At 50.9% G+C, this 57,671-nt stretch carries 57 protein-coding genes (1 of these 57 running past the window's edge); 37 read left to right on the forward strand and 20 right to left on the reverse strand.

Features of this window, described 5'->3' with window-relative positions; all coding sequences use genetic code 11:
* The 5 genes from tolA to HVE01_RS17055 form a co-directional block, all read left to right on the forward strand.
* On the forward strand, positions 1-515 hold a 515-nt coding region (tolA, locus tag HVE01_RS17035; RefSeq protein WP_146945177.1), incomplete at its 5' end, for a cell envelope integrity protein TolA.
* Positions 515-1,807, forward strand: a complete 1,293-nt coding sequence (tolB, locus tag HVE01_RS17040; RefSeq protein WP_125747974.1) for a Tol-Pal system beta propeller repeat protein TolB — start codon at positions 515-517, stop codon at positions 1,805-1,807. The genes tolA and tolB, both read left to right, overlap by 1 nt.
* 46 nt (positions 1,808-1,853) lie before the next feature.
* Positions 1,854-2,399, forward strand: coding sequence for a peptidoglycan-associated lipoprotein Pal (pal, locus tag HVE01_RS17045; protein WP_125747971.1), 546 nt, complete (start codon positions 1,854-1,856; stop codon positions 2,397-2,399).
* Between the two features lie 84 nt (positions 2,400-2,483).
* The gene (ybgF, locus tag HVE01_RS17050) at positions 2,484-3,272 is read left to right on the forward strand and encodes a tol-pal system protein YbgF (RefSeq protein ID WP_146945178.1); all 789 of its coding nucleotides are present in this window, start codon (positions 2,484-2,486) and stop codon (positions 3,270-3,272) included.
* Positions 3,273-3,305: 33 nt separating this feature from the next.
* Positions 3,306-4,067 (forward strand): YciK family oxidoreductase, encoded by a 762-nt coding sequence (locus HVE01_RS17055; RefSeq protein WP_146945179.1) that lies wholly within the window; start codon positions 3,306-3,308, stop codon positions 4,065-4,067.
* 61 nt (positions 4,068-4,128) lie between these two features.
* Here HVE01_RS17055 and HVE01_RS17060 read toward each other — a convergent pair whose 3' ends face one another.
* Together HVE01_RS17060 and ubiG are read right to left on the reverse strand one after the other, a co-directional pair.
* Entirely contained in the window at positions 4,129-4,794 is a 666-nt protein-coding gene (locus HVE01_RS17060) for an HAD-IA family hydrolase (protein WP_146945180.1), read from the reverse strand.
* Complete coding sequence (gene ubiG, locus HVE01_RS17065) at positions 4,795-5,538, reverse strand: bifunctional 2-polyprenyl-6-hydroxyphenol methylase/3-demethylubiquinol 3-O-methyltransferase UbiG (protein WP_125747960.1); 744 nt, start codon at positions 5,536-5,538, stop codon at positions 4,795-4,797.
* Between the two features lie 165 nt (positions 5,539-5,703).
* Here ubiG and HVE01_RS17070 point away from each other — a divergent pair, with 165 nt between their 5' ends.
* The 6 genes from HVE01_RS17070 to HVE01_RS17095 all read left to right on the forward strand — a co-directional run bounded on the left by HVE01_RS17070 (position 5,704) and on the right by HVE01_RS17095 (position 14,996).
* The gene (locus HVE01_RS17070; protein WP_125747957.1) at positions 5,704-6,996 is read left to right on the forward strand and encodes a nucleotide sugar dehydrogenase; all 1,293 of its coding nucleotides are present in this window, start codon (positions 5,704-5,706) and stop codon (positions 6,994-6,996) included.
* 9 nt (positions 6,997-7,005) lie between these two features.
* Entirely contained in the window at positions 7,006-7,854 is an 849-nt protein-coding gene (locus tag HVE01_RS17075) for a hypothetical protein (RefSeq protein ID WP_125747954.1), read from the forward strand.
* A 70-nt stretch (positions 7,855-7,924) separates the two neighbouring features.
* A complete protein-coding gene (tamA, locus tag HVE01_RS17080; RefSeq protein WP_146945181.1) occupies positions 7,925-9,778 on the forward strand; it encodes an autotransporter assembly complex protein TamA in 1,854 nt (617 codons plus the stop codon).
* Between the two features lie 9 nt (positions 9,779-9,787).
* Positions 9,788-13,795, forward strand: a complete 4,008-nt coding sequence (tamB, locus tag HVE01_RS17085; protein ID WP_146945182.1) for an autotransporter assembly complex protein TamB — start codon at positions 9,788-9,790, stop codon at positions 13,793-13,795.
* 9 nt (positions 13,796-13,804) lie between these two features.
* The gene (gene msrA, locus HVE01_RS17090; RefSeq protein WP_125747945.1) at positions 13,805-14,425 is read left to right on the forward strand and encodes a peptide-methionine (S)-S-oxide reductase MsrA; all 621 of its coding nucleotides are present in this window, start codon (positions 13,805-13,807) and stop codon (positions 14,423-14,425) included.
* Positions 14,426-14,468: 43 nt separating this feature from the next.
* Positions 14,469-14,996: a c-type cytochrome gene (locus HVE01_RS17095; RefSeq protein WP_146945183.1), complete on the forward strand. Its 528-nt coding sequence runs from the start codon at positions 14,469-14,471 to the stop codon at positions 14,994-14,996.
* 39 nt (positions 14,997-15,035) lie between these two features.
* Here the strand turns inward: HVE01_RS17095 and can are convergent, their stop codons facing one another.
* Complete coding sequence (gene can / locus HVE01_RS17100; protein WP_125747938.1) at positions 15,036-15,683, reverse strand: carbonate dehydratase; 648 nt, start codon at positions 15,681-15,683, stop codon at positions 15,036-15,038.
* Positions 15,684-15,855: 172 nt separating this feature from the next.
* On the opposite strand from can, the gene gorA reads away from it, so the two are divergent.
* From gorA to yidD, 10 genes are all read left to right on the forward strand, one after another.
* A complete protein-coding gene (gene gorA / locus HVE01_RS17105) occupies positions 15,856-17,238 on the forward strand; it encodes a glutathione-disulfide reductase (protein ID WP_146945184.1) in 1,383 nt (460 codons plus the stop codon).
* 235 nt (positions 17,239-17,473) lie between these two features.
* Positions 17,474-18,052 carry a diaminobutyrate acetyltransferase gene (gene ectA / locus HVE01_RS17110; RefSeq protein ID WP_125747933.1) on the forward strand — a complete coding sequence of 193 codons (579 nt, stop codon included), beginning with the start codon at positions 17,474-17,476 and terminating at the stop codon, positions 18,050-18,052.
* A gap of 123 nt (positions 18,053-18,175) precedes the next feature.
* Positions 18,176-19,444 carry a diaminobutyrate--2-oxoglutarate transaminase gene (gene ectB, locus HVE01_RS17115; RefSeq protein ID WP_125747930.1) on the forward strand — a complete coding sequence of 423 codons (1,269 nt, stop codon included), beginning with the start codon at positions 18,176-18,178 and terminating at the stop codon, positions 19,442-19,444.
* A gap of 84 nt (positions 19,445-19,528) precedes the next feature.
* Positions 19,529-19,927 (forward strand): ectoine synthase, encoded by a 399-nt coding sequence (locus HVE01_RS17120; RefSeq protein ID WP_125747927.1) that lies wholly within the window; start codon positions 19,529-19,531, stop codon positions 19,925-19,927.
* A 241-nt stretch (positions 19,928-20,168) separates the two neighbouring features.
* Positions 20,169-21,008 (forward strand): ATP-dependent zinc protease family protein, encoded by an 840-nt coding sequence (locus HVE01_RS17125; protein WP_125747925.1) that lies wholly within the window; start codon positions 20,169-20,171, stop codon positions 21,006-21,008.
* Between the two features lie 38 nt (positions 21,009-21,046).
* Positions 21,047-22,570 carry an inactive transglutaminase family protein gene (locus HVE01_RS17130; protein ID WP_125747922.1) on the forward strand — a complete coding sequence of 508 codons (1,524 nt, stop codon included), beginning with the start codon at positions 21,047-21,049 and terminating at the stop codon, positions 22,568-22,570.
* Positions 22,567-23,565 carry an alpha-L-glutamate ligase-like protein gene (locus tag HVE01_RS17135; protein WP_125747918.1) on the forward strand — a complete coding sequence of 333 codons (999 nt, stop codon included), beginning with the start codon at positions 22,567-22,569 and terminating at the stop codon, positions 23,563-23,565. The genes HVE01_RS17130 and HVE01_RS17135 overlap by 4 nt, the downstream gene beginning before the upstream one ends.
* A gap of 31 nt (positions 23,566-23,596) precedes the next feature.
* Positions 23,597-24,046 carry a transcriptional repressor gene (locus tag HVE01_RS17140; protein ID WP_038484256.1) on the forward strand — a complete coding sequence of 150 codons (450 nt, stop codon included), beginning with the start codon at positions 23,597-23,599 and terminating at the stop codon, positions 24,044-24,046.
* Positions 24,046-24,513, forward strand: coding sequence for a phosphoribosyl-AMP cyclohydrolase (gene hisI / locus HVE01_RS17145; RefSeq protein WP_125747915.1), 468 nt, complete (start codon positions 24,046-24,048; stop codon positions 24,511-24,513). Before HVE01_RS17140 ends, hisI begins: the two co-directional genes overlap by 1 nt.
* 86 nt (positions 24,514-24,599) lie before the next feature.
* Positions 24,600-24,887, forward strand: a complete 288-nt coding sequence (yidD, locus tag HVE01_RS17150; RefSeq protein ID WP_146945199.1) for a membrane protein insertion efficiency factor YidD — start codon at positions 24,600-24,602, stop codon at positions 24,885-24,887.
* 22 nt (positions 24,888-24,909) lie between these two features.
* Here the strand turns inward: yidD and HVE01_RS17155 are convergent, their stop codons facing one another.
* Positions 24,910-25,326 carry a SufE family protein gene (locus HVE01_RS17155; RefSeq protein ID WP_125747912.1) on the reverse strand — a complete coding sequence of 139 codons (417 nt, stop codon included), beginning with the start codon at positions 25,324-25,326 and terminating at the stop codon, positions 24,910-24,912.
* Positions 25,327-25,365: 39 nt separating this feature from the next.
* Entirely contained in the window at positions 25,366-26,562 is a 1,197-nt protein-coding gene (locus HVE01_RS17160; RefSeq protein ID WP_146945185.1) for a tyrosine-type recombinase/integrase, read from the reverse strand.
* Positions 26,563-26,765: 203 nt separating this feature from the next.
* On the opposite strand from HVE01_RS17160, the gene HVE01_RS17165 reads away from it, so the two are divergent.
* Together HVE01_RS17165 and HVE01_RS17170 are read left to right on the forward strand one after the other, a co-directional pair.
* A complete protein-coding gene (locus HVE01_RS17165; protein WP_125747906.1) occupies positions 26,766-27,800 on the forward strand; it encodes a DNA-binding protein in 1,035 nt (344 codons plus the stop codon).
* Positions 27,801-28,039: 239 nt separating this feature from the next.
* Entirely contained in the window at positions 28,040-28,681 is a 642-nt protein-coding gene (locus HVE01_RS17170) for a TetR/AcrR family transcriptional regulator (protein WP_146945186.1), read from the forward strand.
* Between the two features lie 183 nt (positions 28,682-28,864).
* Here HVE01_RS17170 and nfuA read toward each other — a convergent pair whose 3' ends face one another.
* Complete coding sequence (gene nfuA / locus HVE01_RS17175; RefSeq protein WP_125747898.1) at positions 28,865-29,476, reverse strand: Fe-S biogenesis protein NfuA; 612 nt, start codon at positions 29,474-29,476, stop codon at positions 28,865-28,867.
* Positions 29,477-29,762: 286 nt separating this feature from the next.
* Between nfuA and metH the strand changes: the two genes are divergently transcribed.
* The 4 genes from metH to HVE01_RS17195 all read left to right on the forward strand — a co-directional run bounded on the left by metH (position 29,763) and on the right by HVE01_RS17195 (position 37,103).
* Positions 29,763-33,458: a methionine synthase gene (gene metH / locus HVE01_RS17180; RefSeq protein WP_146945187.1), complete on the forward strand. Its 3,696-nt coding sequence runs from the start codon at positions 29,763-29,765 to the stop codon at positions 33,456-33,458.
* Complete coding sequence (locus tag HVE01_RS17185) at positions 33,458-34,774, forward strand: MATE family efflux transporter (protein WP_146945188.1); 1,317 nt, start codon at positions 33,458-33,460, stop codon at positions 34,772-34,774. The genes metH and HVE01_RS17185 overlap by 1 nt, the downstream gene beginning before the upstream one ends.
* Positions 34,775-34,912: 138 nt before the next feature.
* Positions 34,913-36,571, forward strand: a complete 1,659-nt coding sequence (locus tag HVE01_RS17190; protein WP_146945189.1) for a nitrite/sulfite reductase — start codon at positions 34,913-34,915, stop codon at positions 36,569-36,571.
* The gene (locus tag HVE01_RS17195) at positions 36,558-37,103 is read left to right on the forward strand and encodes a DUF934 domain-containing protein (protein WP_146945190.1); all 546 of its coding nucleotides are present in this window, start codon (positions 36,558-36,560) and stop codon (positions 37,101-37,103) included. Before HVE01_RS17190 ends, HVE01_RS17195 begins: the two co-directional genes overlap by 14 nt.
* Positions 37,104-37,232: 129 nt before the next feature.
* Here the strand turns inward: HVE01_RS17195 and smrA are convergent, their stop codons facing one another.
* Positions 37,233-37,823, reverse strand: coding sequence for a DNA endonuclease SmrA (gene smrA / locus HVE01_RS17200; protein WP_125747884.1), 591 nt, complete (start codon positions 37,821-37,823; stop codon positions 37,233-37,235).
* 121 nt (positions 37,824-37,944) lie between these two features.
* Between smrA and HVE01_RS17205 the strand changes: the two genes are divergently transcribed.
* From HVE01_RS17205 to HVE01_RS17215, 3 genes are read left to right on the forward strand one after another with little or no spacing between them, the layout of a single operon-like run.
* Positions 37,945-38,415: a gamma-glutamylcyclotransferase family protein gene (locus HVE01_RS17205; protein WP_125747881.1), complete on the forward strand. Its 471-nt coding sequence runs from the start codon at positions 37,945-37,947 to the stop codon at positions 38,413-38,415.
* Positions 38,416-38,462: 47 nt separating this feature from the next.
* Positions 38,463-39,089, forward strand: a complete 627-nt coding sequence (gene wrbA, locus HVE01_RS17210) for an NAD(P)H:quinone oxidoreductase (protein WP_125747878.1) — start codon at positions 38,463-38,465, stop codon at positions 39,087-39,089.
* Positions 39,086-39,478: a DUF2069 domain-containing protein gene (locus HVE01_RS17215; protein ID WP_125747876.1), complete on the forward strand. Its 393-nt coding sequence runs from the start codon at positions 39,086-39,088 to the stop codon at positions 39,476-39,478. The genes wrbA and HVE01_RS17215 overlap by 4 nt, the downstream gene beginning before the upstream one ends.
* A 29-nt stretch (positions 39,479-39,507) precedes the next feature.
* On the opposite strand, the gene HVE01_RS17220 is transcribed toward HVE01_RS17215, so the two are convergent.
* Positions 39,508-40,200: a cytochrome b/b6 domain-containing protein gene (locus HVE01_RS17220; protein WP_125747873.1), complete on the reverse strand. Its 693-nt coding sequence runs from the start codon at positions 40,198-40,200 to the stop codon at positions 39,508-39,510.
* A gap of 237 nt (positions 40,201-40,437) precedes the next feature.
* Here HVE01_RS17220 and pdxH point away from each other — a divergent pair, with 237 nt between their 5' ends.
* Positions 40,438-41,082 (forward strand): pyridoxamine 5'-phosphate oxidase, encoded by a 645-nt coding sequence (pdxH, locus tag HVE01_RS17225; RefSeq protein ID WP_038484211.1) that lies wholly within the window; start codon positions 40,438-40,440, stop codon positions 41,080-41,082.
* Between the two features lie 120 nt (positions 41,083-41,202).
* Here pdxH and HVE01_RS17230 read toward each other — a convergent pair whose 3' ends face one another.
* The gene (locus HVE01_RS17230) at positions 41,203-43,947 is read right to left on the reverse strand and encodes a bifunctional acetate--CoA ligase family protein/GNAT family N-acetyltransferase (RefSeq protein ID WP_125747868.1); all 2,745 of its coding nucleotides are present in this window, start codon (positions 43,945-43,947) and stop codon (positions 41,203-41,205) included.
* A 106-nt stretch (positions 43,948-44,053) separates the two neighbouring features.
* On the opposite strand from HVE01_RS17230, the gene HVE01_RS17235 reads away from it, so the two are divergent.
* Both HVE01_RS17235 and HVE01_RS17240 read left to right on the forward strand, forming a co-directional pair.
* Entirely contained in the window at positions 44,054-44,995 is a 942-nt protein-coding gene (locus HVE01_RS17235) for a histone deacetylase family protein (RefSeq protein WP_146945191.1), read from the forward strand.
* 132 nt (positions 44,996-45,127) lie between these two features.
* Complete coding sequence (locus HVE01_RS17240) at positions 45,128-45,760, forward strand: helix-turn-helix domain-containing protein (protein WP_125747862.1); 633 nt, start codon at positions 45,128-45,130, stop codon at positions 45,758-45,760.
* 36 nt (positions 45,761-45,796) lie between these two features.
* Here the strand turns inward: HVE01_RS17240 and HVE01_RS17245 are convergent, their stop codons facing one another.
* The 8 genes from HVE01_RS17245 to HVE01_RS17275 form a co-directional block, all read right to left on the reverse strand.
* Positions 45,797-46,147 (reverse strand): TusE/DsrC/DsvC family sulfur relay protein, encoded by a 351-nt coding sequence (locus HVE01_RS17245; protein ID WP_125747859.1) that lies wholly within the window; start codon positions 46,145-46,147, stop codon positions 45,797-45,799.
* A 2-nt stretch (positions 46,148-46,149) separates the two neighbouring features.
* Entirely contained in the window at positions 46,150-46,437 is a 288-nt protein-coding gene (gene tusB / locus HVE01_RS17250; protein ID WP_125747856.1) for a sulfurtransferase complex subunit TusB, read from the reverse strand.
* 36 nt (positions 46,438-46,473) lie between these two features.
* Complete coding sequence (locus HVE01_RS17255; protein ID WP_125747853.1) at positions 46,474-46,839, reverse strand: DsrE family protein; 366 nt, start codon at positions 46,837-46,839, stop codon at positions 46,474-46,476.
* A 55-nt stretch (positions 46,840-46,894) separates the two neighbouring features.
* Positions 46,895-47,284, reverse strand: coding sequence for a sulfurtransferase complex subunit TusD (gene tusD, locus HVE01_RS17260; protein WP_146945192.1), 390 nt, complete (start codon positions 47,282-47,284; stop codon positions 46,895-46,897).
* An 80-nt stretch (positions 47,285-47,364) separates the two neighbouring features.
* The gene (locus HVE01_RS17265) at positions 47,365-48,045 is read right to left on the reverse strand and encodes a Bax inhibitor-1/YccA family protein (RefSeq protein ID WP_125747847.1); all 681 of its coding nucleotides are present in this window, start codon (positions 48,043-48,045) and stop codon (positions 47,365-47,367) included.
* A 221-nt stretch (positions 48,046-48,266) separates the two neighbouring features.
* On the reverse strand, positions 48,267-48,443 hold the full coding sequence (locus HVE01_RS19915) for a hypothetical protein (RefSeq protein WP_186808867.1): 177 nt from the start codon (positions 48,441-48,443) through the stop codon (positions 48,267-48,269).
* A gap of 177 nt (positions 48,444-48,620) precedes the next feature.
* Complete coding sequence (locus HVE01_RS17270) at positions 48,621-49,625, reverse strand: aldo/keto reductase (protein WP_146945193.1); 1,005 nt, start codon at positions 49,623-49,625, stop codon at positions 48,621-48,623.
* A 22-nt stretch (positions 49,626-49,647) separates the two neighbouring features.
* Entirely contained in the window at positions 49,648-50,709 is a 1,062-nt protein-coding gene (locus HVE01_RS17275; RefSeq protein WP_307725264.1) for a hydrolase, read from the reverse strand.
* 309 nt (positions 50,710-51,018) lie between these two features.
* Between HVE01_RS17275 and HVE01_RS17280 the strand changes: the two genes are divergently transcribed.
* Both HVE01_RS17280 and cydB read left to right on the forward strand, forming a co-directional pair.
* Positions 51,019-52,428 (forward strand): cytochrome ubiquinol oxidase subunit I, encoded by a 1,410-nt coding sequence (locus HVE01_RS17280; protein WP_125747838.1) that lies wholly within the window; start codon positions 51,019-51,021, stop codon positions 52,426-52,428.
* The gene (cydB, locus tag HVE01_RS17285) at positions 52,425-53,423 is read left to right on the forward strand and encodes a cytochrome d ubiquinol oxidase subunit II (protein WP_146945195.1); all 999 of its coding nucleotides are present in this window, start codon (positions 52,425-52,427) and stop codon (positions 53,421-53,423) included. The genes HVE01_RS17280 and cydB overlap by 4 nt, the downstream gene beginning before the upstream one ends.
* Positions 53,424-53,539: 116 nt before the next feature.
* Here cydB and HVE01_RS17290 read toward each other — a convergent pair whose 3' ends face one another.
* From HVE01_RS17290 to HVE01_RS17300, 3 genes are all read right to left on the reverse strand, one after another.
* Entirely contained in the window at positions 53,540-54,709 is a 1,170-nt protein-coding gene (locus tag HVE01_RS17290; protein WP_125747833.1) for an alpha-hydroxy acid oxidase, read from the reverse strand.
* A gap of 171 nt (positions 54,710-54,880) precedes the next feature.
* The gene (locus tag HVE01_RS17295) at positions 54,881-55,183 is read right to left on the reverse strand and encodes a helix-turn-helix domain-containing protein (RefSeq protein WP_125747830.1); all 303 of its coding nucleotides are present in this window, start codon (positions 55,181-55,183) and stop codon (positions 54,881-54,883) included.
* Positions 55,180-56,526: a type II toxin-antitoxin system HipA family toxin gene (locus tag HVE01_RS17300; protein WP_146945196.1), complete on the reverse strand. Its 1,347-nt coding sequence runs from the start codon at positions 56,524-56,526 to the stop codon at positions 55,180-55,182. Before HVE01_RS17300 ends, HVE01_RS17295 begins: the two co-directional genes overlap by 4 nt.
* Before the next feature lie 193 nt (positions 56,527-56,719).
* Between HVE01_RS17300 and HVE01_RS17305 the strand changes: the two genes are divergently transcribed.
* Positions 56,720-57,025, forward strand: coding sequence for a hypothetical protein (locus HVE01_RS17305; protein ID WP_146945197.1), 306 nt, complete (start codon positions 56,720-56,722; stop codon positions 57,023-57,025).
* Positions 57,026-57,212: 187 nt separating this feature from the next.
* Positions 57,213-57,671, forward strand: partial view of a transporter substrate-binding domain-containing protein gene (locus HVE01_RS17310; RefSeq protein ID WP_146945198.1) — the 5' portion only. It continues 321 nt past the right edge of the window; only the first 459 of its 780 coding nucleotides appear in the window; it begins with the start codon at positions 57,213-57,215; its stop codon lies off the right edge, out of view.

Below are 57,671 nucleotides of genomic sequence, written 5' to 3' on the forward strand. Positions count from 1 at the left end.
AAGCTGAGGCAGAAGCCCAGCGCCAGCGGGAAGCCGAGGCAGAAGCCCAGCGCCAACGCGAAGCCGAGGCAGAGGCTCAACGCCAGCGGGAAGCCGAGGCAGAAGCCCAACGCCAGCGAGAAGCCGAGGCAGAAGCTCAACGCCAGCGAGAAGCGGAAGCGGCCATGCAGCGTCAGCTAGAGGGAGAAGCCCAGGCTGCTGCGAACGCACAGCAGGCGCAGCAAGCAGCGAATGGGTTTATTAATATTGTGCGTCGTGCGGTAGAGCAGGCATGGTTAATTCCCGCAGGCGCCAGTGACACGATGAGTGCTACGATTCAAGTAAGGCTTGGCCCATCAGGAGAGGTACTTTTAACCACTATCGCCTCATCCAGCGGTGATAGTGCCTTTGACCGGTCTGCCATGCAGGCTGTCGAACACGCTGCTCCGTTCAGCGAGCTGAGGGATTTGCCCGCAGAGCAGCAGCGCAACTTACGTCAATTTAATCTGCGATTTACCCCGGGGGATGTTCGCTGATGCAAACCATAAGCAAAGTGTGGCTGTTTTGCGTACTGCTATTCGTTAGTAGTTATGCAACTGCAAATGCAAACCTAACTATCGAAATAACACGCGGGAGCGACCAAGCCTTACCGATTGGTATCGTTCCCTTTGCAGGTGGCGATAACCTACCTGAAGATGTGGCTCAAATCATCCAGGACGACCTTGAGCGCAGCGGTTTTTTTGCGCCCTTAGAACGCAGTGCCATGTTTGATAGACCAAGCCAGGCGGATGACGTTGAGTTTGGTACTTGGCGGTCGCTTGATGTTCGATATTTGGTGGTAGGCCGAGCACAACAGACAAATAGTGGTTATCAGATTCAGTTCGAGTTAATGGATATCAGTGGGCAGCGCCGTATGATTGGCGAAACGGTCACAGCAAATGTGAACGATTTGCGTGGTGCTGCTCACTATATTAGCGATCAAATTTTTGAAGAAATTACCGATATCCGGGGGGCTTTCTCAACTAAAATTGCTTATGTAACCGCTCAAGGGTTGGGCGATAATATGCAATTTGGCCTGTATGTGGCCGATGCGGATGGACGTAATAGTCAACAAGTACTTACCTCCGACCAGCCGATTATGTCACCTGCATGGTCTCCTGATGGTCGAAAGTTGGCGTACGTATCCTTTGAAACAGAGCGTCCGGCTATCTATATTCAAGATGTTTCAACTGGACAACGAATACAAGCAACGTCTTTCGAAGGTATCAATGGTGCTCCTACTTGGTCACCTGATGGCCGCAAAATCGCCATGTCGCTGTCCAAAGATGGACAACCAGAAATTTATATCCTAGACATCGGTAATCGCTCCGTAGAGCGGATAACTCAAAACAGCAGCATTGATACTGAACCAACTTGGGCGCCCGATGGACGTAGTCTGTTGTTTACCTCTGACCGTAGTGGTGGACCGCAAATTTATGAATACTCGTTAGGTAGCGGTGAAGCCAAGCGCGTCACATTTACCGGTAACTACAATGCTCGCGCACGCTTTTCACCTGACGGAGAGCAAATCTTTTTAATTCACCGTTCCAACCGCGGCTATCAAGTTGCACGTCAGGAGCGTGACGGGGGACGTCTTGTTGTAATCAGTGAAACAACAAGAGATGAATCTCCTAGTGTTGCGCCGAACGGGACCATGGTAATCTTCGCTACCCAACAGGGTAGTAATGGGGTGTTAAGTGCCGTTTCAGCGGATGGCCGCTCGTCATTTAGATTACCCGCAGCGCAAGGTGATGTTCGCGATCCCGCGTGGTCACCTTTTTTTAATTGATTGACGAAAAGTTTTAATTTTTTGTTTTCAGGCAAGGAGTCTGATTATGCAACTTAAACCGTTGGCTCGCTCATTAGCAGTAGCGCTATCTATCGTAGTAATCGCTGGCTGTTCCAGCACCGGCGGAACCCAGGATGGTGACTCTTATGGAAGCCAGGATGGCAGCGGCACAGGAGCGAGCACCTCAGGTGTTGGCACTGGTGGCCAGTATGGCTCTACATCAGGTTCCGGCGCAGGCGCTGGTCAACAAGCCGATTCACGCATTCCAGAAGTCCGTACTATTTATTTTGACTTCGACCGCGACACCATCAGGGGCGATTACGAATCAGTCGTTATGGCTCATGCTCGCTATTTGCGTGCTAACCCCAGCGCGCAAGTTGTTCTGCATGGCCATACCGACGAGCGTGGCACTCGCGAATACAACATGGCCCTTGGTGAGCGTCGTGCCGGGGCTGTTAAGCGGTTCTTAAATATTCAAGGCGTGTCTCCCTCGCAAATGAGCGTCGTCAGCTATGGTGAAGAGCGTCCGGCTGCTAGCGGCCAAAGTGAGAGTGCCTACTCTCAAAACCGTCGCGTCGTCTTTAACTACTGATGGCATTGGCGTACCTAGCTGTACAACATCAAGTACGCGTTATTTGGTGCTGGGTACGCTAACTAAGTAATGATTGGAGTCATCATGAATCACAGTCTCAAGCGTTATTTTGAGAGGCTGTGCGGTGCGGGAGCCATAGTGCTCCCGCTGTCCGTATTGCCTTTGACAACTTTTGCTCAACAGCCCCTCGTTCAAGACTTATCAAGTGGCTCTGGCTTTTATCAGCAGACCCAACGCCAGGAATCATCTGGTGGGAACTTGGTACTCTTTAACCAAGTGCAAGAGCATCAGAGAGAGATTCAGCAGTTACGTGGTCAGATTGAAGAGCTTCGACACCAGTTAGAGCAGCTTCGTCGGCAATCACAGCAGCAATACCTGGATATTGAAGATCGCTTAATGAATAGCGGTCCTAGCCAAATTGAGCAATCGACCCCTGCAGTAGAGCCCGAGGCGGCAAAGCAAGTTGCCAACGCACCTTCGTCTCGCAACGTCAGTGAAGATGCTCAGGCAGACTACCAAGCAGCGTTTGCCCACGTCCAAGCACGTCAATTCGAAGATGCAATCAATGCATTTAAAGCGTTTGTCACTGATCACCCCGACAGCAGTCTGACCGCGAACGGATATTACTGGCTGGGCGAACTTTATGCGGCGGAAGGTGAGCTTGGCGCTGCTGATGAGTCATTTAGCCGTGTTATTGAGCAGTACAGCGGCAGCAGTAAAGTACCCGATGCGCTTTATAAGCTAGGATTAGTAAAAGCGCGGCAGGGCGAGGCTGAACGCAGTCGTGAACTGCTGGAACAAGTACGTGATGATTACCCGCAGAGTAGCGCGGCAGGACTTGCCAATGACTTTTTGCGTCAGTCGGCAGGATAACGTCTGTTTACATTTTTGTATCAAGGAAACCTCATGAGCTCCAAAATCGACTATCAACCAGCGTCCAATCTTTTGGAAAACCGCGTCGTGTTGGTAACCGGTGCGGGTGATGGAATTGGACGTGCTGCTGCACTCACCTACGCCCGCCATGGGGCAACTGTGATACTGCTTGGCCGCACGATCGCTAAGCTTGAGCGTGTCTACGATGAAATTGAAGCAGCAGGCGGACCGCAGCCGGCAATTTTTCCGCTCAACTTTGAGGGTGCAACGCTCAAAGATTTTCACGATATGGCTGAAACGCTGGACAAAGAGTTTGGCCGTTTAGATGGATTGCTGCATAACGCTGGCTTACTAGGCAGAATCACGCCTTTTGAGCAGTACAATCCAGAGCTGTGGGAACAAGTCATGCAGGTCAATATCAATGGGCCTATTTGGATGACCCAAGCACTGCTACCTTTGCTTCAGCAGTCTGCTGATGCTTCAGTGATCTTCACCTCATCGAGCGTTGGGCGAAAAGGCCGAGCCTACTGGGGGGCATACTCGGTTTCAAAGTTCGCCACCGAAGGCTTTGTGGAAGTGCTTGCTGACGAACTTGAAAACCAGTCTACAGTGCGGGTTAATACGTTAAACCCAGGGGCAACACGTACCCAAATGCGCCGGACTGCTTACCCAGGTGAAGATCCATTGACGCTGCGCACCCCTGAAGACATCATGCCCACCTACTTATGGCTAATGGGGCCAGACAGCACGGGGGTTAGTGGCCAGAAGTTTGACGCTCAACCACCACGTGCCTAAACCAGCGCTTTCTTTCGCAACGCTTGTCGATGTTCTGTGCATTTTCATTAAATTAGCGCTATCAATGAAAAGCAGTCAGAGCATCGACTAAGTCTTCACATGTTTCAAACCATAAGTCAGCTGGCCATTGCTGATAATCGTCTTCCTCACTGATATACCCGTAACCAACGGCAACAGCCGTCATTCCCGCCGCTTTGGCCGCCTCAATATCACGGATATGATCACCAACGTACCAACAGGCTTGTGGTGCCACATCAAGCCTGCGTGCAGCTTCCCAAAGAGGTTCTGGAGCGGGTTTTTTTAGCGTCAGATCATCTGCACATAAAAGAGCCCCAGGCGTTAGCGCCAATGCATCTAACAGCGGAAGGGTATAGCGCCTAGGTTTGTTCGTTACGATTCCCCACAAGCGTGATGCTGAATGCCAGCGGTCTAGCCATTGGTCAAGGGGTTCAAATAGCCGACTGTGAACAGCAACGGCTTGTTCATAGTTATCTAACAAATACTGCCGCGCCGTATCATGTTCACTAGAACCACTTTCGATACCAATAGCCAAGGTTACTAAAGCACTGCCTCCGTTAGAAACCTGGCCTCGTATTTTCTCGTAGGGCAGCGGTGTCAGCCCATGATGCCGCCGCAATGCATTCGTTGCTTCAGCAAGGTCAGGGGCAGTGTCAACAAGAGTTCCGTCTAAATCAAACAGTATGGCTTCAGGTATTGATGTTGACATTTATTGGCTCGCTTTCCGGCAATACATCATGTAATTGACCGATACATCATTTGCAACCAGACGGTAGTGACGAGTCAGCGGGTTATAGGTCAGCCCCGTTTGTTCGTTAACTTCAAGCTCTGCAGCTCTTGCCCATGCGGCCATCTCAGAAGGACGGATAAATTTTGCGTAATCATGGGTGCCGCGGGGCAATAGATTAAGCACATATTCAGCGCCTAAAATCGCAAAAGCATACGATTTTGGAGTGCGATTTAGGGTAGAGAAGAAAACATACCCCCCGGGGCGAACCAGTTGACTGCAAGCACGAATGACCGAGGCGGGGTCAGGCACATGCTCAAGCATTTCCATGCAGGTTACGATGTCATAATGCCCTGGCTGCTCTGCTGCCAGCGCTTCAACGCTTATCAGCCGATAATCCACCGTTGCTCCGCTTTCTAGCGCATGTAGCCGGGCAACGCTAAGAGGCGCTTCCCCAAGATCAATGCCGGTAACACTAGCACCACGATGGGCCATCGATTCGCTTAAAATCCCACCGCCACAGCCGACATCGAGCACCTTTTTACCGGCTAGACCTGCACGCGCGTCAATAAAGTCCAGACGCAGGGGATTGATAGCGTGCAACGGCTTAAATTCGCCCTCTGAGTCCCACCAACGACTAGCAAGTGCTTCAAATTTCGCAACTTCCGCTGCGTCGACATTGTCGTGGTTGCGATGAGTAGTGCTATCCTGAGGTATCGCTTGCATGTTTTAACTCCCATTGTCGGTAAGTTGGCATGAAGGTGGCAACCAACCAGTCGTTCAGTATTATGTCATTCTAACCACTCCTGGAAAGGAACGCATGAAAAGGAACGCGACATGAATCTTAACCCCCTATTTTCGCGACTTTTATTTTCTCAGGGAGCGTGATGAATGCGAGTGTTACTCCACGGAAGTGAACTAAGTGCCGCTACCGCCGCCGCAGCATTAGCTTGGGTAGGCCATCAAGTTGAGTGGCTGCTACATGAAAGCGCGCCATGGCCACAGCTTTTGAAAGCGGACTGGCTGCGCAGCGAACCTGAATTAATGACGCATATTGAGCAAGCGTTAGCCAATGGAACATTGAAAATCATTGAAGCGCCACAGCAGGCTCACTCTCCTGATGTGGTGTGGCTGGCTCTATCACCCGATCAGCGGCAGGCTGCCAAGACGCTACTTGAAGCCCCTTTATTTGATCACCATAGTGGTGCTGTATTAATTAATAATTCAACATTCCCAGTAGGCGAAACAGAACAGTTGCACGCGCTTATGGGGCCCCAGCACAGTAGCGTGGCGTTACCCGACACTTTGGAAGAGGGGCGGGCCTGGCTCTCCTTTACGCGTCCTTCGCGCTGGCTGCTCGGCTGTGACGATGCAACCGGTGAACAGGTGGCGCGCGAGCTTTTGCGCGCCTTCAATCGCCGCAATGACGTGTTCCAACGGATGCCATGTAGAGCAGCTGAGCTAACTAAGCTCGCGATTAACGGCATGCTGGCAACACGTATCAGCTACATGAACGAGATTGCCGGGCTGGCAGATACACTTGGTGTTGACGTCGAGCACGTGCGCCAAGGCATGGGCGCTGATACCCGAATTGGTTATGAATATTTATACCCTGGCTGCGGCTTTGGTGGCCCCAATTTCTCTCGCGATCTAATGCGCTTAGCTGATGTTCAGTCAGCCAGTGGCCGTAATTCGGCATTGTTAGAGCAAGTAATGGACATCAATGAACAGAAAAAAGAGACGTTATTTAGGAAACTCTGGACGCTCTTCGAGGGCGATTTAGCCGGCAAAACGATTGCTATTTGGGGAGCCGCTTTTAAACCAGGAACCACTCGAATCGATCACGCGCCTGTACTGACACTCCTTGCTGCCTTATGGGCGCAAGGCGTGAAGGTAAATCTTCATGATCCAGCGGCAACACCCGCGTTGCTCAATGCCGTAGGTGACCGAGATGACCTAACCACATTCACCAGTGACCCATACTTGGCATGTGAGGGAGCCGACGCACTGATGCTAGTGACTGAGTGGAAAACTTATTGGAACCCTGACTGGCATCGTTTAGCCTCATTATTGAGCGCTAAGTTGGTGCTGGATGGACGAAACATTTACGACCCAGCTTTCGTGGCTAGCTGTGGTTTACGGTATAGAGGAATCGGGCGTCGCGCAGATCCCACAACGCATTGAGGAAAAGTCATGCCCAACAGTACTGCGTCTTCTCGCATTGTTCCCGATGTGGATCAAAGCTTGACCGCACAGCACCTGCGTCATCGCAGGGGCCCTAAGCTGTGGCCATTGTGGTTATTGATGATACTTATTATCATTTCATTAGGCGCCGCTGCTACAGGCCTCTGGTATGAAAGAGAGCGCTTATTAAACGAGGTGCATCGAGTTAGTGGAGAAGTATCTAATCTTCATGCGAGACTCGACTCGGGTGACACAGATACGCAAGATGCGATAGCCTTTGTACAAGCACAGATGACAACGCTGTTCCAAGAACAGGAGCAATTAGCTGTTGCGGTGACACGTACCCGTGAGGAACTCTACGGTCTTTTGACGTCAAACGAAGAGCTTGTGAATGGTGAGGCTCTGAGCAGCATTGCTGAGCGCATTAGTCAGCTGGAAGAGCAAGCAGCGTTACGTGACCAACAGCTCACCGCTATACGCTCATCGCTTGATGCGCTTGAGCAAGCGGGCGTGTCTGGGCGGCAAAATTTAGCAGAAGAGGTAACTTACCTAGAAGAAATGCTGTCGCAGCGCCTATCGGCGACTACCAACCGACTCGATGATATTGCTAAGTTAGAAAATGAAAACAGCGAATTGGTAACAAATGTTACCGCATGGCAAGAAGAGATCGATCAGCGTTTTACTGAGGTAAACTCCACTCTTGAAATGCTAAGCAGTACTGATACCTCAGCTACTCAAGAAGCGTTACAAGCGCTTGAACAGCAATGGGCGCAACGATTAAACACCTTAGAGAGTGATATCCGTCAAGTACGGCAAGCCCAGCTAGCATTTAGTGCTCAGATGGAGATGCTCCGCTAGAAATTGTCACCTGTATAAAGCAATGGGTAATAAAGCCACCGAGTCGCTGATTTGGTTAGGGATGAACAGCATGGAAAGAATACGGCGATGGCCTACCGTTAAACAAGCGACTCGTGAGGTGGTTTTACCGCTTCTTGTAACGTGGTCAGCTCCCGTATGGGCACTTAACGCGTCAATTGATGGTGTCAGTAGTGAAGTAGAGGACAATATTGATGCCTATTTACAGAATATTGATGAAGATCAGTACACCGATATTCGTTTAGAAGGCGAAATCCGTAAACGTGCGCAAGAAGCCATGCGCGTTTTCGGCTATTACGAGCCTGAGATTACGGTTGATGTTGATAGCTCACCTATCACACTTCGCATTGACCCCGGCTCGCCGGTCAAAATCGACGTGCTTTCTGTCAATATCAGCGGTGAAGCAAGCGATGACCCTCCATTTCAGGAAGCACTCGATGCGTTTCCCTTGAAGGAAGGCGACACATTACGGCATGCCCCATGGGATCGCCTGCGCAATCAGTTTTCAGGCCTAGCACTTGAGCGTGGTTATTTCGACTGGGGGTTTACTGACCGCCGAATGGAAATAAGGCCATACCTTGAAAGCGCCCGTCTCTATATGGATTTTGACAGCGGCCCACGCTATCAATTTGGCAATACGACTATTTCAGGCAGTCATATCGAGCCTGAGCGTTTGCTGCAAATGCAGACCTTTGAAGCAGGGGAGCCGTATCTAGCGGAATCGATAGCCCGTTATAATCAACGCTTAGCTGAGACAGAATGGTTCAGCTCTGTGACGGTGCGACCACGTTTAGAGACAGCGCGCGAACTGGCCCTATCGCCGCCAACAGGAAGCTCACCGTGGTGGAATGAAGCAACGGCATCGCAGCCTCAACGTCCCAGACTGTCCAGCGCAGCGCTTGCCAGTGCGCTTAGTGTCACTCAGCGGGACGACACCAGTCTGCCTATTGACGTAAGTGTCGAGCCTGCCGACCGCCATCAATTTGAAGTCGGGATTGGCTTTGCAACTGACGTAGGGCCGCGCATGCGCTTTGCCTGGAAACAGCCATGGATTAACCGCTTTGGCCATAGTCTGGATCATGATCTGTATGTTTCAGCCCCCGACCAGCGCTTCACAGGGACCTACAATATCCCGTTAGAAGATCCGTTACGTGATAGTTATCGTTTGCAATATGGCGTGCGTAACTTGGATGACGGCGATACCCAGTCGTTAGAGGGTACCGTGGAGATCGCTCGTCGATGGGAGTTTGAAAACCGCTGGGTACAGACACTTTACTTCCGGACGACCTATGAAGACTTCACCCAAGGCGGAGTCTCAGATGAAGTCTTACTGTTTTATCCAGGCATTCAGTGGAGCCGTACAAGAACGCGTCCTCAGCGCTTTCCGCTGTGGGGAGATAGACAGCAATTATCGCTCGAGTATTCAGACACGATATGGGGATCCGATGCCAAGTTCGCACGTATGACGGGCGACACAGAATGGATTCGCACCATTGGCGATGATAATCGTTTTTCCGTACGCCTAAGCATCGGCGCTATTGAAACAGATAATTTCGATAAGTTGCCTCCCTCGTTGCGCTTTTTTGCGGGCGGTGACCGAAGTGTCCGAGGTTACTCCTACGAAAGCCTATCTCCGCGAAATGAAGAAGGGCTATTACGTGGCGGCCAGCAAATGCTGACCTCGACTCTCGAGTACCAGCGTCGCGTGACTGGAGACTGGTGGGGAGCAACTTTTGTCGATACTGGCGATGCCTTCGATAATTGGGGGCCAGAAGAGTTAAAGACGGGCGCCGGGGTTGGCATCCGCTGGATTTCCCCTGTGGGCCCTATCCGACTTGATGTAGCACATCCATTTGACGATGAAGACGATTGGCGCCTGCATTTTTCCATCGGACCGGAATTTTAGGAGAGCATTTTGGCTAAGGTTGCAAAAGCGGCATCTATCAAGCGTCAACCGCTCTCAGGTAAACATCGTATAGGGTTGTTTGTGTGGAGTTTTGTCCGATTAGCCATTGTGCTACCACTCTGGCTATTTGGTCTGGTCGCTCTGCTACTCGGCGTTGCGCTCTCTCCTTGGGGAACAGGTCAACTGTTATCGCAAGGGGAGCAACGGGGCTTCTTTACGTATGAGCATCAGGAAGGCGCACTGCTAGACCAGTTTGCCTTACGCGGTTTTCAGCTATCGCTTGGTGAGACGCGCGTCAACGTCGACAACCTTGAGTTAGCCTGGGCCGAAGACTGCGTGCTGTCAGGTAAGCTTTGCCTGGACAAATTGCATGTAGAAGGCGCAGATATACGTTTGGGCGAGAGTAATGAAGCGGAGCCAGACACACCAGAAACTGGTGGGATGCCTAGCATTCAACTGCCTTTTCCTATTGAACTACGCTCAGTTGAGTTCAATAACGTTCAACTGCAGCTAGCTGATGGAACTCGCGTCGGCTGGGAGTCGTTTTCAACCGCGATTACCGCGCAGCAACATCTTGTCAGTATCGCGCCCACTACGCTCATGCAGCCAACCGTGTACTTGCCTCCCACAGCAGGCACTCAACTAACAGAAGGTATCCAAACGCCGTTACATGCATCTGCTATTGATGGTGCGGTTATGGCTACCCAGCCGGCCATAGCAGAACCTGATCAAGCGGTAGAAGCCTTAACAGAACGGCAGCGCATTGAGCTGCCTGAAATAATGCTGCCCATTGATATCGACTTAGCATCCTTCACCGTGACTGATGTCACTGTTAGTGGCGCGATAGATTACCAAGTCGAACGGCTCGCCGTCGTTGCGAGCGGCGAAGGCAACCAAATAGCTCTGCGCTCATTAGAGTTGATCACGCCGGACGCCGAGGCAAATCTCACAGCTAACGCTACATTATCAGACAGCTACCCCTTAGATGCCCGCTTAACCACAACGTTGTTTTTACCCGAAATATTTCCTGAGCTGAGTGGTGAAGAGCTTGTTTTGGAACTAGCGGGATCCCTAGATGAGCTGACAGCCAGTTTAGGGGCATCCGGTGTCGTTAATGCAACGTTTGAGGCTCAAGTCGATGCGCTGGCACCAACGCTACCTTTCAATGTTCGACTGCAGAGCGAGCGCCTGCAGTGGCCCCTGACACAACCTAGTAGCGATGAATCATCGGCAGAACCCTATGTTGTTGAAGATATAGACATCATTGCTAGCGGCAGTTTGGAAGCCTACCAGACAACGCTTTCCTTAAGCGCCCAAGGGCCGCAAGTGCCGGCCACTGACATTCGACTCAGTGGCAACGGAGATCTTTCATCGTTCCGCTGGACGCCGCTAACCCTAGCGATTGATGACAGTTCGCTGAGCAGTGAAGGGGAAGTAAATTGGGCTTCGTCACTACGCGTTGACACCACCATCCGACTGGATCAATTCGATCCTTCGCTGTTTGTCGAACAGCTCAACGGCAATCTCAATGGCGACATTACCGCGAGTGTGCGTCAAACCGGCGAGCTATGGGAAGTCAGTCTGCCAGTCCTCGATATTACTGGGGAGCTCCAGGAGTATCCCTTGGCGTTACAAGCCTCCTTAGAGGCTAACAGTGCGCTTGAAGTTGATATCCAAGAACTGCTTTTCACTCAGGGTGACAACCGATTAACGGCTTCTGGCCAAGTTAGTGAGCAGGCGATGTCGCTAGATACCGAGATTGCATTGCGACAGTTACAAACGCTACACCCAGACTTAGCAGGGACATTAACAGGTAACATTCTTGCCAGAGGTAGCATTAGCCAACCTAAAGTAGCAGCCGAACTAACCGGCCGTGAATTACGGTTTGCCGAAAACCGTATTGAAACGTTATCACTGACCAGCAATATCGAGGGAATCGAAGATCCATCGCTAGACATTGACATTGGGTTGCAGCAGGTCAATGCAGGTGGGCAGGCATTTTCGAGTATTGACCTTGAGCTTGATGGTCGCTTATCTCAGCATGCGCTTACTATCAGTGTCGATGGCCAAGCCGATAACATGCTAAGCCGCGCGCTTGTGTCGCTAGATGGGCGTTTTGATCAGCAAGCGCAGCAGTATCAGGGGCAATTAACACCACTGGAAATCGACTCTGAGTTCGGCAACCTATCTTTGGAAGCTCCGCTTGATATTCGTTACAACCTTGCAAATGGCCAAGCACAGCTCTCACCTTTCTGTGTGCGTCGCGAAGAAGGAGGGGTCGTTTGCTCGCAAGAGCAGCTTAGCGCATCAGCAGACCAAGGGCGCGCAGTGCTGAGCATCAGAGAGGTGCCGATGGAAGCACTTGAGCCGTTATTGCCAGAAGAGTGGAGCTTTGAGGGCGACACGACGGCAGACATTGTTGCAGCTTGGCGCCAAGGCGGGACTCAATGGCAAGCCGATGTTCAGGTATTAAGTGAGCTGGCGATTACGGCAGTCAACGATTACGGCCAGCCCGTACAGCTTCCTGTGATTAGTTTAAACACGCAGTTAGATGCCAGCCAGGCTCAAGCTGATGCCAATATTGTACTGTCGTTTGAAGATGCTGGTGAGCTGTCACTCGATCTCACCATTAGTGATCCACTTGGTCGTGGTGGCCTTAGTGGCGAGCTAAGCGCCCAAGCGCTCTCTTTAGCACCTTACCGCCCGTTGGTGGTGGGCATGGATCGCTTAGAGGGCGACTTAAATGGCCGTATACAAATTGCAGGAACCACCAGTCAGCCCGATTTACAGGGGCAGCTTGCGCTGCGCAATCTAAGCGTTCATGGCCCTGATATTCCTATCGATATCAAAGATGGCGAGCTGATCGTTGCGTTTGACGGCGAACAAGGGGACATAAATGGTTTTGTTGCTGCTGAACGTGGTCGCTTGAATATCGCTGGGGATGCTTACTTTCCTACAGGCGACGACTGGCGTATTGGTGTCGATGTTAACGCGACTCAGGAACCATTATTAATCGTTTTGCCACAGTTTGGGCGTTTAGAGGCAGCGCCTGATATTCGTATTCGCGTAACGCCGGATCGCTTGCAGGTACGTGGTAATGTTGACCTACCATGGGCGCGACTAGAGGTTGGTAATATCCCTGCCTCAGCCGTTAGCCCAAGCTCTGATGAAGTTATTATCACCGAACGTGATGATCGCGAAGCCGAGCAGAGAGCCCAGCAACGAGCTGAGAATGGGGAGCCAAGCGCTGCTGACGAGCTTTCACAATCAGGAATGGATATTGATGTGCTCATCACACTTACCCTGGGACGCGATATGCAAATATCAGCATATGGGCTTAATTCTGAGTTGGGTGGCACGTTGGAAATCCGCCAAGGCAGCGGTGCACTTCAGCTGTTTGGTGATGTCAACCTTGTCAATGGTCGTTTTAAAGCCTTTAGTCAGGATCTGCTGATTCGTCGTGGGCAGCTAATATTTAGCGGCCCTCCGGGGTTGCCAATACTCGATTTTGAAGCCATTCGTAACCCTGATATCACGGAAGATGAAGTTATTGCTGGTCTTCGTGTCAGTGGCAGTGCGGAAGAGCCCAACTTGCTGATCTTTTCTGAACCAGCAATGGATGAAACCCGTGCGCTATCATATTTGTTGAGAGGGCGTGCACCGGATACTGCTGGAGGCGGGATCGACAGTGCGCTTACTACCGCCTTAATTGGTATGTCTCTCGGCAAGACAGGCGGAGCCGTTGGTTCAATTGGGGAAGCGTTTGGGATCAGCGACTTAACCTTGGATACCACTGGTGCGGGTGACAATAGCCAAGTGGCGCTGACAGGACAGTTAACCGACGATATCCGAATTAGCTACGGCGTTGGGATTTTCTCGCCCATTGCAGAATTGACCCTTCGCTACACACTTTGGCGCAACCTATATGTGCAGGCAGTATCTGGTGCAAATCAAGCCGTCGACTTAATCTATACATTTACTCGGTCAGGTGACCCTACGATTTATCCACGGCAATAAGAGGGCGTTATGACGCTATTTTCTAAAGCAAATTCAGCACCGCTCGGCCGCGTGACACCGATTGAAACGAGTAGCGTGCATACCGTTACGGGCCACTCACTTCATCCTCCTTTTCCAGAGGGCTATGAAGAGATTGTGTTAGGCATGGGGTGCTTTTGGGGGGTTGAGCGTCTGTTTTGGCAAGTGCCGGGGGTTTATGTAACTGCCGCAGGCTATGCCGGGGGAGAAACACAAAACCCCACTTATAAAGAAACCTGTACCGGACAAACAGGCCATACCGAAGTAGTTAGAGTGGTATACGACCCCAGTGCTCTATCCTTGGACACACTGTTGCAAATTTTCTGGGAACAGCACGACCCTACTCAAGGCAATCGTCAAGGCAACGATGTGGGTAGCCAGTATCGCTCTGCCATTTTCACAACAACGACTGCTCAGTTGGTGGCTGCTGAAAAGAGTGCCAACGCCTATCAAAAGGCGCTCGATGAAGCTGGCCGTGGAACTATTACTACCGAGATCAAACCGCTGAATATTTTTTACTACGCAGAGGCGTATCATCAGCAGTATTTGGATAAGAACCCTAATGGTTACTGTGGGCTTAAAGGGACTGGCGTTACTTGCCCCATCGGTTAGTCGTAGTAAGAAGGGCCAAGTACTCCATCATAAGGTCAGTAAAATGCTACACATTTTAAAACGCTCATGGCTCATGCCCTCGGCTTGGGCCTTGGTTATCTCAGCTGCAATTGCGACGCCCGCTATAGCCGAAGAAATGGCTGGAGATGCTGTGCCAGCGATGCCACAAACGGTTGAAGAGAGCCCGTTTGCAAGTGAGCGAGAAGCCGTCATATGGCGTCAGGATGAATTGAAAGAGCTAGAAAGGCTGCTGCGTCAGCTGCGTTTTGACATAGTGAATAATCAAGATGCACGCGGAGCCGCGCCGCGCTTAGCTATCCTTGAGGAAAAAACGACCCAAGCTCATTTTTTGCCTGCATTTATTGCTGGTACTCATGGGCGCGGGTCTGACGCTCGCCCAGAAATCTGGGAAGAGTGGGCAGATTTTGCAGCGGGATTTAGCGATCTTGAGCAGAAGGTGGCAACGCTAGTTGATGCTGCCGAGCAAGAGGATTATCGCGCGGCAACGCGTGCGTTTTCTGACGTTGGCTTAAGCTGCAAAAGCTGTCATCGCGCCTACCGCTATAACTAACCGAGATCGATGTCATTAGAGCGATAGGCACAGAGAGTGTCAGTCGCTTTGTTGAATGCGGTCGATACGATAAAGGGTCTCAACCTGCTCCAGGCCAGTTATGGTGCATTTGAGATCTTTTACACGGCCGTCGCTCAACCCATAGACCCAACCATGCACTGAAATATCTTGGCCTCTCTGCCAGGCACGTTGCAGAATTTTGGTTCGGCACAAGCTATTCACTTGAGCCTTTACGTTCAATTCGCACATGCGGTCAATCTGCTCTTCCATTGGTAAATGTTCAAGCGAATTACGGTGATGGTTATACTGTTCGCGCACTGAATGCAGCCAGTAATCGACGACTCCGCACTCACCGCCGGTTACAGCCGCTTTAATGCCGCCACAACCATAGTGCCCCACAATCATGATATGGCTGACCTTGAGTACATCCACCGCAAACTGCACAACTGACAGTGCGTTCATATCGGTATGGTGGAGCAGGTTAGCAACATTACGATGGACAAAGACTTCGCCTGGCGGAAGCGCAATAATCTGGTTGGCAGGCACACGACTGTCAGAACAACCAATCCAGAGGTAATCAGGGTTTTGCTGATTGGAAAGACGTTTAAAGTAGTCCGGGTCTTCCTCGCACATACGCTCTGCCCAAGCGCGGTTATTATCAAGCAGTGTCTCAATAGCGTTAGACATTGAATCTCCTTCACAGGTTGGGAGCTGTTAGGTTCAAGATAGAGCAAACTAGGATACAGAGAGAGGGGTTTTAACCTTCTCGGAATCTAAGGTCAATCTTTGTGCTTAGCGATCGCTGTCAGCAAGCACATGACCGATAAGTACATGCAATGGTTCAGGATAGGAGTAGCACATGGCGGATAACGCGGAATATGAATACGATTTACTAGTAATTGGAGCAGGGTCAGGGGGCGTTCGCGCCGCGCGAATGGCGGCGGCAACCGGTGCCAGAGTGGCCATAGCAGAAGATCGTTACTTGGGCGGCACTTGTGTCAATGTCGGCTGCGTGCCTAAAAAACTGTACTCCTATGCGGCCCACTTTCACGATAGCTTCGATGATGCCGCGGGCTTTGGATGGCAATTACCTGGGCCTGCTGTCTTTGAGTGGTCAGTGCTACGCGATAATAAAATCAGTGAAATTAAACGGCTAAACAGTATTTATCAGCGGATGTTAGAGGGCGCTGGAGTCGTATTGCTTCATGCTAGAGCAACCGTTACAGGGGCACATAGCGTTTCACTGGCTTCTGAAGAGGGCGTTACCCAAGTAACCGCGCAAAAGATACTGCTAGCGACAGGTGGCTGGCCATGGGTGCCTGATTTTCCTGGCAGTGAATATACAGTCACTTCAAATCAGGTATTTGACCTTGACGCCTTTCCGGATCGGTTCCTGGTGTTGGGGGGCGGCTATATTGCGGTTGAGTTCGCAAGCATATTCAACGGCCTCGGTAGTGAAACCCATTTGATTTATCGTGGAGACCTGTTTCTAAAAGGCTTTGATGAAGAGGTTCGAGCTTTTACCCGAGATGAAATGAGCAAAAAAGGCGTCAATCTGCATTTCAATACCAATATCGAACGGATTGAACCCAATGGTGACGCGTTTAACGTGTATTTGACGAACGGTGATGTCCAAGAGGTAGATGTCGTTTTAGCCGCAACAGGACGTCATGCCAATACACAGGGGCTAGGGCTTGAAGCATTGGGCATTCACCTTGATAGCAAAGGGAAAATCCCAGTGAATGCACGCTATGAGACGGCGGTTCCTTCAATTTTGGCGCTTGGCGATTTGACCCAAGGACCTGAACTGACGCCCGTAGCACTAGCGGAGGCGATGCAGCTCGTCGATATCCACTTCAATGAAACACTACCTAAACCGCTAGACTACGCCACGATTCCTACGGCTGTTTTTTGTCATCCCAATATTGGAACAGTAGGGCTATCTGAAGAGGCTGCTAGAGAAAACATTGGCAAAATTCGCGTTTATAGCGCGGACTTTAAAGCAATGAAGCATACATTATCAGGCAGCCAAGAGCGCACCTTGATGAAGCTAATCGTTGATGATGCTACTGATGTTGTCGTAGGGGCTCACATGGTCGGTGAAGAGGCTGGAGAGTTGATACAAGGGATCGCCATTGCGGTCAGAGCTGGGCTTACAAAAGAAGATTTCGATCGCACCATCGGCATCCATCCAACAGGTGCCGAAGAGTTTGTAACAATGAGAACAGCCACGCGCAATTGATTACATAGAATTCATATTTTTAAGGCGAGCATTGGCTCGCCTTTTTTTGTCTAGCAGCCAGGCAAGGTTGATCTAAACTCTTTCAATATAGCGGATCTTTCAGCTAATTTTCGCAGGCAGAGCGGCTTTTATAATTTAAATTTATGGAAAAGCACAGGATGAATAATATGATTTTTGAATTGCTCATAATCAGCTGTTATAATGGCGCTCAAATTCGCTACAGCGAAGCATAACCATGAGCACGCCAATAATACCTTTTACCCCTTCTGCAGACCTTGCTCGCCCAACAGTCGCTGATGCTGTGGTTGGGCATGCGTCTACTCCATTATTCATTCGCAAGCCAAATGCAGATGATGGTTGGGGCATCTACGAGTTGATAAAAGCTTGCCCGCCGCTTGATGTTAATTCTGCTTATGCTTATCTACTGCTGGCAACCCAGTTTCGTGACACCTGCGCGGTGGCGACAAATGAAGAGGGTGAGATAGTTGGGTTTGTATCGGGCTATGTGAAAGACAATGCGCCGGACACGTACTTTCTATGGCAGGTTGCCGTTGGTGAAAAAGCACGTGGTACTGGCTTGGCACGCCGTTTAGTCGAAGCCATTATGTCGCGCCCAGAACTTGATAATGTGCATCACCTGGAAACGACGATCACGCCCGACAATCAGGCCTCTTGGGGTCTATTTCGCCGCCTCGCTGCCCGTTGGCAAGCCCCGTTAAACAGCCGTGAATATTTCTCTACCGAACAACTCGGTGGAGAGCATGATCCTGAAAACCTAGTTCGTATAGGTCCATTTCAAACAGACAGCATGTAACCGAACGAACCAACTCTTGCCCAATGCGCGGCTCTTGCTAGCTGGTTACGTTTTAAATTGGTTGCCGCTGTTTCCGCCAGTTCGTCCCACGCTTGACTCAATGATTTAAAAAGGAGGTCGTTAATGCAGACCCAAACGCTTGAACGCATGGAATCTAACGTACGTACTTACTCGCGCTCATTCCCCGTTGTATTTACCAAAGCACAGAATGCTCGTTTAACGGATGAGAATGGTCGTGAGTATATTGATTTCCTAGCCGGTGCCGGCACGCTCAATTACGGTCACAATAACCCACATCTCAAACAGGCAATGATCGACTATCTGTCAACAGATGGCATTGTTCATGGCCTGGATATGTGGACCGCGGCAAAGCGCGATTACCTAGAAACCCTTGAAGAAGTTATCTTCAAACCGCGTGGCTTAGACTACAAGGTACACCTGCCGGGCCCGACCGGAACTAACGCAGTGGAAGCGGCCATCCGTTTGGCCCGTGTTGCTAAAGGTCGCCATAACATTGTGACCTTTACCAACGGCTTCCACGGCGTCACCATGGGAGCACTGGCAACCACAGGTAACCGCAAATTCCGCGAAGCGACCGGCGGCATTCCCACTCAGGGTGCAAGCTTTTTACCCTTTGATGGTTATATGGGAGAGCATGCAGATACGCTGGATTACTTCGAAAAATTGCTTAACGATAAATCTGGCGGCCTCGATATACCCGCGGGTGTTATTGTCGAAACCGTGCAAGGCGAGGGCGGTATTAACGTAGCAGGCCTAGAGTGGCTCAAGCGTCTAGAAAGCATCTGTCGCGCCCATGATATTCTGTTGATCATCGACGACATCCAGGCAGGCTGCGGCCGCACGGGCAAGTTCTTTAGCTTTGAACACGCGGGCATCACGCCCGATATCGTGACGAATTCAAAATCACTTTCTGGATTCGGACTGCCATTTGCCCATGTATTGATGCGTCCAGAACTTGATAAATGGAAGCCTGGTCAGTACAACGGCACGTTCCGTGGCTTCAACTTGGCGATGGTGACCGCCACGGCCGCACTTAAAAAATATTGGTCCAACGATGTTTTTGAGCGTGATGTTCAGCGCAAAGCGCGTATTGTTGAAGAGCGTTTCCAAAAGCTAGCGGCCTTACTCAGCGAGAACGGCATGCCTGCCACTGAGCGTGGACGTGGCCTCATGCGCGGAATTGATGTTGTCTCAGGCGATATTGCTGACAAGATCACCAGCAAAGCATTTGAGCACGGCCTTATTATTGAGACCAGCGGCCAAGACGGCGAAGTCGTCAAATGCCTATGCCCGCTGACCATCAGTGATGAGGACTTGTTAGAAGCGCTGGATATTCTAGAAGCCTCTGTCAATGCTGTTATCCAAGCGTGATTTAGCGTTAGGCTAATTCAGTAGCATCAATTCAGCACTGGGCCGCGTTGATTAATACTAAGTGCCTCATAACGGAGCAATTCTATGATCGTTCGTAACCTTGAAGAAGCACGTAAAACAGATCGTCTTGTCACCGCCGAGAATGGCAACTGGGACAGCACGCGTCTTGTTCTAGCCAATGATAATGCGGGTTTTTCATTTCATATCACCCGTATTTTCCCAGGCACTGAGACGCATATTCATTACAAAAATCACTATGAAGCTGTGTTTTGCTATGAAGGAGAAGGCGAGGTAGAAACCTTGGCCGATGGCAAAATCTGGCCGATCAAAGCAGGCGATATTTATCTGCTGGATCAGCACGACGAACACCTGTTACGCGGTAAAGAAAAAGGCATGACCGTTGCGTGTGTATTTACTCCCGCTATCACTGGCAACGAAGTACACCAGGAAGATGGCTCATACGCCGCACCTACTGGTGAGTAAAGCTTAACGCCAGAGATTGGCCAATGAAAAAACAGCCTGCTAAAAAAGCAGGCTGTTTTTGTGAGGGTTGCCATTGATGAGCGGGATTTAACGTGATGTATATGAGACCACCTAGGTTCGCATAATATATATTATGTTAAATCAGATAAATAAAGGTTTCAAAACCGGCGGATCAAGTTGGACAATGTAATGTCCTTCTCCTTATCATTCATGCTCTTCTTGTTTAAGGATATCTCACGTTATGCGCCCAGGTGTATTGTGTCTAATGGCGGGTTTGTCGCTTTCGTTTGCAGGCTGTGCTGTGACACAGCCAGAAACGAATGAGCCGCCGCCATTAAGCGAAGCGTCTTTTAACACCCGCATCCTCGAACTTGAAACCTCTCTTGCTCAGCAGTGTGCATCCACGTCTGCACGACTGCACGAGCAGCAGCTTAACCAGCAGCAAGCATTGACAGCTGATGTTCGCGAAGTCGGCAGTCTCTTGCGCTACTTGCGCCAAGACGTGGCTGGCCTACAAGCTCGCGGTGAAGATCCCGTTATTATTCGTGAAGAGTGTGACGTTGATGCTGCTCAAGACAACAAAACACTGCTTGGCCGCAGCGAATGGGTTGGTTTACCCAGTGTTGGCACTTATTTGAAGGCACGCGTTGATTCGGGAGCCAACACTTCATCGCTATCAGCAGCCGACATTACCCGCTTTGAACGTGACGGTGAAAATTGGGTACGCTTTAAGTTGGCACTAAATGACGATGACGTGGTCGTAGATCGCGTGCGTGATGAATGGATCGAAGCGCCAATTGTACGCAGGGTGCGTATTGTTCAGGCATCTGGTGAAGAGTCTCGCCCAGTGATCTCGCTTTTAATGACCCTGGGGCCAATCCGCGAAAACGTTGAGTTCACGCTCAATGATCGCACCCATCTAGACTATCCAGTGCTGTTAGGACGACGGTTCATGATGGATATTGCCACCATTGATGTTGCTCAGACCTATCTTTACGAGCGTCCAGAATTCCCAGGCGGTGAACCTGCTGATCAAGCCGCTGACGATGAAGCAGCAGATCAAGACGATACTGAAGAGTAACAGCTCTCCCCCGCCGTTTTTCGCTGAAAGGAATCATGATGTCACGGTTGCCGTTTTATTTAATCGTTGGACTACTGCTGTTAGTTGGTATTGCCGCCAGTGTGCATCGACATGTCCAGTTCGAAATCCCCTGGCTACCTGGCGAGCAGCGCCAAGTATGGGAAATCGAAGCTGTTATCAACTTTAATGCCCAGGACGGCCCTGTGCAGGTTGATCTAGCACTGCCTTCACATCAGGCTGGGTACCGGGTTTTGACCGAAAACACCGCGTCTTCTGGCTATGGGCTTGCCTATAAAGCAGATGAGCTAGGTCGTCAGGCTGAGTGGACTATTCGTAATGCCGCTGGCAGCCAGCAGCTTTACTATTCGGTGCAAATGCTGGTTTCGCCAGATGCGCGCTCACCGGTACAAACGCCACCAGAATTATCGTCTATTCCCCCCTGGGAAAGCCCGTATGACACAGCCGCTAACCAATTAATTGAACGTGCTTGGTCACGTAGCGCCAATAACGCCACCTTTGCGAGAGAATTGATTTTAGATATTAACGGCGAACGCCAAGGCGAAAATGCGCGACTACTCTTAACCCAGGAACAGCCATCGCCACTGATTGTGCGCTTGTTGAATCAAGCAGGTGTTCAAGCAAGGGAAGTCAGTGGGTTGTTGATGGAAGATGGCCGTCGTCGGCAAACCCTCAGCAGCTGGATTCAAGTGTTCGATGAATCTGCAGAAACCTGGACACTCTTTAACCCCACCACCGGCGAGCAAGGAAAGCCCGATAATCTCCTGCTCTGGGAAACAGGTGGTCGCGCGGTGCTAGAAGTTCAGGGCGGCACCAATTCGCGCGTCACCTTTTCAATGTTAACCCATTACCAACCGGCTTCTGCGGCGGTTCGCAACCACTACTCCGACGACACGCTACTCAACTTTTCTATCCATAGCCTTCCTTTGGAAGAACAGGCACTTTTCCAAACGATTCTGCTAATTCCCATTGGCGCGCTGGTAGTGGTGTTTTTACGAGTGCTGGTTGGGGTAAAAACATCGGGCACGTTTATGCCGGTGCTGATTGCATTAGCGTTTATTCAAACCACCCTGCTAACAGGTTTAATTGGCTTCCTACTGATTGTGGCCATGGGGCTGATCATTCGTAATTATCTGTCATACCTCAATCTATTGCTGGTAGCGAGGGTTTCAGCGGTCATCATCACTGTCATAGCAATCATCTCAATTTTTACCGTCATCGCTTATCGTATGGGCCTTAATGCTGGGTTAACTGTGACATTTTTCCCGATGATCATTCTGGCGTGGACGATTGAGCGGATGTCGATTCTTTGGGAGGAGGAAGGGCCGAAGCAGGTATTGATCCAAGGCGGGGGCAGCCTCTTAACCGCTGTATTGGCGTTCCTTGCCATGAACAACCCCTGGGTTCGCCACATTACCTTCAACTTCCTGGGCGTTCAGTTCATTCTAATGGCGCTCATCTTGTTGCTTGGTAATTATACAGGCTACCGTTTATTAGAGCTACGCCGCTTTAAGCCGATTACAGATGAAGAGAAATCCTCATGAGCTGGCTAAAGAACTGGACATGGCCGACACGACTTAGAGATAAGGGAATTATCGGCATGAATCGGCGAAATATTCGCTACATCGGCCGCTATAATTCCCGACGTTTATATCCGCTGGTTGACGACAAGCTGAAAACCAAGCTTCTTGCGCAACGCTACGGCATTACAACGCCAGAGCTCATTGGCACAGTCACGACTCAGTTTGGGGTCAAGCATATCAGCGAGATGTTAAGTGGCCATTCGGGCTTTGTAATCAAGCCTGCCAAAGGCAGTGGCGGAAAAGGCATACTTGTTATTGAAAAGGTACAAGAGGGTATCTTTATCAAACCGAGCGGTGCCAGCTTGTCGATTGAAGATATTGAGCGCCATGTTTCGAACATACTTTCTGGGCTCTATTCGCTAGGCGGCTCACCGGATGTCGCCGTCATCGAAACACTGATCAATTTCGATGAGAGTCTGATGGCCTATACCTATGAGGGCGTTCCCGACATCCGAGTCATCGTGTTTAAAGGTTACCCAGTAATGGCCATGATGCGGCTCTCTACCGCCGCGTCGGATGGCAAGGCCAACCTTCACCAAGGGGCCGTAGGTGTTGGACTGAACATTGCCACAGGCGCGGCCCTACGTGGAGTGCAGTTTGATCGTCCGTGCTTCAGCCACCCAGATACAGGTCACGACTTGGCAAGTCTGGTTGTCCCACAGTGGGATACCCTGCTCCACCTAGCAGCAGGCTGCTACGAGATGACCGGACTTGGCTATCTTGGTACCGACATGGTGCTAGATAGAAAGCATGGCCCCATGCTGCTTGAGCTTAATGCGCGCCCCGGGCTTGCGATTCAAATGACCAACGGGGAAGGACTTCGTCGCCGGCTTGACCTGATCGAACAGCAGCCTGACGGTGTTCCCGTCGCTAAACGGGTAGCGTTTGCACAGCACCACTTTGCCCGCCAAAGCGAACTCGTAGAAACGCCTGACACTTCTTCGGCGACAGCGTAGACTACGCATATCCCGTTCAACGAGTGCCCTAATGACAGAAGCTAATACGCTATTACAACAAGCGGAATCCCAGTGTCATACCCGAGGCGTGAGATTTACACCTATTCGCCGCCGAGTATTAGAGTTGATTGCTGAGAATGGTGGCGGCCTAAAAGCGTATGACTTGTTAGACCAACTATCCACTGAACATGCCGCAGCAAGACCGCCCACGGTTTACCGTGCTCTCGACTTCCTTATCGAGCAAGGTCTCGTGCATCGGATAGAGTCACAAAACGCTTACGTTGCCTGTGCTTGCCCGGAGCATGCCCATGGCTTTCAGCTGTTAATTTGCCGCCACTGTGGCTATGTTGAAGAGCTTCACCTAGACGAAATAAGCGCTCAACTGGCCGAATTAGCCAAACGCCAAGGCTTTAACGTCGAGCGCCAAACGATAGAGCTTCAAGGCCTGTGCCAAAATTGCCGATCTGCGAGTAATGAGTAATGTCACGTTTTGACCAATTAGCCCCGCGCGACCTATTCAAAGCCCTAGAGTCTGCCAGCCCTTCCGACACGCTGCCCGGGACAGAAACGCTTCTTGACGCAGTTCGCTTTAACGAACAAGGCCTGCTGCCAGCCATTGCCCAGCAGTTTGATTCGGGCGAAGTGCTAATGATGGCCTGGATGAACCGCGAGTCGCTCGAAGAAACGCTAGCAACACAGCGTGTTTGCTACTATTCACGCTCGCGCAAAAAGCTCTGGCGTAAAGGTGAAACCTCGGGTCAGCAACAGCAGCTGAAGTCTGCGGCTCTCGACTGCGATGGTGACACGCTATTACTGCAAGTCGACCAGACGGGACCCGCTTGTCACACCGGTCGACGCAGCTGTTTTTACTTATCGGTAAACGAACAGCAGGCGGCAATTACCAGCGAGCCGCTTATCGACCCTGCGGCACTTTACGGCCAAAAATAGTGGCAAAAGAAATCGTGGTAAAAGAAATAGTCGTAAAGCCGCTATCCCAAGCAAAGCACTGGGCCTTGAAGGCTCTTGGCATCGCTATGATTGGCTGTATCAAGGTCTATCAATATACCATTAGCCCTCTTCTAGGGCCGCGCTGTCGCTTCTGGCCAAGCTGCTCGTCCTATACCGTTGAGGCCATTCAAGTGCATGGTCCTTTCAAAGGCGGCTGGATGGCAATAAAGCGCATTCTGCGCTGCCACCCAGGCAGTGCGGGCGGTATCGATCCCGTGCCCGGCGGCAGAAGCGAGCAATTGTGCCGTGAAGACCCCGACTTAACAGCGCCGCCACACTCTGAATGTAATCATAAATGCGATCATCAACACTGATTTATGCGCAGCCTGCTTTCTATTACGACTGCTTTGCCACTTGGTAAATACGCTCCAACATGGCATGCAAGCCGTTACTGCGGGTTGGTGATAGATGCTTGTCCAAACCTAAATCTTTCAAGAAGTGAGGTTCGGTTTGGCTAATCTCATCAGGCGTACGATCGCTATAGATTCTTAGCAGTAACGCGATCAATCCTGATACGATGGCGGCATCCGATGTTGCCTTGAAGATCAGCTTGTCGCCCTGCTCTGCGTGGCACATCCACACGTTGGATTGACAGCCCTGAATCTTATACTCCTCAGTCCGCTGCTCCTCCGGAAAGTCAGGCAGCTGCTTCCCCATATCGATAATGTATTGATAACGATCCATCCAGTTATCAAATATTTCAAACTCTTCAACCAGTTCTTGCTGGGCCAGTTCAGCGCCTGAAGTTGCCATGGCGTTACCTTTGGGGTTGGTGTACTCAATATACTGGCATTATAACGGGTTAGGCGTCTTTTTTGGGGCCGTTTTCAAGCGATGACGCTGCTGCTCTTGATGCCACTCATTACCTTCGGTGTGCAAGTAGCGGCTCGTCGTATCCAGCTTAGAATGGCGGGCACTTTCGGCTAAATAGCGCAGGCTTACTCCCGCTTGTGCTTGATGGGTAATCGACGTATGCCTTAGCCAGTGAGGGGTTGCACGACGCAGTGCACTCACATATGCAGACTTGCCATTTTGCGCTTCTAACGCATCAGCCGCTTCGCTAAATACACCTTTAACCAGTCGATAAAGCTGGTTATCGCTAATTCCGCGACGTTTATCTAGCGCACGAATCAGCGGGCTGGGTTCGTAATGGCTAGGCAGGCCTGCTAATCCAAGGGCTTCCCGCCATTCGCGCATGCATTCGAGCATGTCATCGGGTACCGGAATACGCGCTAGCTTACTCCCCTTACCCACCACCACCCACCACCATCGACCCTCGCTTTCCTGAAAGTCATCCATCCGAGCGTTAGCCATTTCACTAATGCGAGGCGCTAATAAATAAGCGAAACTGAATATAAATCGTCGCCGCGCTTGCTCATACGCTTCTCGCTCACTAGCGTGCCCAGCTGGCGCATTCAGCCACTGCCAAAACCATGCCCAAAGATCGCGCTCTAAATAACGCTCAATGGTTTGCGTCTGGTTATTCAGCCGCCTCGCCTTGTCGCGCATAAGCGCAAATGGATTATGGCCTAGCCAGCCCGCCTCTATTAACCAGCTAAATAAGCCTTGCAGGATAATCAAACTTTGCCGCCGGCTTGCTGGCGAGAGACCGCCACGAAAAGGTCGCCATTGCGCATGATTGCGAGGCTTGCTTGCCCCCACCCACCGCTCGGCTGGCTGAGGGTCTTCCAAAAAAGCGTCGTACTGGCGCAACATTTCGCGATTCATATCGCATAGCGAGCTGCCGTGGCTAGACAGCCAAAGCAGCAGGCGCTCCGCCTCTCGGCGGTAACTTTTCAATGTTTGAGGGCTGTCTTGGTACTCCCTTAACCACGCAGCAACAGCTTCTATGTCGCTTTGAGCATCAATTAACGGCGTGACAGTTCCTGGAGTGGCGAGTACGGAAGGGTTAGGCAGCAAATCAGGCCAACTGGCATTCTCTAGGCTTTTACCTACGTATTTTCGCTGTTGTTCAACTTCTCCGGGCATCGCTACGCCCTCCCATGGCAACTGGCTGATTTTTCAATGGGTTAAGTGTGCTGCTATCGGTATTAAAATTCAAGATAATTGCAGTAATCTTGAATTTATAATGCTATATGTAAATAATTTTACGTTTTATGTATTACGTAATTATTGTAATTTTAACCAAACCCTATGAAAATGGTGCTACCAATCTGATAGGGATAAGCACCATGGCTCGCAGCGGGATTCAATACAGTGATGTTCAGCAAGCAATCGATACTCTGCTCGCCCGCGGCGACACACCTAGCGTGCAACGCATTCGGGAAGTACTGGGAACCGGTAGCTTCACAACAATCAGTGAGCATTTCCGTAATTGGCGTATTGAACGAGAGCAAAATCGCGATGTTCCGCCACCTAAGGGCGTCCCAGAAGTCATCGTTAACGTCGCCACCGAACTATGGCGCGAGGCGCAAGAGGTCGCCAATCAAGCGCTCGTCCACTATCGTGAAGATGCTAACCGGCAGGTAGAGAGCGCCCAGCAGGAAGCTGCCGAAGCACTTCAGCAAACAGCCAATGCGCAGCAACGAGAAAGCGCCCTTGCAGAGCATTTACGACATACAGAACAGCGCTTGGAAGCACTTAATCGCGAGCTGGCCGCTAGCCAAGCGAACGAGCATCAGTGGCAGCAACAGGCAGAGCAAGCCAACCAAGATGCTAAGCGATACCAGCAGTTGCTTACCCAGTCTGAGCACGATGTCGCTTCACTGAAAGAGCGCTTCACTGAAGAGCTGCAACAACGCCAAGCCGCTTGGGAACAGCGCCTTGCTCAGGAAGAGCAGCGTAACGAAGCAGCGGAAGGAAAACTGATGGCGTTACTAGACACGCTTAGGCAAGAGCGCGCCCAGGAAGAAAAAGCACTACAAAAGCGCCTACTCCAGCAGGAGCAGCGCTCAGACAGTTTGGCGAAAGAACTTCAGCTCAAAAAAGATACGCTGCAGCGCTACCAGTTAGACAACAGCAGCTTGCAACAGCGCCTTGACGAGCTTGAGCGCAACAATGTATCGCTAAAAGAGCAACACTCCAGCCTGCAAAGCGAGCTTGATAAAGCCCACCAAGCACTAGAAAAGCAGCACAAGGCGGCACTTCAAGACGAGAACTGGCAACAACAGCTCTGGCAACGCATGGAAGCCCTTCAGGCACAGTTAACAGCCCTGCCGGAGACGATTTCCTCGCAAGAAAAAACAGATAATCCACCCAACGAGTGATCTACAGTCCATAAGTATGAAAAGTATCAAATGCTTACATAGGTTGGCTACGCAGGTTTAGAAGCCTTAACTCTCTATTCTGGCTTGATGGAAGGAGGCGGGGTTCAGCCTAAAAACCGGGCCCGCTAGCAATACCATCTAATCAATAGTCAAGTTCAAGCGGCTAGTATAGGCTCCCAAAGACACCCAAGCTTCTTGTCTTTACACTACATATCTTTATCAATACTTGAGAAAATGAAATGCAAGGAAAGTCCTCTGACGCAAAGAAACCAGCCGACCCGCGCAATCGTCCCCGCACAAAGCCTGCTGATGTACGACTTAATGAGTTAATGAACGCTGCAGAAGCACTGTTTCTAGAACAGGGCGTTCAAGCAACCACGATCAACGACATCGTCAAAGCCGCCGACGTGGCCAAAGGCACGTTCTACCATTATTTTTCTTCCAAAAATGAAATCCTGGTAGCGCTTGGCAATCGCTACACGGAAAACTTCCTTGCTCATCTGGAGAAAGCGCTTGAGGCCTGCGACCAAAGCGACTGGATTGGACGGCTTCGCGCCTGGATTCGAGCAAACGTCGAAACCTACGTCGACACCTATCGAATACACGATATCGTCTATACCAATCACCATCACCATGATCGCTCCAATCAGGCTAAGAATGCCATTCTCGATCAGCTATTGAGTATCATTGAGGGAGGGCGGTCCGCGGGCCTGTGGGCACCTGAAAACTCAAGAGTGGTAGCGCTATTAATCTATTCCGGTGTCCATGGCGCTACGGACGACATTATTGCGTCCCAAACAAGAGACTGCTCGTCCTTTGCCGATAGCGTTTCGGATGCCTGCTTGAACATGCTGACGTCCCCTGCAAAGAATAGTCGGTGAGATTGACGTCACGTTTATTCATAACCACTGCCACCATTATTTAACGCTACCCGCAATCAGCAAGTTGAACGCTTCATCGTATTAATTTTCAACAAAAAACCCCAAACGCCGGACAGGGTGTCCAACATTTGGGGCGTCGTTTTGTCAGGCTTTTTGAAGCACAAACGGTACTGCTAAGTCGCGTTAGCGGTAGTAAGCGTTCGTTGTATCCGTGTGATCGGTCACGTCACGGATACCCGCTAGCTCAGGAATCCGCTCCATCAGCGTTTTCTCAACGCCATCTTTAAGCGTTAAATCTACCGCTGCACAACCCTGGCAACCGCCACCAAAGGCAAGGATCGCTACCTTATCTTCGGTCAGCTCTACCAGTTTGATTTCACCACCGTGGGCCGCCAGCCCAGGATTGATCTCGCTGTAAAGCGTGTAGTTGATGCGGTCTTCCAATGGGCTGTCCGCATTAACTTTAGGCATTTTCGCGTTAGGAGCCTTGATGGTTAACTGGCCGCCCATACGATCCGCATTAAAATCAACCACTGCCTCGTCTAAAAACGCCAAACTGTTTTTATCGAGAAATACGTTAATTTTTTCAAGTTCAAGCTTAACGTCTGTCGGTTCTTCTTCACCTGGGCGGCAATAGGCTAAACATGTTTCCGCGTAAGGCGTGCCGGGCTGGGTGATGAAAATACGCACAGCAATGCCTTCAACATTCTGCTTTTCCAGCAGTTCAGCAAGATACTCCTGAGCACTGTCAGTAATATCAATACCTTGGGTATCATTTTCGATAGTCGCGGTCATAAGGGATGTTATCCTCCCGTGGTTGTGGCGTGGCCACATCACATGTCATTTATAACTATTTCATTAACGCCTATGGTAAGCAAAACTGCTCGCCAGCACAATCCTGACCATTTTAGTAGGCTATTGCCTATGCATATGAGCGCGCCTCATTAAGATACTGCAATAACTTCACGCCCTTACTTGCTGCCCTATGGGGTGCCCTTTGTTATGATAGGCGCCGCTCACACTATGACGACGACTATAAAAATATCCTTTTCGACTGAGATGCTGGAGACTTCCCCCTGCCATGGCTGCTAGTGATTTGACCGCTTCCCTTACCCAACGCCTTGCCCAACGCATCCTGATTTTGGACGGCGGCATGGGTACCATGTTGCAGAACGCCGAACTCAGCGAAGACGATTTTCGTAGTGACCGCTTTCGTGACTGGCCCTCGGACCTTAAAGGTAATAATGACTTATTAGCACTTACCTGTCCGGATTTGGTGGCGCGCATTCACCGCGACTATCTAGAAGCCGGCGCGGATATTATCGAAACCAATACCTTTAATAGCACCCGCCTGTCCCAATCAGACTATGGCATGGAAGATTTGGTGCCTGAGCTGAATCGTGAGTCGGCACGTTTGGCACGTAATGTCTGTGACGCCGTGGCGGCTGAAACCAATATCCCACGCTATGTCGCTGGTGTGCTTGGGCCAACGTCACGTACCGCGTCGCTGTCGCCGGATGTCAACGACCCTTCTAAACGTAATGTCACCTTCGACGAGCTTCGCGAGAACTACTATGAAGCGGCTAGTGCGTTAATCGAGGGCGGTGCCGATCTTATTATGATCGAGACTATCTTCGACACGCTTAATGCCAAAGCCGCTATTTATGCGCTTGAAGAGCTGTTTGATGACTTGAATACTCGGCTGCCGGTGATGATTTCCGGAACCATTACCGATGCGTCAGGCCGCACCCTTTCTGGCCAAACCACCGAAGCCTTCTGGAACTCTGTCCGTCACGCCCAGCCGCTCTCGGTCGGCTTAAACTGCGCCCTGGGTGCTGAAGAACTGCGCCCTTACATCGAAGAGCTTGCCACTAAAGCCGATACCTTTGTTTCTGCGCACCCTAATGCGGGCCTGCCCAATGAGTTTGGTGAGTATGACCAAACCCCAGAGGAAATGGCAGCCATTGTCAGCGAATTCGCGGAAAGTGGCTTGGTTAATATTATCGGGGGTTGCTGTGGCTCTACCCCTGAGCATATTCAAGCCATCGCTGAAGCCGTCAGTTCGATGCCTCCCCGCAAGATAGCAAAGCGTAGTTATGCATGCCGACTGTCTGGTTTAGAGCCCTTCAACATTGAAGCCGACGCGCTGTTCGTCAATGTCGGTGAGCGTACTAACGTGACCGGCTCGGCGCGCTTTAAGCGGTTAATCGTTGAAGAAGACTTCACAACCGCACTTGAAGTCGCCTTGGAGCAGGTCGAGAACGGTGCGCAAATTATCGACATCAACATGGATGAAGGCATGTTGGAGTCCCAGGAAGCGATGGTGCGCTTCCTTAATTTAATCGCCGGTGAACCCGATATCGCTCGCGTTCCCATTATGATCGACTCCTCTAAATGGGACATTATCGAAGCGGGCCTTAAGTGCGTTCAAGGCAAAGCGGTGGTCAACTCAATCTCGCTAAAAGAAGGCGAAGCTGCGTTTCGTGAACAAGCCACCAAGTGTCGCCGCTTTGGCGCTGCCATTGTGGTTATGGCGTTTGATGAGGAAGGCCAGGCAGATACCTTTGCGCGTAAAACTGAAATTTGTGAACGCGCCTACCGCTTACTCGTCGATGACATTGGTTTCCCTGCGGAAGATATCATTTTCGACCCCAATATCTTTGCTATCGCGACCGGCATAGATGAGCACAATAACTACGCCGTCGATTTTATTGAGGCCACCCGGTGGATCCGTGAGCACCTGCCTCACGCGATGATTTCCGGTGGCGTGTCGAACGTCTCGTTTTCATTCCGAGGCAATAACCCTGTTCGTGAAGCCATTCACTCGGTATTCCTTTACCACGCCATTCGTGCAGGCCTCAGCATGGGCATCGTCAATGCTGGCCAATTGGCGGTTTATGATGATTTACCCGCTGAGCTGCGTGATGCGGTAGAAGACGTTGTACTCAACCGCCGCAGCGATGGTACCGAGCGTCTGCTTGACATTGCCGACAAGTACAAGGGCGATGGCAGCGGCGCAGCCAAAAAAGAAGATCTGGAGTGGCGCAGTTGGCCGGTTAATAAGCGTATCGAACATGCGTTGGTTAAAGGCATAACGGCATATATAGAAGATGACACCGAACAGGCACGCGCCGAATCCGCCAGGCCCATTGAGGTTATCGAAGGCCCGTTAATGGATGGCATGAACGTGGTCGGCGACCTGTTTGGTGCCGGTAAAATGTTTCTTCCCCAGGTAGTTAAGTCGGCTCGCGTGATGAAGCAGGCGGTTGCCTATCTGATTCCCTATATCGAAGCGGAAAAAAGCGAAGAGACCAAAGCCAAGGGTAAGATCGTAATGGCCACGGTCAAAGGCGATGTTCACGACATCGGCAAAAACATTGTTGGCGTGGTACTGCAGTGTAATAACTATGAAGTTATTGACCTTGGCGTGATGGTGCCCACTGAAAAAATTCTGCAAGCGGCTCAAGATCACAATGCTGACATCATTGGGCTTTCAGGGCTGATTACCCCATCGCTTGATGAAATGGTACATGTTGCTAAAGAAATGAAGCGCCGAGGCATGAATCTACCGTTGCTCATTGGTGGCGCAACCACTTCAAAAGCCCATACGGCTGTAAAAATCGAACCTCAATACGATCACCCAGTCATTTATGTGACCGACGCCTCCCGAGCGGTTGGTGTTGCGGGTCGCTTACTGGCGCCGAATCTTAAAGCTGCCTATGTTGCCGAGATTCGTGATGAGTATGAAAAAGTGCGCGAGCGTAACGCCAAACGCCGCCCTAAAGCCGCAGACTTGGATTACACCCAAGCCCGTAAACGTCGTTTTCGTACTGACTGGAACAGCTTTACTCCAGTTAAACCTCAGGTGTTAGGCCTCAAAACTTTCGATGACTACGATCTTGAAGAGCTGGTTGAACGAATTGATTGGACACCGTTCTTTATGAGCTGGCAGCTTGCTGGCAAGTACCCAAAAATCCTTGAAGATAAAGTAGTTGGGGAAGCCGCGCGCAGTTTGTTTGCAGATGCCAAAGTAATGTTGCGCAAGCTAATCGACGAAAAGCGCATTCAAGCGCGCGGCGTCATTGGCCTTTGGCCGGCTAACAGCGTTGATGACGATGTCATCGAAGTCTATGCCGATGAAAGCCGCAGCGAGGTCGTTGAGCGTTTGCACCACATTCGCCAGCAAACTACTAAAGGGCGTGACGGAATTTGCTACAGTCTTGCGGATTTTATTGCCCCTAAAGAAAGCGGCAAAGCCGACTGGATCGGCGGCTTTGCCGTTACCACAGGCCATGGAGTTGATGAACTTTCCAAAGCCTACGAAGCGGCAGGCGACGATTACAACGCGATCATGGTGCAAGCATTAACCGATCGCTTGGCAGAAGCATTCGCCGAGCGCATACACGAGCGTGTACGCAAAGAGTTCTGGGGCTATGTGCCGGAAGAGGCGCTGGATAATGAAGCGCTCATTGCCGAGAAATACCAGGGTATCCGCCCTGCTCCCGGCTACCCAGCCTGCCCTGACCATACCGAAAAAGCTACGCTATTCCGGTTGCTTGATGCGACAGAAAATACCGGTTTGGCGCTGACTGAAAATTTTGCCATGTGGCCTGCGGCGGCAGTCTCCGGCTGGTATTTCGCACACCCCCAGTCCAAATACTTCTCCACCGGCAAAATCACCCGGGATCAAGTGGAAGCGATTGCACAACGCAAGCAGATGCCATTAGCGGACATGGAGCGCTGGCTATCGCCAGTGCTCTCTTACGACCCTAGCTAATGTCGCCTGTGGGTCGCCGCCAAGGCAAGGTCATGCGCTTAGCCTTACCCATCATGCTGGGCATGCTCTCTCAGAGCATGCTCAACCTTATTGATGCGGCGCTGGTGGGCCATTTAGGCCAAGAGGCATTGGCAGGTGTTGGTATCGGCGGCTATGCCATGTTTATGATGACGGCGCTAGTTTTTGGCCTCTCTTCCAGCGTTCAGTCTCAAACCTCTCAAGACCTGGGCGCAGAACACTTTCCGTTGACTCGCTCACTTCACTCTGGCTTGCTGATCGCCGTTATGATCGGCATACCATTATCTTGCCTCGCGTGGTGGCAGGCTCCCCGATTAATACAATTAATTACCCCAGCAGATGACGTGACGGCCATTGCCGTAGAGTATTTCCGCTGGCGCGTTGTATCGTTAGCCGCGATTGCCCTGACGCTTTGCTTTCGCGGTTACTGGAACGGGCGACAGCATACACACCTTTACCTGCGTATTATCGTCGTTGTGCATGTGTTTAATGTGGTCGCTAGTGCGGGGTTAATTTATGGCCTTGGTGGCCTTCCAGCGCTGGGTGCCAATGGTGCAGGGATTGGCACCACGCTTTCGCTGCTGCTGGGGCTGATGATATGGGCTTGCGTGACCTATAACGCCCACGCACTTACTCGGCAAAAGCTGACCTTGCGCTCATTACAGACCACCCTATTTTTGGCTATCCCACACTCAATGCAACAGGTGTGGTTTGCCGCCGGTTATGTGGTGCTGTTCTGGCTATTAGGTAGGATGGGCACGCAGAGTGTTGCCGTTGGCCATGTTCTCGTGAATTTATCACTGCTGCTTATTTTACCTGGAGTCGGCGTAGGTGTTGCGGCGATGAGCTTGGTAGGTGAGGCATTAGGGCGTGATGATCAACAGGCTGCACACCGCTGGGGAATCGACGCATTAAGCGTCGCTGGCTTGCTGCTGACAGTGTTGGCACTCCCTATGCTGTTGTTCCCGGCAACTGTTCTGGCTGTTTTCTTTGAAGACCAATCACTCATTCAGTTAGGTATTCTCCCCTTACAAATTACTGGCCTAATGATAGTCCTGGATGCTGCCGCACTGGTGCTGGCCCAAACGTTAATGGGCGCTGGTGCTCAGCGAACAGTGATGCTGCTTACTTTGAGCATGCAGTGGCTAGTGTTCCTACCACTGGCCTGGTGGGTAGGCATTGAGTTGGAATATGGGCTGCTTGGTGTATGGCTGGTGCAGCTGTTCTACCGTGCGCTCAACTCCAGCAGCTTCTTGTGGGTGTGGCAGCGTCGACGCTGGCTAGCTCAAACGCCATGACTCACAAATCTTAAATACCATTTGGCGATAAAAAGATAATTATATATTCTTTTGTAGAATATGATAGCCGCGTTAAGGTGACGGCACATTACCGTCCGTCTCGACGTGACCATTTCGCTTTTAGCAGGATCGTGCCACATGTACCGTTATGATATTCACGACCAAACGTTGGTTGACGAGCGCGTCGCTCAGTTCCGTGACCAAATGGACCGCTACCGCGCCGGACGTTTGGGAGAAGAAGAGTTTCGCCCACTGCGACTCCAAAACGGCCTGTATATTCAGAAGTATGCGCCGATGCTACGAATTGCCATCCCTTATGGCATGCTGGCGGGTAAGCAGCTTCGCGCGTTAGCGGAAATTACTCGGCGCTATGATCGTGGCTATGGCCACTTCACGACTCGGCAAAACTTGCAGCTGAACTGGCCAGCATTGGAAGACGTGCCCGATATTTTGGCAGACCTCGCCAAAGTACAAATGCATGCTATTCAAACCAGCGGCAACTGCATCCGCAATACCACCAGCGACCAGTTTGCCGGTATCGCGGGGGATGAAGTGGAAGATCCGCGCCCCTGGTGTGAGCTAATTCGCCAGTGGTCGACCTTACATCCCGAGTTCGCCTACCTGCCGCGCAAATTTAAAATTGCTGTTAGCGGTGCCGCCGAAGACCGCGCCGCCATCCAAGTGCATGATATCGGCCTGCGGCTATGGCGTAACGAAAACGGCGACGTGCGCATCAAAGTGCTAGCAGGCGGGGGCCTAGGCCGTACACCGATGATTGGCGACGTGGTGCGCGAAGACCTTCCCTGGCAGCACCTCTTAACGTATTTGGAAGCGTGTGTTCGCGTGTACAACCAATTTGGTCGCCGCGATAACAAGTTTAAAGCCCGTATTAAAATTCTCGTCAAAGCGCTCGGTATTGAAGAGTTTCGCCGTCGCGTTGACGAAGAGTGGGCGCACCTTAAAGATGGCCCGCAAACACTCAACCAAGCAGCGGTTGATGCGGCCAAGATCCACTTCCCTGAACCAGAGCGTCGTCCGGTTGCTGAGAGCGCCATTGCCAATTTCGAACAGTTACGCAGCGAAAATCGTAGTTTGGCCCGCTTTGTGACGAATAACGTCACCGACCACAAAGTCCCTGGTTATAAGGCGGTGACCCTTTCACTTAAACGCCGCGAACACGCGCCTGGTGATGTCACAGCGGATCAAATGGAAGCCGTCGCCGACTTGGCAGATCGCTATAGCTTCGGTGAAGTGCGCGTGACCCACGAGCAAAACTTAGTGCTGTCTGACGTACCCGTCGACGAGTTAGAAGCGCTCTGGAAAGAGCTTGATGCACTGGGCATGGCCAACCCCACAGTGGGCACATTGAACGATATAATCTGCTGCCCTGGCGGCGACTACTGTGGTTTGGCCAATGCAGTCTCGATTCCCATCGCTCAAGCACTACAGGAGCGGTTTGAAGACCTGGATTTCCTCTATGACCTCGGCCCACTGGATCTCAATATTTCAGGCTGCATGAACGCCTGTGGGCATCACCACGTTGGCCACATCGGCATCCTCGGCGTCGACAAAAAAGGCGAAGAGTACTACCAAATCTCAATTGGCGGTAACTCAACTGACGATGCATCGCTAGGTAAAATCCTAGGCCCCTCTTTCTTCCGCGAAGACGTGCCGGGTGTTGTCGATAAGGTACTGCAAGTCTATGTGGCCGAGCGTCACGAAGACGAGCGATTCCTCGACACCTATCGCCGTATTGGCTTAAAACCCTTTAAGGAGCGTGTTTATGCCCAGCAATGACACTCAGACTGACGCGGTCGAGCTTACGCCAGTACATGTCGACCATCTGATCGCTGATGGTGAACTGGCAGCAGAGAATGCTTGGTGTGTGTCCTATGACACAAACACGCTTCCTGACCAGCGTCCTGCCTTTGTGCCGCTGGCACTCTGGCAAGCGAATCAGGACGATGCCGAGCTGGCACCGCTGCTGTCAAGTGATACCGAGTTAACGCCGGCGCTTGGCCAGCAGCTAAGCAGTACCCGCGCGGTTGCCATTGATTTCCCAGCATTTACGGATGGGCGTGGCTATACGCTTGCTCGTTTGCTTCGCGAACGCTACGGCTATACCGGTGAAGTACGTGCCGTCGGTGATGTGTTGGTCGACCAGTTGGATTACATGCGCCGCTGTGGCTTTACCGCCATGGCTCTGCGAGATGATCAGCATCCAGACGACGCTATCCGTGCGTTGAATATGTTTAGCGTTCGCTACCAAAGCGATGTTGAGCAGCGCCAAGCACTGTTCGAACGCCGCCTAGCGGACAGCAAGCAGTAACCGCAAACGATATCGAGATTGAAGTAAAAAGATAGAAGTAGAAAGATAGAAACAGAAAGGGCAGCCGCGAGGCTGCCCTTTTGCTTGATAAACAGCTTGATAAACAATTACCTAATAAACAATGGCAGGCTATCCGCGACGTTTTTGCTGGCGCTCACGGTTATTCGCTTTGGCACGGTCACTTTTACGTAGCATAACCCAGGTGGCACCCAGGCCACCCTCTGCAGGCTGAGCAGAAATATAAGCTTGCACTTCGTCGAACTGAGTGAGCCATTTAGCCAGATAGGAACGCAGGACATTTGCAGGACTATCTATTTCTCGACCTCTCCCATGCACAATGAGTACAGAGCGAAGGTCGTGAAGGTAAGCCTCTTGAATAAATGGGAACAGCATTCTGCGACACTCTGCCAGCGGCCGCCGCAACAGATGTAGTTGGGCCTGGACACTGTACCCCCCATGCTTCAGTTTATCGACCACACCTTGCTGAATACCCTCACGGCGGTATTCAATCGGATCAAAGGGCGGCAACAAGTCGACAAAATCATCGGATAAGAAATTGCGCTCCTCCAAACGCTGCTCAGCACTTTCACGACGAGCAAGCTGGGCCTCTGTAGGCCGCTGGCGCTGAGTGCCTGTATCTGCGCGGTTATGCTTGGCTAACGGCTTTACATCGCCGACCAACGCACTGAAATCCATCTCATCACGAAGTGATTGATTCATAACAGGCTCCTCTGACAAGGTCTAATACCCTTATCCTAGCAAACCCGTCGACATTGCTTAAGACTTGTTTTCATTAACATCTAACGCCACGCTAATAGCCAATACAATCAAAGGAGTGGGCATGGTTTGGTTAAAACGTTTAATCGCGTGTAGCACAGCACTACTGATCGGTGCTGCAGGGTGGCTTTGGCTGACAATGCTGAGCCCGTGGTTTTACGAACGCCCCTCCCACTTGCCAATCATTGAAGAACGAATCCACAGTGTCTTCGTCTATGGCACACTGCGCTATCTCCCGGTGCGCTGGGTGGTGATGGGCAGTTCAGGCAACCCACAACCTGCGCGTCTTGAAGGTTTTAAAAAACAAGGCCTGGACTTGACTCCCGATGCCCATCGCCATGTAGACGGGTTACGGTTAACAGTCACTGCAGATCAGCTATTGCGCCTGGATCGTTATGAGCGCTTGGGTATTCGCTATGAGCGGGTCAAACAAACGCTGGCGGATGGTTCAATTGCCTGGGTTTATCTACGCCTGCCCGCATTTAGCCAATTGCGTAACGCATCTCCTGTACAACCGGTAGCTCTGGTACCATAAGCAGACAACGCAGTGCCCTCTTTACGTCGTTATTTCTAGGATACCTCATGAGTGATTCCACGCCGTTTGTTTTAATTCTTTACTATTCGCGCTCAGGAGCCACTGCGGATATGGCAAGGCAAATTGCAGCAGGTGTCGAAAGCATTACGGGGATTGAAGCGCGGCTGCGCACCGTTCCCCCTGTCTCCACAACCTGTGAAGCCGTTGATCCCGAAATTCCAGCGGAGGGAGCAGTCTATGCAGACCTCGAAGATTTGCGCAACTGCAGCGCGTTGGCATTGGGTAGCCCTACGCGTTTTGGCAATATGGCGGCACCGCTTAAGTATTTTCTAGATACCACCAGCAGCCTATGGATGAATGGCGCGTTGATTGATAAACCTGCCTGTGCATTTACCTCCACTTCCAGCCTTCATGGGGGCCAGGAAAGCACACTGCTCACCATGCTCATTCCGTTACTGCATCACGGTATGGTCTACGCCGGCATCCCCTATAACGAGACCGCCCTTCTTAGTACCCAAACCGGTGGCACGCCCTATGGGGCTAGTCATGTTGCCGGTGCGCGTAGTGACCGCTCTGTCGACGAGCATGAGCGTGCCCTGTGTCTTGCTCAAGGCAAGCGGTTAGCCAAGCTTGCGCGAGCACTGCATACAATGCGCCAGGAGGACGCAGTATGAGGCAGTGGTTAGAAGGTCTTGAGGCTCGCCATGGACTCGATAAGCTCACGCAGCAAGCAAGGCAGTTAGTCCTCGTCAGCTTTGTCATTTTACTGCTGCTTGTTGTCTATCGTGGCTTTTTTATTCAGGGTGATGCCTTTAACTGGCGTCCAGTGGTCGCGTTTGTGCTGCCACTCTTGCTATTCCTACCCTCGATCATTGGTCAGCGAGCCAGAGGCCATGCCTGGTTAGCCTTTGTTAGCCTACTGTACTTCACGCAGGGCACTATGCTGGCAACCCTACCCGGCCAAGGCGTTCGCGGTGTGCTGGAAGCGCTTGCCTCCCTGGCTCTATTTACTGGCTGCATGGCGTACGCGCGTTTTCGCAGCCGTCAACAGCGCCAAGCGTAAGCTTAGCTACCCTCTGTTTGCTAAAAACATCAGTAGGGATAAAACCACAGCCAGCCACAAACGCCCGCCGCAACTAAAAAAGCACCTAGCGCAAATAGGCGATGCTTAGTTCGGCGGGCAGGTTTTATATCAATCGGTTCACTATTGAAAAGTTTGATTCCCGTCACCATCGCCGCGACTAAATTTTCTCCTTGCAGAGCATGCACAACGATGCCCGCAACATGGATTGCTATCAGGATAAGCAGCACATCACTATTGAGTGAATGCAAGCTGGCTAGCTCGCCACTTATGTCTCGGCCCAACAAACCGTAAAGCGGGCCCTGAAAGAAGATATCGTCACTCAAAAACAGCCCACTCACTGCCTGAAAACTCAGTGAGAGCAGCAGAAGCACCACCATCCATCCCCCCAGGGGGTTGTGGCTCGCATAGCGAGGTGCACGTCGCTTGAGCAGCGCATTTGCATAAATTGCCGTATTTTTTGGCCCATAAACAAACGTACTAAAGCGGGCATAGATAGGGCCTGACACGCCCCAGATCACGCGAAATATCAATAAACCAATAATCAGGTAGCCTGCTTGGGCATGAGCCTCAATCGGAAACAAAAACGGTGCGCCATTGGTTTTCGCGGTGTAAAACGAAATGGCCACCGCTGCCAGCAGACACCAATGGAATAAGCGTACAAAGACGTCCCAAACGGCCAGCTGTTTTCTTTCATTCTGCATTACGTTGCCCTTTATCTTCTATCCATACATTTTCTCATTTCTTCAATGTTTCTGATATAACGCATTACAGAGCACAGGCGACGCGTTATACAATCAAGCAACTTTGCATTACCCGTAACGCCATCAACCTCTCGGCTGGGCTTCCAAATAGAGCTTGTCAACAAAGCGTAGAGACAGGGCTTGAGCTTTACCGAAAGACCAGCGACCATGAACAAAATTTAAAGGGAGCAGTATTCAATGACACGCAATATAGCTGATATTAGGCGCGATTATGAAGGTGGCCGCCTTGATGAAGCCCAAGCCCCCGACAATCCCTTTGTGCTGTTTGATGAGTGGTTTAGCCTAGCGCTGGAAACGGAAGGACAAGACGGTAACGCAATGACCCTTGCTACGGTAGACAGCCAGGGGCGCCCCCATGCCCGTGTCGTTCTGCTCAAGGGGTTTGATGAGCAAGGCATGGTGTTTTTCACCAACTACCATAGCCACAAAGGTAGCGAGCTGAGTAACGTACCTTTTGCGGCCATCACCTTTTGGTGGCCTTCGCTGTCACGACAAGTGCGCATCGAAGGTCCCGTAGAGCAAGTGGCACAAGAGGAGTCTGATGAGTACTTCTCAAGTCGTCCACGTGGTAGCCAGCTGGGTGCCTGGATTGCTACCCAAAGCGTTGTGATCCCCGATCGCAATTGGATCGAAGAGCGGCAAAAACGCTTTGAACAAGCCTACGAAGGGCAAGATATTCCACGTCCGAATCACTGGGGTGGCTATCGAGTTAATCCTGAAATGATAGAGTTCTGGCAGGGGCAACCCAGTCGTCTTCACGACCGCCTACGTTTTGAACGACGTGACGGCGGCGACTGGAGCCGCTTCCGCTTAGCCCCTTAATCAAGCAATTCATTAAGTTAGTCGGTTCTTAATTTAGACATTTCGTCACTTGCGTTTACCCATCCCATGAATGAGCCTGCCTCAAAAGAGGCAGGCTCATTTGGGTCAGAAGCAACCTAGTCAGGCTGGGCTCTCTAACCGGTGACGCTGCCACTCACTTTCAGGCTCGTTCAGCCTGAGCACGGCATCAATCACCTGCTCTTCCATGTTATAGCGACACTTAAAGCCTAAGTGCTTCATCAAGGCGCGCATGGGATGGTTATCGACCATAATTTTGCCGATCATTTCGAGCGTGCCAATGCTGGTGCAGTAATCGATCATCTTGTTCATTAACAGGCTACCAATACCCAGCCCCTGCAAGTCGTCACGGATAATAATCGAAAACTCCGTGCGAATATTATCAGGATCATTCCATACCCGAACGACACCCAACATCTCTTTACTCCCGTCATCGTGCTGATGTTCGGCAATAAAGGCCATCTGTCGGTCGTAGTTGATATGCGACAGAATCGACAGATCACGCTGGGTTAAGTTAGATTTATTGTGGAAGTAACGAAAACGAATACTCTCCTCTGATAACTGCCGGTGGAACGTCGTAATCAGCGGAGCATCTTCCGCGCGGATGGGGCGAACCTCTACCCGCCATCCATTTGTCAGCGTTACCCATTCCCGTAGCTCTTCAGGGTAAGGCATGATGGCAAAACGCGCAGGTGGCCCTAAGTCCATGGCAAAATCTACGGCTAACATCCCATCACGGTTTAGCAACAAAGGATTGAGTTCAAGCCCTCTCAAGTCGACTAAGTCAGACGCCATTTGAGACAGCTTGACCAACAGCTGGCAGAGCCGCTGGATATCTCGTTCGGGGTCGGCCGAATGCTCGCGAATCAATGAAGCCGCATGGGTCCTGCCCACCACGTCAGCGGCCAAGCTCATGTTCAGCGGCGGTAGCGCAATCTGGCGGTCCGCTAGCACGTTTACTTTATAGCCACCTATCCCAAACACAATCAGCGGACCGAACACAGGGTCACGCGTGATCCCGGCACAGATCTGCATTGAGTGTTTACCACGCTGCATTGGCTGCAAACAGTATTCGCGAATAGCATATTGAGGGAATTTCTCGCGTACCTTATCGCCCAGCTGGCGAATTCCTTCAGCCACTTGTTCAGGCGTTTCTAAATCTTGCAGTAGACCCGCGGATATTTTATGGGGATGCTTACGGTAACGATAAGGACGACAATTGCCCTCGTGAATGACTTTTAGCGCCTTAGGACCTGGAAAATGATCCGCCATTGCTAAGGCATCTTCCGGCTTGCTTAAATAGACACTAGGCGCCGCTGGAATGCCATAGGCTTCCAATACTTGGGCCGTTTCGGAATGGGTCAATGTTTGTCGCCCTTCCGCTTTGGCATTTTTAATCAGCGCGCGACACTCCGCACGAATCTCTGCGCTGGTGGAAAAAGGTAAGCTAGGCGGAATTTCATGCAGCAGCGCTTGAACACGCTGGTAGTCCACCATATGCATAAATGCTTTCACCGCCTTTTCCGGCGATGTATAGGTGGGGATCCCCGCCAAATTGCACACATGCCTAGCATTCAGAGCTTCTTTTAGCCCCATCCAACTCGTCAGCAAGTTACGTTTAAATGTTTTTCGATGATCAATCAGCGCCTGAGCGGTGGCCATTGAAGGCGCTAAACGCGTGGGTGCGTGAACCACCAGCACGGCATCCACATTTGGATCAGCAGTGACAATTTTTAGCGCTTCGACAAAACGCTCTGGCGTTGCGTTGCCGCCTAAATCCACTGGATTTTCACCAGGCTTGCTGATATCGACCTGGCTTTTATGCAGCACACGCTGGGTCTCTTCGCTAAACTCAGCCAGTTTACCGCCTGCACTAATCAGTTTATCGATCGCCAACATGGCGGGACCTAAGCCATTAGATACAATAGCCAACCGATCACCGCGAAGCGGCTTCATACGCGATAAGGTTTCCAGCGCATCCAGCAATTCATCATAATCATTAACGCGAACAACGCCAGCTCGGGCGAAGGCCGCGTCAAACACCACATCACGATTAGCAATGCCTGGCGTGGGGGCCATACCCGAAATATCTGACTGCGGCGTTCGCCCACTCTTGATGGCGACGACCAAGCGGTTACGCGATGCATCACGCACGGAGGTCATAAAATGCTGAGCATCCATCACGCGCTCAAGGTGCAGTAGAATCGCTTGCGCTGGAGAAAACTGATTCACATAATCAATCAAATCTGGCAGTAGAACATCAACACTGTCACCTACCGTGATCAAGTGTGAAAAGCCTACATCGCGGCCAGCAGCCCAATCGATCATGGCATTTGCCAACATACCCGATTGCCCTAAATAGGCCACCTTGCCTGCTTGAACCGGCTGACTGGCATAAGAGGCATTCAGTTTTTTCCCGGGCACAATCAGTCCCATACACTCAGGCCCTAGCACCCGGATACCCGACTCTATCGCTGACTGCAACATACGCTGCCGGATAGACCCCTTATTACCCGTCTCTCGATCCAGGTAGGCACCACCAGAAAGCACCAAAGCAGCCTTAACACCAAACTGGCCAAGTTTTTTGATCAGGCTAGGAACACCATCGATTGGCGAACAAATAACTGCTAAATCAGGAATTTCAGGCAGTTCATTTACGGTGCGGACGCAATCTACGCCGAAGACTGTGTCATAGCCTTTCAGATTGACTGCCCATATTTTTCCCCTAAAACCGCCTTCTTGAAGGTTACTGAGTACTAAACCGCCCAACGAAGCTGGCTTTTCAGAGGCACCGAACACGGCCACTGTGCGCGGTTCGAAAAAATGATGCAAAAAACGTGTGCTCACGAATGCGTCTCCCCTGAAATTAATAACCACTGTGTACGACTTATTGACACTGTCGCGCAAGCCCCTGAGACGATTAAGGTGGCGATATTGTCTTCGGAGCGCTTGCATGATTACTGCCTACCTTACTCACCCAGACTGCGCATTGCACCATATGGGGCCTGAACACCCTGAAAGCCCCCAACGGCTTGAAGCGATTCGCGCGCGCCTATCGCTAGCAGGCCTTCTTCAACAAACCATGCAGGCAGATGCCAAAGCGGCGTGTGATGAGGCGTTAGCAAGAGTGCACCCAGCAAGGCACCTTAATGCGTTAGCAAAGTGTCTGCCGAAAGAAGGCATCGTTACACTCGATAGCGACACAATGATGAACCCCGATAGCCTCAATGCCGCAAGAGTCGCCGCAGGCGCCGTCATTCGCGGAGTTGATCAAGTGTTTAAGCGCCAAGCTGACAACGTATTTTGCGCAGTACGGCCGCCAGGGCATCATGCAGAAGCGGCGGATGCGATGGGGTTTTGTTTCTATAACAACATTGCCGTCGGTGCGGCCCATGCAAAGGTAAAGTATGGTGCTAAACGTATCGCAATACTCGATTTTGATGTCCATCAATGCAACGGCACTATTGATATCTTCAAAAATGACCCCGAGGTGCTGGTGTGCACGAGCTTCCAGTATCCGTTTTATCCATGGCGCTATTTACGCAGTGAATGGCAAAATGTGGTCAATACGCCGCTAGAAGTAGGCACTGACAGTAAAGAATTTAGACGCATTATCGAGCGACAGTGGCTCCCCGCGTTACATGCGTTCAAACCCGACTTAGTCATGCTTTCTGCAGGCTTCGATGCTCATCGTGACGACCCGATGGGAGACATCTGCTTAGAGGATGAGGACTTTTATTGGGTAACCCACTTAGCAATGGAGATTGCGGCCCTCTATGCAGAAAACCGAGTAGTTTCAGTACTTGAGGGGGGATATAACCTGAAAACCCTCGCTAGCGGTGCAGAAGCTCACTTAAAAGCGCTATTGGGTTTGCCGTTTACGGATGTCCCATGACGTATGCCACTCGCTATTGTAAAGCGCCATGCAGCGTTGCTTGAAACTGAGCTGCTTGAAAACTGTGCGACCTTGAAACAGGGTGTCTGTGATAACATGCGGTTTTATTGACGTTTACTCACGTGGCTTTTTATGACCGCTACTTCTGAAGAGCATGCTGCGCTGCGCATAGCTTCTGGGCGAAAGCCCTTTGTCGAACCTTTACGCTTGGGGGAACGGTTAAAACAGATTCGCCTTGCCAACCAGTGGACATTGGAAGACGTCAGCCAGCGCACAGGTTTAGCCCGCTCAACACTCTCCAAGATCGAAAATGATCAAGTGTCGCCTACGTTCAGTGTGGTTCAAAAACTTATTACCGGCCTGAACATCGACCTGCCCCAGCTATTTACGCCGCCGAAGCGTGAACGCTATACCATGGGGCGTAGAGATCTTACCCGTAAGGGCAAGGGCCAGGTACACCCTACCCCTACCTATGAGCATGAGCTGCTAGGACATCAGCTTGCGCAAAAGCGCATGATCCCTTTCAAGACCATTGTTAGAGCACGCAGTTTTGAGGAGTATCATCAGTGGGTTCGACACGACGGTGAAGAATTTCTGATGATTTTAGAAGGCGATATTTTGTTATACACAGAATTTTATGCGCCACTCGTACTCGCCGAAGGCGATAGTATTTATTTTGATAGTGACATGGGGCACGCTCTTGTTTCTACCAGCCCAGAAGATGCGGTCGTACTTTCTGTTTGCACACGGGGCGACTCGGCCTAACGCCCACATCTCGTACTGCTAAAACTAACAAAAGAGCTATAAGCAGTTCGTAGGCTTAGGAAGGCCAGCGATGCGAGCAATACGCTTTGGTGGACTCCCCGGAAACAGCGTCATTAAATAAATTGAATTCCCCTTCTCATCACCTAGCGCCTGTTTTGTGGCTTTAACTAGGGGGCGCATGGCGGGTGCCATTTCATATTGACTATAAAAATCACGCACCAGGTGAATAATTTCCCAGTGTTTTTCTGTGAGCGCTAAGCCTTCGTCCTCAGCGAGTAACTGAGCAATCTCATCGCTCCACTGATCCTGCTTAACCAGATATCCCTCAGGATCTAGTTGGATTTTTTGTGACGAATCAAGATAACGGTATAAACTTTGATTGCTCATATTCAATACCAGGAAATGATCTTTTCATTTTGCTCGGTCAACCTAATAAAGCCGTCCATTTCTAGCAAAGGTAGCCCATGGCTTGTGGCAACAGAGTGAACCCCTCTCGCCATAGCATCTTCAGCGAGCAAAAAAATCGATGCTGTATTTGCTGCCCAGCCTTGCCACTCAGGATAGAGAGCAGCCTGCACGCCATCTTCTATCAGCACAACGGAATCGCCATTGCTGAGTGCGTTGAGCATTTGCACAGCAGCATCGCTATGGGGAGGTTTATTCAGAATATGCAGCATAGTTATTGGCTACTCTGCTAAAAATTGAGCGCAAAATTAAAAATTAAGAACATAATTATAACGCTGGAATAGGTCGGGCATATCTGAAGCCGGGACTAGGGTAACTCCCTCAACCAGCTGATCAGAGGCTATATTAAAGGCTTGTAGCGTCTCAGTAGGGACTAATATGTTTTCTATATCGTACATTTCTAACATATTAATTGTCGGTAGCGTTGCTTTTTGACCAGGTGCGCCAGCCCCTTGCTCTTTGAGTAACGCGAATATCCCCTGCCCTAAAAACAGCAGATCAACATCTTGTCCAAAGGCAGCAGACACAAGTGCAACATCCAGCCCTTCCCGCAACTCATTTGAGCGATAGGGCGCATGTCGTATAACGATAAGTCGCTCATTTGCTTCAGCCATCTTACTCCCTACCTATCAAACTCTGGTCGCCCTGGTTTCAGCCCTGTTCACCATACTAAGCAAACGTAATCAATCGATCACAGCGCTGCTGTAGCTCAAGCAGTTGCCCTAGCCCCGTTAATTCAAAAGGTGGCTCAAGATTGAAATTCACGTGCCCGTGCCGCTTTGCCTCTGCCTCACTCACCACGCCACGGCGTAACGCCGCCGCAATGCAGACATCTAATGCCACCCCGTGCTGATGATGCAGATCAGCCCAAGCATCGCGCATATTCAGCTCATCTTGTGGAGGAGACATAAGCTGGGAAGCATTATGAACGCCATCTTGATAGAAAAAAATGCCCTTGATGTGGTGCCCTTCATTTAGCACTGCTTGGGCAAATCGCAGTGCGGAATGCGGGGCGGCACTACTATACGGCGCCCCTATGACCAATAAGCCATACTCCATCGGATTATCTCGATACAGTCCGCCCTAAAAAAAACAGACCCTAGTATGTAGGGCCTGTTGCGATAGTACTGCAAGGATGATCAGTCGTTGCTCATAATGCCTAAAATCGAGAGCAGACTGATGAACAGATTATAAATGGAAACATAAAGCGTAATAGTTGCGAGGATGTAGTTGGTCTCTCCCGCCCGGTGAACAATCTCGCTGGTTTGGTAGAGGATCGCAGCGGATGCAAACAGCACAAAACCAGCAGAAACCATCAATGAAAGCGCTGGGATGTTAAAGATCAGCCCAGCAACCATGGCCAAAATCAACACAATGGCGCCAGCCATCAGGAAATTACCTAAAAAGCTGAAGTCTTTCTTGGTGGTTAATGCAACCGCAGAGAGGCCGATAAACGTCAGACCAGTCATTGCCAATGCGTTCATTATCAAAGCGCCACCGTTAGGTAACGTCAGATAAGCAGAAATAATTGGGCCAAGCGTAAAGCCCATAAACCCAGTGAACGCGAAAGTAGCTAACAATCCAGCCGCCGAGTTGGCCGTTTTGTGAACCAGGAACATCAGCCCATAAGCACCGATGAAGAACACAAAAATGTTCATTTGTTGGATGCCCATTGCAACAGAGGCACCAGCGGTGACCGCAGAGAATAGCAATGTCATGGCCAATAGCGCGTAGGTATTACGCAGAACTTTGTTAGCGCCAACACTACTTACTTCGCCGCGCGTTTGCGCTCTCGCCGTGTTCGAATCGTTAAAAGCCATTTATCTATGCTCCCTAATGGTAATACTAACAACGGACAAGGATGCCGTTACCAAGTTCCAGACGCAAGTATTTGTCTTCCACGCAAACAACTGCTTTTTAAGGCACTTGCTCCTCCAGCGTTGACTATGCTTAACATTCCACACCATTTTGGACATAGAAATGCGCTATAAAATTCCCCTGACCGCGCCACATTTGGCGTGATTATCTTCGCCTCTTCCGCTTACAGCTTCACTGCTGGCGGTGAAACGTTATCGTCGTCTTCTTCCTTGTGAGATAAATGCTGCATTGTCGCTGCTTGACGCGCATCCTGAGCATTGTAGAGGCGTGCATCAATCACGTTCAGCACCGCCAGCTGTGCGAACAGCACGGTAAAACAAATGATCAGACCTTTTAACATGGCACTGTTCCTTAGGGGCTAACAACTTAGGGGGACAAACAACTTAGAGGGCTAACAACATCGTCGTTGGTAGCGAATAATAGTCCTAGGCGGAAAGAAAACAACTAGGCTTGGTAAATAATTTATCGCCGCTGCCACGCCCGCTTTCACACCACCAGTTGCCCGATCAATCGACTCTCAATCCGCAAACTCTTCAGTATCAACATCAGCTTGTTGCGCGTCGTTATAACGAGCGCCAGCAACTTTGCTCGGCAACAGCATACCGTTGAGCTGAGTCACTGTTGCGTCATCCAGTACGACCGTTGCAGCGCGTAAGTTCTCACGTATATGCGTCACTGAGCAGGAACCCGGAATAGGTACAATATGCTCGCCCTGGGCGTTTAACCAAGCTAGCGCCAGCTGTGCGGGTGAGATCTCAAGACGCCTAGCAATGGTTTTAACGCCATCCAACAAAGCTATATTGTGAGGTAAATTGTCTTTACTGAAGCGAGGCATTCCGGCGCGCATATCCCCTGTCGAAAACTGGGTACTTTCTTCCACGGCTCCCGTCAAAAAACCACGCCCAAGAGGGCTGAACGCCACCAAAGCAGCACCGAGTTCCACACATACATCCTTCAGCGCAATGTCGGGATTACGTGTCCAAAGTGAGTATTCTGACTGTACTGCTGCCACGGGGTATTCCGCATTGCCTTTACGAAGTGTTTCAGCCGATACCTCAGATAAACCAACTGCGCCAATTTTACCCTCTTCCACTAGTCGCCCCAGCGCCCCAACACTCTCTTCAATTGGAACACTGCGATCTAGACGGTGCAGGTAGTAAATATCCAAATAATCCGTTTTTAGTCGTGACAGGCTCTCTTCACACTGGCGACGCACGGTGTCGGGGCGACCATCGATAATGCGTTTCCCCGTTTCAGCATCCAACGCCATTCCACACTTGCTGGCGAGAAACAGTTGGTGCCTTTTTGTTTTTAAAGCAAGCCCCAACAACCGCTCATTGGCTGTTCCACCATAGAGTGTCGCCGTATCAAAATGGCGGTATCCCACCTCAAAGGCTTCTTCCAGTACCCGAAGTGCCTCTGTTTCTGGCACATACTGGCCATAGCCATGGGAAAGATTCATGCATCCCAAGCCAATACGAGGAGACGAGACACCGTTTAATCGGTCAAAAAACGCGGACATAGCAACCTCTGAGTGATTGACGTTAATTGGATAGTAGTGCACTAGTGTTATGCGTTTTGCCCTGGCTGCAAAGCTGCGACTGCAGCCAATTAGGCAACCGGTGTTCAAGATAATAACGCGGCCGCCACGGAGGCCCCTCTATAAAGCCCACATGGCCACCCGAGGCATGAAGCTCCAAGGTGACACAGCTTGGCAGGACTTCAGCCTTGGGAACGCTTTGGGGATAGATAAAAGGGTCATCTAGCGAATGCACAATGAGCGTTGGAATACGAATCTGCTCCACGAAAAAAGCACTACTGCAACGGCGGTAATAGTCATCAGCGCTTTCAAAGCCATGCAGCGGGGCAGTAACGCGGCCATCAAAGTCCCAAAACGTCTTCATACCCTTTAATGTTTCAAGCGCTGCTAAACGCGCTAGCTCCCCCCTGCGCCCTTGGCGTAAAAACGCCTGCCGTTTATGTTCAACATACCGGCGCAGGTCTCGCAGGAAGCGGGCCTGGTAAACTCTTGAAAAGCCCTTATTGATTCGCTCTGCGCAGTGGTCTAGCCGAAACGGTACCGATACGGCTACCGCCGCCTTCAACGGCGTATTACTCCCCTTTTCGCCCAAATACTTGAGCAACACATTGCCACCTAATGAGTAACCAATGGCGGCAAACAATTTGTGTGGATAGCGTAACGTCAGTTGCTTAACCACATCCGCCAAGTCTTCACTCACGCCAGAATGATATCCTCTGGCACGATGATTTGGCTCACCAGAACAGCCACGCCAATTGACAGCCGCGCTCTGCCAGCCGCGCGCCGCTAGCGCCTGCTGTTGCCCAAGTATATACAGTGAAGCAGAACTTCCCGTCAGGCCATGCAGCAGCAACACGCAATTCGTCGCTTCACCTTCAGGCCCATACCAATCCAGATCGATAAAATCACCATCTTGAAGCGTCATTCGCTCCCGCCGACGCTGTAATTGAGGCGATGCCCGCCATAGCGGGCTATACAGTGTTTGCATATGCCCGCCCGACAGCCAGCGCGAAGATCGAAATGGAGGCATAGTTGAAGACCGCATTGAAGACGACATTAAAGACATGGAGAAAAAGCGCCAGCAAGAACAATAGCGGGATAGCTTAGCAAAATTTATCAGTCGATTTGGTTGCGGCAGAAGTATCGCCTTTAGACTAGCACTGGCTCGCCTAACGCCAACACGCCTGGTATGCATTGTTCTCATAGATGCGACAATACGCCATGCGTCGCCGGGCACTTTCAACTTACGTCGCAGAGTGGTTTCAACTACTATTATTAATAGTTAAAGAAATATAGCCATACCCTTTAAGAATATAGCTCCTGCGACAACGACTGATTTTTAACTCTTTCATGCCACACGATCTAGGAGGTCGCCATGGAATTAGATCCCCTGTTGCTTTCCAGGCTACAGTTCGCTTTTGTTGTCTCTTTTCATGCCATTTTTCCGGTGTTTACTATCGGTCTAGCGTCCTATATCGCACTACTGCATGGCCTATTCTACAAAACGGAAAATCCCGCTTGGGATCGCTTAGCGCTGTTCTGGACAAAAGTGTTTGCCGTTGTGTTTGGCATGGGCGTTGTATCAGGCATTGTGATGTCGTTTCAGTTTGGGACGAACTGGAGCAACTTTGCCTACGCCACATCTAACTTTCTAGGTCCTGTCCTCAGCTATGAGGTAGTAACGGCCTTTTTCCTGGAAGCTGCTTTTCTAGGCGTACTGTTATTTGGCCGCAATAAGGTACCTGAAGGTGTGCATCTGTTTGCTGCCATCATGGTTGCTGTGGGCACGTTTATATCTTCTTTTTGGATACTTTCTGCCAACAGTTGGATGCAAACCCCAGTGGGTTTTGAGCTAATCGACGGTCGGTTCCATATCACTTCCTGGATGGAAGCACTCTTTAACCCCTCTTTCGGGTATCGCTTTGTACACATGGGCATGGCTTCCTTCCTAACCGGCGGATTCGTCGTTGCTGGGGTGAGCGCCTGGTTCTTACTGCGCAAGCGTGATGTTGAAGCTAATAAAAAAGCGCTATCCATGTGTTTGTGGCTACTGCTGATTTTAGCGCCCGCACAAGCGGTAGTTGGCGATTTTCACGGTCTGAACACCTTAGAGCACCAGCCTACGAAAGTAGCCGCCATGGAGGGTAACTGGGAAACGCAAACCAATGTGCCGCTTCTGCTTTTCGCTATCCCAGATAAAGAATCCCAGACCAATCATTTTGAAATCGGCATTCCCAACCTCGCCAGCCTGATCCTAACGCACCATATCGATGGTGAAGTTCCCGGGCTTAACGCAGTACCGGTAGAAGAGCAGCCTCCTGTCATCATTGTGTTCTGGGCTTTCCGCGTCATGGTAGGTATTGGCGTGCTAATGATTGCGGTTGCGCTGACTGGGTTGTTTCTACGTCGCAAAGGGCGTGTCTATGAAAACCCGCTTTTCTTAAAAACGCTGACCGTCATGATTGCATCCCCCTTCCTCGCGGTTTTGGGTGGCTGGATTGTTACCGAATCAGGACGTGCGCCTTGGTTAGTGTATGGCGTTATGACTCACGCGGAAGGCTTAACGCCGTCGCTTACAGGCGGCATGGCGCTGTTTACCTTAATTGGTTATATCGCGGTTTACAGCGTGGTGTTTTTAACCGGAATTTATTATTTAACGCGAGTTGTGCGCAATGGCATGACAGAAACACAGGCCGAAGTTGGAGGCGAGATTGAACGCCCGAAACGCCCACTATCCGCGGCACACACCCCCTTTGATGATGATTTGGAAGGAGCCAACACATGAGTATTGATCTTTCACTCATCTGGGCTGCCATTATTGGCTTTGGCGTCATTATGTATGTCTTGATGGATGGCTTTGATCTAGGGTTGGGGATTTTGTTTCCCTTCGCTCCTGATGAAGAGTCACGCGATGTGATGATGAACTCTGTTGCTCCCGTGTGGGATGGCAATGAAACCTGGCTAGTGCTGGGTGGCGCTGGGCTGCTCGGCGCTTTCCCTCTGGTCTATTCCGTGTTTTTGCCCGCGCTCTATATCGGTGTTTTCCTAATGCTGGCTGGCTTGATTTTTCGCGGCATCTCGTTCGAGTTTCGCTTCAAGTCTAAGAAAAACCGCCGTTGGTGGAACCGTGCCTTTAGCTGGGGGTCCGCTATTGCAACCTTCGCTCAAGGGGCGGTCGTCGGCGCTTATATCCAAGGGTTTGCTGTCGAAGACTTCCGCTATGTCGGTGGCGCACTGGATTGGCTGACACCCTTTACTGTATTAACAGGGCTAGGACTCATGGCTGGCTACGCACTGCTTGGTTCTACGTGGCTGATTCTGAAGTCAGAAGGCCATGTCCAGCAGTGGGCTTACCGAATTACGCCAAAACTGCTGTTAGCAGTGCTAGTCGTGTTTGGCATTGTCAGTCTGTGGACGCCGCTGGTTAGCCCAGAAGTGCGTGACCGCTGGATGAACCAGATCCACCTAATTTGGCTGTTCCCCATTTTTGCCATGGTCTGTGCTGGCGCTCTTTATCGTGCCGTCAAGCGCCAACAGGAAGGCCTACCGTTTGTTGCAACACTGGGGCTGTTTGTCTTTACCTACCTTGGTCTCATCGCCAGTAAGTGGCCGGTTATCGTACCGCCCAACTATACGATTTGGGACGCCGCTTCCGCCCCTGAGTCGCAATTATTTTTGCTGATTGGCGTGCTGTTTGTTATCCCCATCGTGTTGGCCTATACCGCCTGGACGTACTGGGTATTCCGCGGCAAGGTAAAAGTGGGCGAAGGATACCATTGAGGCTTTGCTACTTAATCTGTTAATTGCTTATCACAAATTGCTTGTAACAAAAAAGAAGGGTGCCATTTAGGCACCCTTCTTTTATTGCTTTGGATACAGGCCTCACTGAGTGTGGCCTACAGCTTGACGGTAGGGTCAGCAAAACCATTCGGCACATAAAGATTATGCGGACCTAAGCGGCTAACGTCTGTTTCGCCACATAGCGCCATCGTGGTATCCAGCTCTTTATGAATAATCTGTAGCGCCCTGGTGACGCCCTCTTCACCGGCAGCCCCTAAACCATAGGTAAAAGCACGCCCAATGTAGGTTCCCTTAGCCCCCAACGCCAACGCTTTCAGCACATCCTGACCCGAACGGATACCAGAGTCGAGATGGACTTCTATCTCGCCTCCCACTTCATCCATAATGCTTGTCAGCATCCGAATCGAGCTCATTGCTCCATCAAGCTGACGACCACCATGGTTAGAAACAATAATGGCATCGGCACCTATCTCTACGGCGCAGCGCGCATCTTCAGGGGTCATAATGCCCTTAATAATCAGCTTACCGCCCCACCACTCTTTAAACTGCGCAATACGCTTCCAGTCCAGCGATACATCAAAGGCCTCGGCCGTCCAGGCTAACAAGGAGGAAGGGTCAGTAACCCCTTTGGCGTGCCCCACAATATTGCCAAATGAGCGACGTTTGGTTTTCAGCATTTCCAAACCCCAAGGGATTTTCGTTGCCATGTTAGCAATCGATTTTGCGGTCAATTTAGGGGGTGCAGAGAGTCCGTTTTTGAGATCTTTGTGGCGCTGCCCCAGTACTTGCAAATCGACAGTGACCACAATAGTCGAGCAGTTAGCCGCCTTAGCACGCTCAAACAAGCGGCGCATAAAGTCATCATCTTTTAAGGTATATACCTGGAACCAGAACGGCTGCGTCGTGTGTTCGGCGATGTCCTCAATCGAGCAAATCGACATGGTCGACAGCGTAAACGGCACACCAAATTTTTCAGCCGCCCGTGCTGCTTTAATTTCGCCATCTGCCGCTTGCATTCCCGTTAACCCTACGGGTGCAAGCGCAACCGGCATAGCCACATCTTCGCCCATCATAGAACTTCGCGTAGAACGCCCTGACATATCGACCGCAACACGCTGTTTCAAGTGAATATGCTGGAAGTCGCTGGTATTTTCACGGAAGGTTTGCTCTGTCCAACTGCCTGATTCGGCGTAGTCATAAAACATTTTTGGCGTGCGGCGGGCGTAATGGCGACGAAGGTCTTCAATGTTGGTATAGATCGGCATAAATTATCCTTAATGAATATTATTCCCATTAACATCCAGAACAGACGGCCTTTATATTGTTCTTCAATACTGCACAAGTAAACGTCCTATTCCGCTCTCTTTACTCGGCAAGCTATTTCAGCATGACCGGCAGAGATTTGCGGAAATGGCAGCGTATTAAAATGAAGCAAGTTACTCGGTGAACGCCAAAATTTGCTCCAACAGAGCGCGCTTACGCGGCAGCAAGCTCACTTCTAACCCTAGCGGACGGAATACACGATTCTTAACCTCTAGGGTGACATTGTTCTTATCGCCTTCCAGATCCGATAACGTTCGTCGACTGATACCCACCAAGGCAGCATAACGTGTTTGGTTCAACCCCAGCACATCGCGGCGTAATGCACGTAATAACGCACCATCGGTGATTTCCCCTGCATAGAAACGTTTTAGCAGAGCCACCAAGGCTTCCTCGCGATCATCCGCATAGCGCTTCATAACAACCCCCAACGCTTGAGTCGAGTATTGATAGTACGTAGGCCGACTGCAGGCATATCAAGAATTCGGGCTGGCACCCCACGGGCAGCCAAGCGTTCATCGACGCCCTCTAGTCTCAATGCAAGCGCACGCAGCTCTTCCATCACTCGCTCTGGCTCGATAACGTCTGCCAGGCTGTCGGCAATTCCTTGCCAGTCGTACTCCCCGCCAATTTCCAAGGGCGTTCCCCATTGCGTTGTTCGTGTCACCCCCTCGGGGTCAGCCTTCATCGGCGCGAAGTCATATACAGGGGCAAGCTCAATGCCTTCGGGGCGCTTCAATAACGCCGTATTTCGGCCATGATTGTCAGAATTGCCGAAAGCGATATTCAACAAATCACGCTTAATCCACTCCAACGCTAAGCGCTCGCCATCGAAAAAGGCGCCTTGCTCTTGCACGCGGTATTGAGCTTCCAGCAAGCTAATCAGTCGGCGAATAGTGTCGCCATGATGCAGAAAGGTGCCCGGCGCGGCGTCTACCAAGGAGTAGACCGACTCAAGGCCATAGCGAACCCAAGTGCCATCGAGATACTCCATGTCGAAACGGGGTAACCACAGGGACGGGTAACGCTCTCCTTCCACCAAGCGCATCCGCTCGGTATCTATCGTGGCCACCCCTAACGATGCAAGCTCCTGATAGTAGTGATATTCAGCGCGCAAGATGTCGCAATCATCCGTTGAACGCCTACCGCGCGGAAATTTCACCAGCATGGGTAGGTCAGGTCGATGGTTCTCATCCTGCCAGGTATCAATCCAAACCTGGTCATCATTCGTTAACCGGAGCAGTAATTTTGGCGCTTCACCACCTGCGCCAGTGGCACCGCCACTGGCCGCCCCCATCTGCTGGGCATACTCTAAAAAGTCCACCTGACGCTCTATAACGCTTTGCAGCGGAAAACGTCGCTCCTCTAGGGCTTTTTTTACGGAGAGATCAGGCACTGATTGTTTGATTCTCAAGTTGCCGACCGGCGCGATAGTGCCACGTGCCAGTAATTCAGTATCCTGTTGCCCGACCGGCAAGTCGTGAAGCCCTAGATAATCCACCCAAAAACGTCGGCTAGCCCCAGCCGGCATGATGTCTTCCAAGAAACCGAACCAGTGTGGCGATTCATGAGTTAGCATTAACTCGATAGGCAACCGCATACTGCAAGCGTGCAAGTCATCTTGAAATAGCCACTCAACGGCATAGTCAGTCGCATAGCGCAGCCGAGACTCTCCGCGAGTACCCTGATCTGGATGGGGCAACGACAATTCAGCCGCGTCATGCCACGCTTGTTCAAAATGAACCTGTATCGTTAACTTCACGAATCACCCATGTCGAAAGTTGCTAATATCGAAGCCACTCATGACCCAGCCATTAATGTGCAGTAAAGCGCTCAAAAATTCCTTCACCACTCATTTATGAGTAGTTTAGCGCACATAACTACTGCAACAAAGAATTAATGAGCATCATATTGCACATTTAATTATCCACACGAGCGCCATATGGGAACCTAATATGAATGCTACCCATTTAGAGCATGCGTTTGTCGCATTGCTGATTCAGATGGCTCTACTTCCCTTTGCAAATGCAAAAATCACCGGCACCATCGCGGTAGCACTGCTGCTTGGACGTGAGATTGCACAACATGAATACAGGCTAGCCGTTCAACGTGGTTGGGAATGGGGGCAAGCATTACCGGTGGGCATATTTGAAGGGGTTTGGCGTGGCTGGACGCTAGATTCAGCGCTAGACATTGTTGTACCGGCCCTAGTATGCACTGTGGTAGCCGTTGCGCTAAAAATCATAAAGCCAAACAGCTAAATCACAAAAGCCAAGCATCTAGCAACAACAAAAGTCCTGGCTCCTCAGAGGCTTTTATAACGAATCCCGAGCACACCTATTGGTACACAGGTGTTAAACAAGCCTTTATAAAGCACTTTACCTATTACGCGAATCATGCAAAATTGCTTAATCAACACCTTATATAAAAACGAAAAAGGAAAGTACTATGGCCCGTAGCCACATAGGAATAGCAACGGCACTTACCTCACTGCTATTTGTCGTTCCAGCCTACTCCGATGAGCCACTTCGCCTCGCTGTTGATGTTCCCTTTGAGCCTTTTGAGTACCGTTTGCCCGACGGCACCCTAACAGGCTTTGAGGTGGAGCTGGGTGAAGAAGTATGCCGACGCATCGAGCGTGAGTGCGAATGGGTAGAGCAAGGCTGGGACGGCATTATTCCCGGCCTACTAGCACGCAAGTACGACGCCATCATGTCCTCAATGGCAATCACCGATGCGCGCAGCGAACAAGTGCTGTTCTCAGAACCCTACTATAGCAACCCTAGCGTATGGGTGACCCAGGAAGGCAACGAGATCGATATTGAAGATCGCGACGCCCTTGACGGCATATCGGTAGGCGTTCAGCGTGGCACCATCCGCGATGAGTACATCACCGACACCTATGGC

The sequence above is a fragment of the Vreelandella venusta genome (assembly GCF_007989605.1).
Lineage (GTDB): Bacteria > Pseudomonadota > Gammaproteobacteria > Pseudomonadales > Halomonadaceae > Vreelandella > Vreelandella venusta.

Coding starts and splice junctions, on each gene's coding strand:
- hisI (WP_125747915.1), top strand. CDS start 24,046: ATGTCACGTTTTGACCAATTAGCCCCGCGCGACCTATTCAAAGCCCTA.
- HVE01_RS17120 (WP_125747927.1), top strand. CDS start 19,529: ATGATCGTTCGTAACCTTGAAGAAGCACGTAAAACAGATCGTCTTGTC.
- HVE01_RS17125 (WP_125747925.1), top strand. CDS start 20,169: ATGCGCCCAGGTGTATTGTGTCTAATGGCGGGTTTGTCGCTTTCGTTT.
- pdxH (WP_038484211.1), top strand. CDS start 40,438: ATGACACGCAATATAGCTGATATTAGGCGCGATTATGAAGGTGGCCGC.
- smrA (WP_125747884.1), bottom strand. CDS start 37,823: ATGAATCAATCACTTCGTGATGAGATGGATTTCAGTGCGTTGGTCGGC.
- gorA (WP_146945184.1), top strand. CDS start 15,856: ATGGCGGATAACGCGGAATATGAATACGATTTACTAGTAATTGGAGCA.
- metH (WP_146945187.1), top strand. CDS start 29,763: ATGGCTGCTAGTGATTTGACCGCTTCCCTTACCCAACGCCTTGCCCAA.
- ybgF (WP_146945178.1), top strand. CDS start 2,484: ATGAATCACAGTCTCAAGCGTTATTTTGAGAGGCTGTGCGGTGCGGGA.
- HVE01_RS17265 (WP_125747847.1), bottom strand. CDS start 48,045: ATGGCTTTTAACGATTCGAACACGGCGAGAGCGCAAACGCGCGGCGAA.
- HVE01_RS17070 (WP_125747957.1), top strand. CDS start 5,704: ATGCGAGTGTTACTCCACGGAAGTGAACTAAGTGCCGCTACCGCCGCC.
- pal (WP_125747971.1), top strand. CDS start 1,854: ATGCAACTTAAACCGTTGGCTCGCTCATTAGCAGTAGCGCTATCTATC.
- HVE01_RS17235 (WP_146945191.1), top strand. CDS start 44,054: ATGATTACTGCCTACCTTACTCACCCAGACTGCGCATTGCACCATATG.
- can (WP_125747938.1), bottom strand. CDS start 15,683: ATGTCTAACGCTATTGAGACACTGCTTGATAATAACCGCGCTTGGGCA.
- tusD (WP_146945192.1), bottom strand. CDS start 47,284: ATGGAGTATGGCTTATTGGTCATAGGGGCGCCGTATAGTAGTGCCGCC.
- HVE01_RS17165 (WP_125747906.1), top strand. CDS start 26,766: ATGGCTCGCAGCGGGATTCAATACAGTGATGTTCAGCAAGCAATCGAT.
- HVE01_RS17170 (WP_146945186.1), top strand. CDS start 28,040: ATGCAAGGAAAGTCCTCTGACGCAAAGAAACCAGCCGACCCGCGCAAT.
- HVE01_RS17290 (WP_125747833.1), bottom strand. CDS start 54,709: ATGCCGATCTATACCAACATTGAAGACCTTCGTCGCCATTACGCCCGC.
- nfuA (WP_125747898.1), bottom strand. CDS start 29,476: ATGACCGCGACTATCGAAAATGATACCCAAGGTATTGATATTACTGAC.
- HVE01_RS17135 (WP_125747918.1), top strand. CDS start 22,567: ATGAGCTGGCTAAAGAACTGGACATGGCCGACACGACTTAGAGATAAG.
- HVE01_RS17205 (WP_125747881.1), top strand. CDS start 37,945: ATGGTTTGGTTAAAACGTTTAATCGCGTGTAGCACAGCACTACTGATC.
- HVE01_RS17280 (WP_125747838.1), top strand. CDS start 51,019: ATGGAATTAGATCCCCTGTTGCTTTCCAGGCTACAGTTCGCTTTTGTT.
- cydB (WP_146945195.1), top strand. CDS start 52,425: ATGAGTATTGATCTTTCACTCATCTGGGCTGCCATTATTGGCTTTGGC.
- HVE01_RS17220 (WP_125747873.1), bottom strand. CDS start 40,200: ATGCAGAATGAAAGAAAACAGCTGGCCGTTTGGGACGTCTTTGTACGC.
- HVE01_RS17305 (WP_146945197.1), top strand. CDS start 56,720: ATGAATGCTACCCATTTAGAGCATGCGTTTGTCGCATTGCTGATTCAG.
- HVE01_RS17195 (WP_146945190.1), top strand. CDS start 36,558: ATGCCCAGCAATGACACTCAGACTGACGCGGTCGAGCTTACGCCAGTA.
- HVE01_RS17185 (WP_146945188.1), top strand. CDS start 33,458: ATGTCGCCTGTGGGTCGCCGCCAAGGCAAGGTCATGCGCTTAGCCTTA.
- ubiG (WP_125747960.1), bottom strand. CDS start 5,538: ATGCAAGCGATACCTCAGGATAGCACTACTCATCGCAACCACGACAAT.
- HVE01_RS17190 (WP_146945189.1), top strand. CDS start 34,913: ATGTACCGTTATGATATTCACGACCAAACGTTGGTTGACGAGCGCGTC.
- HVE01_RS17275 (WP_307725264.1), bottom strand. CDS start 50,709: ATGTCTTTAATGTCGTCTTCAATGCGGTCTTCAACTATGCCTCCATTT.
- HVE01_RS17075 (WP_125747954.1), top strand. CDS start 7,006: ATGCCCAACAGTACTGCGTCTTCTCGCATTGTTCCCGATGTGGATCAA.
- HVE01_RS17245 (WP_125747859.1), bottom strand. CDS start 46,147: ATGAGCAATCAAAGTTTATACCGTTATCTTGATTCGTCACAAAAAATC.
- HVE01_RS17160 (WP_146945185.1), bottom strand. CDS start 26,562: ATGCCCGGAGAAGTTGAACAACAGCGAAAATACGTAGGTAAAAGCCTA.
- ectB (WP_125747930.1), top strand. CDS start 18,176: ATGCAGACCCAAACGCTTGAACGCATGGAATCTAACGTACGTACTTAC.
- ectA (WP_125747933.1), top strand. CDS start 17,474: ATGAGCACGCCAATAATACCTTTTACCCCTTCTGCAGACCTTGCTCGC.
- tolB (WP_125747974.1), top strand. CDS start 515: ATGCAAACCATAAGCAAAGTGTGGCTGTTTTGCGTACTGCTATTCGTT.
- HVE01_RS17155 (WP_125747912.1), bottom strand. CDS start 25,326: ATGGCAACTTCAGGCGCTGAACTGGCCCAGCAAGAACTGGTTGAAGAG.
- HVE01_RS17095 (WP_146945183.1), top strand. CDS start 14,469: ATGCTACACATTTTAAAACGCTCATGGCTCATGCCCTCGGCTTGGGCC.
- HVE01_RS17140 (WP_038484256.1), top strand. CDS start 23,597: ATGACAGAAGCTAATACGCTATTACAACAAGCGGAATCCCAGTGTCAT.
- HVE01_RS17255 (WP_125747853.1), bottom strand. CDS start 46,839: ATGGCTGAAGCAAATGAGCGACTTATCGTTATACGACATGCGCCCTAT.
- msrA (WP_125747945.1), top strand. CDS start 13,805: ATGACGCTATTTTCTAAAGCAAATTCAGCACCGCTCGGCCGCGTGACA.
- wrbA (WP_125747878.1), top strand. CDS start 38,463: ATGAGTGATTCCACGCCGTTTGTTTTAATTCTTTACTATTCGCGCTCA.
- yidD (WP_146945199.1), top strand. CDS start 24,600: ATGATTGGCTGTATCAAGGTCTATCAATATACCATTAGCCCTCTTCTA.
- HVE01_RS17215 (WP_125747876.1), top strand. CDS start 39,086: ATGAGGCAGTGGTTAGAAGGTCTTGAGGCTCGCCATGGACTCGATAAG.
- tamA (WP_146945181.1), top strand. CDS start 7,925: ATGGAAAGAATACGGCGATGGCCTACCGTTAAACAAGCGACTCGTGAG.
- tusB (WP_125747856.1), bottom strand. CDS start 46,437: ATGCTGCATATTCTGAATAAACCTCCCCATAGCGATGCTGCTGTGCAA.
- HVE01_RS17055 (WP_146945179.1), top strand. CDS start 3,306: ATGAGCTCCAAAATCGACTATCAACCAGCGTCCAATCTTTTGGAAAAC.
- HVE01_RS19915 (WP_186808867.1), bottom strand. CDS start 48,443: ATGTTAAAAGGTCTGATCATTTGTTTTACCGTGCTGTTCGCACAGCTG.
- HVE01_RS17270 (WP_146945193.1), bottom strand. CDS start 49,625: ATGTCCGCGTTTTTTGACCGATTAAACGGTGTCTCGTCTCCTCGTATT.
- HVE01_RS17240 (WP_125747862.1), top strand. CDS start 45,128: ATGACCGCTACTTCTGAAGAGCATGCTGCGCTGCGCATAGCTTCTGGG.
- HVE01_RS17295 (WP_125747830.1), bottom strand. CDS start 55,183: ATGAAGCGCTATGCGGATGATCGCGAGGAAGCCTTGGTGGCTCTGCTA.
- HVE01_RS17060 (WP_146945180.1), bottom strand. CDS start 4,794: ATGTCAACATCAATACCTGAAGCCATACTGTTTGATTTAGACGGAACT.
- HVE01_RS17130 (WP_125747922.1), top strand. CDS start 21,047: ATGTCACGGTTGCCGTTTTATTTAATCGTTGGACTACTGCTGTTAGTT.